This is a genomic window from Kocuria sabuli (assembly GCF_040981185.1).
In the GTDB taxonomy this organism is placed as follows: Bacteria; Actinomycetota; Actinomycetes; order Actinomycetales; family Micrococcaceae; genus Kocuria; species Kocuria sabuli.
The window spans coordinates 114,501-169,611 of sequence record NZ_JAVHZE010000006.1 but is presented as its reverse complement, the minus strand read 5'-3'; the positions used below and the strand labels follow the sequence as shown (position 1 = coordinate 169,611).

The following is a 55,111-nucleotide window of genomic DNA, read 5'->3' as shown; positions in this document are numbered from 1 at the left end:
GAGGACGTCGGGGCCGACGGCCGGCTCGGCGGGCTCGACGCCGGAGATCTGGTGCTCGTCGAACCAGAAGCGCTGGGCGCCGTCCCCGACGGTGACCACGCACGTGGCCTCGGTGTCCCACTCGATGTGCGCGCCGCGCAGCTTGGCGTAGGAGTCCACGGCGAGGTTGTGGTCCACGGCGGTGTCCGTGGTCAGCGCCTCGGCGATGACCCGCATCATCCGCTCCACGGTCAGCTCGGGGAGCTCCAGCTCGGGGCCCTCCAGCAGCAGCCACGCGGTGACGCCGCCGCCGGCGGTCGCGGGGTAGTGCGCGTAGACGCCGGTCACGCCCTTGGCCGCGAGGGTCAGCCGGCGGGCCAGTCCCTCGGCCGCGGGCAGCTCGTCGGTGGACAGCTCGTCCACGCCCAGCCGCCGGCCGGCCTCCCGGGCCTGGACCGCGGCGGAGACCACGACGGCCGGGAAGTGGCCCAGCTCCTGCCAGGACCAGATCCAGGAACCGCGCGATGTGGAGTCGGTGCCCAGCAGGTACGGGGTGAGGCTCACGGGCGGCTCGGTCTGCAGGGTGAACGCCGGCGCGGAGAAGTCGACGTCCCACTCGGCGCCCTGGGTCAGCTCGGCCAGCCTGGCCTGGTACTCGGTGGAGATGAAGATCGACTCGTCGATCAGATCCTGCAGCGTTTTCGTCATGCGTCCAGGCTAGCAACCATCCCGGACGCAGGAGCGTCACGGCGGGGGCCCCCCGGTGCGTCGGCGGCCCCGTCTCGCGCGTCGTCCCCGCGGGCGGGCGGGACCCGCTTCGATAGGGTGGGGGCGAGGCCTCCGGGCTCCGCGACGCCGTGTCCGGCCCCGTGGCCGTCCTGCGAGACCACCACGATCCGAGCAGGCCCCTCCCGGGGCCGGGAACGAGCCACCGCATGAGCGAGACCCCCGCCACCCCGAAGCCCGGGCCGGGCGAGCAGGAGCTGCTGAACACCATCGGCACGTGGATCCTCTCGGTGCTGCGCACCGAGCCGGGCTGGGACCGGATGGTCGTGGACCTAAAGTTCCAGGGCGGGCGCGTGCACCTGCGCGTGCGGGAGCAGCGCGGGCAGGAGGTGGTGCCCGGCACCGCCGGTCCCATCAAGGAGGACAGCGCCGTCATCCCCGCGGTCGAGCAGCTGCGGCAACGGTCCTACGTCCGGGGCCGCGGCACGTGGTTCACCGCGACCGTCGTGGTCCTCGCGCAGGGCTGGCCCGAGCCCACCCACCGGATCGGCGGCACGTACGACTTCGACGGCGAGCCCCGACCGTGGGGCACCGAGGGGCCCTGGACGGCGCAGGACGTCCTGGCGCACCTCGAGGAGTTCCCGCGCACCCGGGCCCGGATCCCGGCGTGGGCCGCCGAGCTCGCCGTGCGCGAGGGCGTCGAGCTCCCGGCCCTGGAACCCGGGGCGGAGCCGGAGGCGGACCGCGAGGGCGTGGTCCACCCCCTGGTGCGCGCGGCGATCGACCGGTTCGTGGGCGCACCCGACAACAAGGCGATGATCGAGGTGATCCGCCAGTGCATGGCGGGGTCGCTGCTGCTGGACGTCACGGCGAGCACGCTCGTGCAGGGACCCGACGGACAGGCCGTGGGGCCGGGTTCGACGCTGCGCGTCCAGACCCTCGGCGAGAGCGACGGGACCCGGTCGCTGGCCGCGTACACCTCGGCCGCCGAGGCCCAGGCCATGTACGACCGGCACCACTCCGACGGGGGGAAGCCCGTGCTGCTGCGCGAGTCCGCCGTGAAGGTCCTGCAGATGCTCGTGGACGACCCCCAGCACGACCACCTGGCCATCGATCCCGCTGGGCAGGGCTGCCGGATCAGCCGCCCCCAGATCGAGTGGGCCGTGCGGGCGCCGCACAACGACGTCGTCAAGGCGGCGATGCTCGAGAACAACATGTCGCAGCTGCTCGCCGGGCTCCTGGCCCCGGACGGGGTGCTGCTGCTCGGCGCACGCGTGCAGGGCGAGCGGGCCGTCCCGGTCTACGCCAAGCCGCAGGAGGACGGCGCGGCCCCCGACACGCTGCTGCTGTTCACCTCCGCGGCCGAGGTCGCCGTGCTGGACCCGGCCCTGGAGGTGCGTTCCGCGCCGTCGCGCCAGGCGCTGCGCTTCGCCCTGGACTCGGGGGCCGCGAAGGTGTGCATCAACGCGCACCCGCCCGTGGCCACCCTGACCGCCGAGCAGCTCCTGGAGCTGCTGGCCCTGGTCGAGAAGGACGAGGCCGAGAAGGACGAGCCGGTGGGCGCGGGCCCGTCCGCGGGGGACGACTCCTCCCGCGGTGCGCGCGAGGACTGAGTCCGGCGGGACCCGGGCCCGTCAGCCGGCGCCGGGGACCGGGGTGGCGGCCAGGCAGTCGGCGCAGACGCCCTGGTAGACCACGTCGGCCGCGAACAGCTGCATGCCGTGGTGCTCGGAGGGTGTGAGGCACGGGGCGTGGCCGACGGCGCAGTCGACGTCGGCGACCGACCCGCAGCGCACGCAGTACGCGTGGTGGTGGTTGTCACCGGTGCGGGTCTCGTAGAGCGCCGGGGAGGCCGGCGGCTCGAACTTGCGCAGCATGCCCACCGCGGTGAGGTCGGAGAGCACCACGTAGACGGACTGCACGGTGATCGCGGGCAGCACGGTCCGGACCTCGGCGACGACGTCCTCCGCGGTGGAGTGCGGGCGACGCTCCACCGCGTCCAGGACGGCCAGGCGCTGCTTGGTGACGCGGCGGCCGTGGGAGCGCAACCGGTCCGACCACGCGGCGGTCCGGCCGGCGTCCGGGGCGGGGCGTTCCGTTGTCTGCATCCCCCTACCGTAGCGTTATCACGATGGACTCACAATAGCGGGACGGCGCTCCGGCGCCCGGGAGCGGGCCTCCGGCCCCGTGTTACGAACGAGAACGGCTCGTGACGCGGGCGCCGTGCCGCCGTCCGGGGGCCGGATCTACCATGGGTCCGGGGGATCGGGGGTCCGCGGCAGGAGGAGCAGGCCGTCGTCGTGCTCGCCGTCACCGTCCGGGCAGGGGGCCCGGGCGCCACGAGAGCACTCCCGGGTCGCCCGCACCACCCTGCAGCCGCCCCCTCCCGAGACCGACGGAGACCCATGACGCGCACCACCGACGAGGAACTGCTGGCCGCCGTCCGGGCGGGGGAGCCCCACGCGTTCCAGGACCTCCGGGACCGGCACTGGCCCACGGCCGTGGCCGTGGCCCGGCTCCACACCCCCAGCCGTCCCGACGCGGAGCAGCTGGCGGGCACCGCCGTCGACCAGACCCTCGCCGACCTGTCCGCCGACGACGCGCCGGAGGTCTTCCTGCGCGCCCGGCTCGTCGAGGTCGCCGGCCGGGCCGGGGCGGAGCCGCCGCGAGCCGCCGAGGCCGTCTCCGGCGTCTACCTCGGGCTGCCCCCGTCCTGGCAGGCCGTGCTGTGGCACACCGAGGTGGAGGGCCTGCCGCTCGACCGGACCGCCGAGCTCCTCGGTCTGAGCCCGGCCGCGACGACCGCGCTGCACCTGGAGGCGCGCGCCGGGCTGCGGGCCGCGTACCGCCGGACCAAGCTGGACCACCCCCTCACCGGCGCCTGCGAGGAGTGCGCCGGGGACCTCGGGGCCTTCGTGGACGGTGCCCTGCCCGCGCCGAGGCTGCGCGCCGTCGAGGCGCACCTGGACGACTGCCCGCGCTGCACCGCCGACCTCCTGCACCTGCAGGACACCGAGGCCGGCCTGCGCGGCTGGGTGCTGCCCGTCCTCGCCGGGGTACCGCTGTGGGGGGACGCCGTCGGAGATCTCGGTGCGCTCGTCCGCGCCGCCGGCCGGGAGAGCGCCGCGCGCCCCGCCGCCGCCCCGGGCGCGGATCTGGCCGGCGGATCACTGGCCGCCGTCGGTGCCGCCCGGCGGGGGCGGAAGGTGCTGCTGGGCGCCGGCGCGCTGGCCGCGGCCGCCGCGCTCGCCGGAGTGGCCGTGACGGGCCCGGGCGGGCTCGGCGACGGGACAACCCCGGCGGCGGACACCCGGGCTCAGGAGGGCGGCGACGGCGCGGCGACCCCCGTTCCTTCCGCTCCGGCCGCTGCCTCGGGCCCGGCGGCGACGGAACCGGGGGACTCGGGGTCCGCCCCCGAGGCCGGGGGCTCGGACGCCGCGGGCCCGACGGCGGACGCCGATGGTGCAGAAGCAGAGGCTGAGGGCCCGCAGACGGAGGTTGAGGATCCGCAGACCGAGGACGAGGACCAGCAGACGGAGGCCGAGGACCAGCAGGCGGGCGCCGAGGACGCACCGGCGGGGACCGAGGACCGCGGCGACTCCGGGTGGCCCGTGCGCTCCGGCGACGTGCTGGTCCTCGAGCCGTCCCCCGTCCCGGCACGGCCCGCCGCCGAGGACGCCGACCCGGCCGACGAGGTCTCGACTCCGGCGCGAAACCCCGCGCCGGGCGCCGCGCCGCGCCCGGCCGGTGAGGGGGGCGGGACGGCATCCGGTTCGCGCGGCACCGGAACGACGCCGCCGCAGGACGATCCGGACCGCGGCGCCCCGGACCCGGCCGGTCAGCCGGCCCAGGACCGGGCCACCGGTTCTCCGGGGGGACTGCCGGGCACTCCGCAGGACCCGCCGGTGAGGCAACCGGACGCTTCGGCGGACCCGGTCGGCACGCCGGCCCAGGCCCGGTCCACAGGTTCTCCGGTGACGTTGCCAAGCCTCCTTCCGGATCCGCCGGACATTTCTCCGCCCACCGCGTCCAGCCCTCCGGCGCCGGACAGCCCGCTGCCCGGGCCCATCGGAGGCGGCACGCCCGACGGGGGCGCGACACCCGGCGGCGCGGCCACCGCACCGAACGGCTGAGTCCGGGTTCCTCCGCGCGTCGTCGGGTCGCCGGTGACCACGGTGCTGCTCGGAACCGGCTGGGAACTCGCCGTGCGCCCGGCGGGGCGGGAAGAGGACGGCCGGCGCAGCGGTTGTCATGGGCAGTAGTCCCCGCCCCCGCGAGAAGGAGCCGCGCCCACGATGCACCAGCACAACAACGGACTGAAGACCGTCCTGCTGCTCGGGGGTCTGTGGGGGGTGCTGCTCGCGATCGGGTGGGTCGTGGCCAGTGGCACGGGCAGCAGCATCTTCATCTGGGTCTTCGCCCTGATCGGCCTGGCCTCGACGGCCTACAGCTACTGGAACAGCGACAAGCTCGCGCTGCGGTCCATGCGCGCGATCCCCGTCACGGAGCAGCAGGCTCCGGGGTACTACCGGATCGTGCGGGAGCTGTCCCGGCGCGCGAACCAGCCGATGCCGCGGCTGTACATCGCCCCCACGATGAGCCCCAACGCGTTCGCGACCGGGCGCAAACCGGAGCACGCGGCCGTGTGCGTGACCGAGGGCATCCTCCAGCTGCTCGACGAGCGGGAGCTGCGCGGCGTGCTGGGCCACGAGCTGATGCACGTCTACAACCGCGACATCCTCACGTCCTCGATCGCCGCGGCCGTCGCGGGCATCATCACCTCGGCGGCGCAGTTCCTGCAGTTCACCGCCATCTTCGGCGGCGGCCGGGGCGGGGACCGCGGCAATCCGCTCGTCGGGCTGCTCCTGGCCTTCCTGGCCCCCCTGGCGGCGACGATCATCCAGCTCGCCGTCTCCCGGACCCGCGAGTACGACGCCGACGAGGACGGCGCCCAGCTCACGGGCGACCCGCTGGCCCTGGCCTCGGCCCTGCGCAAGATCGAGATGGGCGCGAGCGCGCGGCCGCTGAACCCGGCGGACCAGAAGCTGGTCAACACCTCGCACCTGATGATCGCCAACCCGTTCCGGGGCGGCGGGGCGTCCAGCCTGTTCCGCACGCACCCGCCCACCGCGGACCGCGTGGCCCGGCTCGAGGGCATGGCCGGCATCGGCCGACGCTGATTGCCCACGGCTGCGCACGAGTCCGCCCCGCTCCTGCGGGGGGCTGCGCAGGAAGACGTAACATCCGGCAACGCCCGGGCCGCGACGGACGGTGCGGACCGTCGACGGATCCGGCACGATCCCGCCTGGTCGGGCCGACACCGAGAGCCGGGCGGGCCGCTGCGCCAGTCTCCCAACGGGCAGCGGTCCTGGCCGGTAGGCCGATTCACAGATCTCGCTCCGTCTCGCGGGCGCGGAGTAGGTTCGGGCCCATGACACGCAACCAGCGCATCCGGATGATCGCCGCCACGTCCGCCCTGGCACTCGGGGGCTCCCTGCTGACGGCCGCTCCCGCCACCGCCTCGGACGGCTGCTACTCGTTCAACAAGGACACCGCGAGCTGCGGGTGGGACGGTCCTCCCGCGCCGTCCACCGGGGACTGCTCGTTCTCACTGGCCCTGTCCGTTGCCCCCCTGCTCTACCCGCCCTCCTGGCTCGGTCTCTTCTGGAGCGGGGCCTCCGCCGCGAACACCCTCAGGACCTGTTGAGAGATGCCCGGGCGCTCCTGGGCCGGTGACCCGGGCCCCGGAGCCGCCCACCGCCGGCAGCGGACGGACCTCCGTCGTCCCCGGACATTCCGCGGACGACGGAGGCCCGACGCCCCCACCGGGTCGGGCCGGTGGTCTAGCGGTAGTTGATGAACTGCAGGTCGACCTCGAGCTCCGAGCCCTTGAGCAGGGTGATGACGTCCTGCAGGTCGTCGCGGGACTTGGAGGACACGCGCAGCTCGTCGCCCTGGATGGTCGCCTTCACGCCCTTGGGGCCCTCGTCGCGGATGAGCTTGGTGATCTTCTTCGCCTGGTCCTGGGCGATGCCCTCCTTGACGGAGGCCTCGATCCGGTACTCCTTGCCGGAGGCGAAGGGCTCCCCGGCGTCGAGGGACTTCAGGGAGATGCCGCGCTTGACGAGCTTCGACTGGAAGACGTCGAGGACGGCGTTGACGCGCTCCTCCGAGTTGGCCTTCATGAGGATCTTCTCGCCGGAGAAGTCGATCTCGGCTCCCACGCCCTTGAAGTCGTAGCGCTGGGCGATCTCCTTCTGCGCCTGGTTCAGGGCGTTGGACACCTCCTGCTTGTCGACCTTGCTGACGACGTCGAACGAGGAATCGCTGGCCATGCTGCCTCCTGGGCTGTGGACGGTGGGGCGGGCGGCGTGCGTCCCGCCGGACTGGGCGCCAGTGTAGCGGGCGGTGTCCGTCACCGTTTCGTGATCTGGTGCCAAGGGTCCGTTCAGGTCGGCCTCCCAGGATGATGGCATGAGCACATCCGAGGCCCTCGACGTCGTGGTCCCCGGTCCGGCGCGGAGCCTGCGCGGAACGGCTGCGGCGACCACCGTGCTGGCGGCCGCCCTGCTGATGGGCATCGGACTCGGTCCCGCAGTGGCCGCTTCCGCGGCCGCCCCGGCCGGTGCGGTGACCGCGGCCGCGGCCTCCTCCGTCGTCGACCCCGACGTAGCGCAGCGGCTGGTCGGCGTCGCGCAGGATCTCGCGGAGGCCGTCATCCACGGCGAGATCACCGCGGAGCAGGCCGAGTGCTTCCTCCAGCAGGTGCACCGCCGGCTCGCATGCTGAGCCCGTCCGGGTGATTTCGCATCCCGGCGGATGTTCTGTACTGTTGAAGTGCTCCCACACGCGGGGGCCGCACGCCACTGGTCCGCGAGGATCGTCGGCAGCACCCCGGCAGATTACCCGAGCGGCCAAAGGGGGCTGACTGTAAATCAGCTGGCAACGCCTACGGGGGTTCGAATCCCTCATCTGCCACGGAACGTGAGAACCCCGGTTCACCAGGAGAAACACCTGGGAACCGGGGTTTTCTGCTGTCGGGCCACCGTCTGCTGACAGCTTCCGGGACCCCCGGTCGTCAGGGGACGTCAGGACCGCCCACCGGGCGCTCGGCGCCGTGGACCGCCTCCGGACCACGCTCGCGTCCGGTCCGGCCGCGAGCGACGGCACGCCGGGAGCGGGCCGACGTCGTCCGTGCGCCGGTGTACGACTCATCACCGACAGGTGAACAACTGTTGAACGGGTAGCGTGACGGTACTAGGTTTCTAAGGGCCCGAGAACGGGTTGGGTGTCGAGGGTGTTCGGCGAACACGCGCGCATCCGGAACGCGAGGAGTGCCATGTCCGGACGGAGTCTTCACGTGATCCGACGGGTCGGCGTCGTCGTGGGGCGCCTCCTGGCCTACGTCCTGATCTGGGCGGGGCTCGCGCTGCTCATCGCCGCCGCCGGCATCCGTTTCTTCTGGGGCAAGATCTCCGTGGGCCAGATGCTCCTGAACCTCGTCTCCGTGGAGATCGACGGCGGGGGCGGAGCCGTCGTCTGGATGGGCATTCTCGGGATCGGCGTCGTGCCCCTGCTCCTCACCGCCGGGATCGCCCTGTGGCAGCACCTCCGGCGCCGCGAGCGCCGCCGCAACGGTGACGACGTGCGTCCTCGTCGGTCGCGGTGGATCCTGCGCACCGCCTCCACCGCTGTCGTGGCCGCGGTGGTCGTCGGGGGCACCACGGCCTTCGCCACCTCGGTGAGCGTGGGGGACTACATCAGGGCGGCGAACTCCGAGTACGACCTCGGCGACCACTACGTGGAGCCGATCGTCACCAGCGACGAGCACAAGCGCAACCTGGTCCTGATCTACCTCGAGTCCGGCGAGGCCGACCTCGCGGACGACCGGCTCTTCGAGAAGGAGGCGTTCGCCCCTCTGGAGGAGGTCTCCAGGGCTTCGGACGGCTGGCAGAGCGTGGACGGTCTCCAGCAGTACACAGGGGGAGGCTGGACCATGGCCGGTCTCACCGCGACGCAGTGCGGCGTCCCGCTGAAGGGGGTGGGCTCCGCCGCGGGCAGCGGCGTCGTCAACGAGCTCGGCGGCGAACTCGGCACCTACCTGGGAGGACTGGCCTGCCTGGGCGATGTCCTGGACGAGCACGGCTACGACAACGTCTTCCTCGGTGGTGCCAACGCTTCCTTCGCCGCGAAGGACACCTTCCTGAGCAGCCACGGCTACTCCGAGGTGAAGGACCTCTCCGACTGGCGCGCCGCCGGGGAGCCGGAGGAGAACTTCCGCAGCGACTGGGGCCTGAGCGACGAACGACTCATGGCCCACGCCAGGGACGAGATCGACGAGCTGCACGCCGAGTCGGAGAGGTCCGGCCGGCCGTTCCACCTCTCCGTGCTGACCCTGGACACGCACGAGCCGGTGCACGTCTTCGACTACTGCGACGTGGATGCGCAGAACAAGGTGACCTCCGTGTTCTCCTGCTCCATGACCCAGGTGGCCGGATTCGTGGAGCACATGGAGGAGGAGGGCTACCTCGACGACACCGCCGTGGTGATCATGGGCGACCACCTCGCTCCCAAGTCCTTCCACGAGCAGCTGGGCGGCAGCGACGACGACAGCGACGGCCGCACCATCTTCAACCGGATCTGGATCCCTGGCGATGACGGGAGCAGCACGCTGCGCCCCCGCGTGGACCAGCTGAACATGTACCCCACGATCCTGGAGGCCGCCGGCCTGACCCTGCAGGACCACGAGGCCGGGCTGGGCGTGTCCGCCTTCGCCTGGAAGGTCCCGGACGGTTCGGCGCAGGCCATGGAGCCGGGCCCCTACACCGAGCTGCTGGACTCGCTCTCCCCGCGGTTCTACGCGGAGGTCTGGGTCGGCGCGGACGCCGCCCGGTAGAGCTGTCCGTTCCCTGCCCGGTGCGCCCCGGTCCCTCGCCGCCGGGACGCGCAGGGCCGGTCCGGGTCGCGGCGCGCGGGCTCAGGGCCGCCACGGTCGGAGAGGACGCGGCCCGGCGCCGAGGCGGGACACGTCACGGAAACCGCGCGGTCCTGCGGCCCGGTGCCCGCCGAACAGGGGACGCAGCGACGGTCCCGCCGCGCCACAATCCTATTAACAATTGCTAAAAGGATGAAAACCCTTGTAGCTTGAACTGACAGCATCATCCGGCCGCGCTCCAGCACTTCCCGAGCTGGGGCGCCGGGGCCCCCCACACCGGATGACCAGCAGCACGACGATCCCTGCAGCGATCCCGCCGGTGCGCGAACCCGGGACGCCAGGACAGCTGTGCCGCGCGCTGGCACCCCAGGGGCAGGCCCGGGGTTCTGAACGATTTGAGGAGACGTACCGATATGACTGCTGTGAAGAAATGGGTGGCCGCCGGTTCGTCGGCCGCTGTTCTGGCGGGTGGCCTGTTCCTGGGCGCCCCGGCCGCCCACGCCGACACCTGCGCCGCTCCCGGCGCGAGCGCCACGGTGAGCAACCTGGTGACGGCCGCCGGCCACCTGCACGACACGAGCGTGCACTTCAACTCCCTGGTCACCGACCAGGACGTCCTGGCGCAGCTCGAGACCCAGCAGACCGTGCTGGAGGACGCCATCGTGAACGACGACACCATCGACCGGGCCCAGGCCGCCTGGACCGAGATCCTGCGCCTGCAGGGCTCCTACGCCGCGGCCACCGAGGACTCCGCGGTCGACGCGGCCTACGCGGCCTCCTCCTCCGCCGCGGCGAACTTCGAGGCGAGCGCCCGTGAGGCGCGCGCCCAGGGCGAGGTGTACATGGAGGACGGTGCCGCGCTCGTGGCGCTGTTCCAGAGCAACTGCGGCCCCCTCATCACGGGCACCGGCACGGGCGGGGACGACTCCCACGACTGGACCGGCACCGGCAACTCCGGCGACTGGACCGGCACGGGCGCCGAGGGCGACTCCGCCTCCGGCGTGAACCAGGGCATCAACATGCAGACCGCCGGGGAGGGCGGGCCCGGCGCCGGCCTGCTCGCCGCTCTGCTGGCCTCCGGTGCGGCCGTGGCCGGGGCCGTGGCGCTCCGGATCCGCCGCGCTCGCGCCTGATCCCGTCCCGCTGACCGCCCTGGTGCCGCGCTCGCGCGGCACCAGGGCGTAGTCTTTTCCCGACCCGATCCCAGAGGACCCGCCGCATGGACGCACCGCAGCAACCCGCGCCCCGCCGTCGATCAGGGGCGCGCTGGGCGGCCGCCGCCGGCGGTCTCGGCGCCGCGGCCCTCCTGTCCACGGCGCTGCTGACGGGCCCGCTCGACGCGGCCTCCCCGGAGGCGGCACCGTCCGCCCCGTCGGTGTCCGCCACGGCGCCGGCCACGGCCTCCGCGCCGGCCTCCGCCCCGGAGCCCGGAACACCCGCTCCGGCCGCCGCGCCGGACGCCTCCCGCCCGGCGGCCGCACCCCCCGTCCGGCTGCGGGTCGACGACGCCCGGCTCGACGTGCCGGTGCTGCCGCTGACCCCCAGCGAGCAGGAGCGGGCCGCGGGGCTGCTCGTCCCCCCGGACACCCTGGACGGCTACTGGCTCACCCCGTACGGCATGCCGGGGGAGGGCTCGCAGAACACCACCTACATCACCGGCCACAGCTGGGAGGACCGCGAGGCTCCCTTCAACCGGCTGAGCGACCCCGGTCTCGTCGGCAGCGAGATCGTGCTGGAGACCGGGACCGGGACCCTCGAGTACGTGGTGGACTCGGTGGTCACCCACGACAAGGACACCCTCAAGGACAGCGACATCTGGCAGATCGTGCCGGACCGGCTGGTCGTGGTCAGCTGCTACACCGAGGACCTGTGGGGCAAGAACGTCGTGCTCACGGCCTCGCCCGTGCCGCCGGAGCAGGGCTGAGGATCCCCTCGGCGCTCAGCCGAGCGCGGCCCGCGCCCGGGGCGCCACCTCGGTGCCGAGCAGCGTGATCGCCTCGCAGGCCAGGTGGTGGGGGACGCCGCCCGCGTCCATCCGCAGCAGCAGCCGGTCGTGGCCCAGCGCCTGCTGCTGCGCCACGATCTTGGCCACGACCTCGTCCACGTCGCCCACCACGAGGGAGCCCTCCGGGGCGCACTCCCGGTCGTACTCCTCCCGGGACCACCGCGGGTCGTCCGCGAGGACCGGCCCGTGGCTGCGGGCCCCTGCGGCGAAGTAGGGGTAGCTGAGCTCCCGCGCCTGCTCCGCGGAGCGCGCGACGAAGCCGGGGACGTTCAGGCTGACCGGGGTGGCGACGTCCCGGCCGGACTCCTCCAGCGCCCGGCGGTAGGCCGCCACGGCCGGCACCGACCCGGCGAAGGGCCCGTGCGTGCGCAGCAGGGCCAGCGGCAGGCCCAGCACCCCCGCGCGGACCACCGAGGGCAGGCTGCCCGCGGAGCCCACCCACACCGGCAGCTCCGGCTGCAGGGGCCGCGGCTGGAGGTCGAGCTCCACCGCTCCGCCGGCGATCCGGTCGTCGAAGGTCCCGGGGGTCGCCTTCAGCACCTGGAGCAGCTGGAGCAGCTTCTGTTCGAACAGGGCGTCGTGGTCCTCCTGCTCCAGGCCCAGGGCGCGCAGCACGCGTGCGGACGCACCGCGGCCCACGATCACCTCGGCCCGCCCGCACGAGATGTTGTCCAGCATGGCGATCTGCTCGTAGAGCCGCACGGGGTCCCCGGCCGTGAGCACGGACACGGCGGTGGTCAGGCGCAGCAGGTGGGTGCGCCCGGCGATCGCGGACAGCAGCACCACGGGGGAGGCGGCCACCACGTCCGTGCCGTGGTTCTCCCCGACGCCCATCACGGTCAGCCCGGCGTGCTCGGCGGCCTCGGCCTGCTCGATGATGTCCCGCAGCCGCTGCCGGCTGCCGGGACGGGCGCCGGTGGCGGGGTCCTGGGCGACCTCGCCCAGGGAGAAGATGCCGATCTCGAACGTCATGGAGTGCCTCCGCCGGCCCTGGTCGTGCCCTCCAGTCTAGGAGCCGCACGGAGCACGGTCTTGAGCCACGAGTGAAATCCGGTGCCCCGCGTGCGGCCCGGCCCCTACGCTGGACCGCATGGCTACCGTTGACATCACCCAGGACACCCTGGGCCAGACCATCGCCGAGAACGACATCGTCCTGCTCGACTGGTGGGCCGACTGGTGCGGACCGTGCAAGCAGTTCGCCCCGACCTACGAGGCCGCGTCCGAGAAGCACGAGGACATCGTCTTCGGGAAGGTCGACACCGAGGACCAGCAGATGCTCGCGGCCTCGGCGCAGATCTCCTCGATCCCCACGCTCATGGCCTTCCGCGAGGGCATCCTCGTCTTCTCCCAGCCGGGCGCCCTGCCCGCCTCCGCCCTCGACCAGGTGATCGACGCCGTCAAGGGCCTCGACATGGAGGAGGTCCGTGCGGAGGTCGCCAAGCACTCCGAGGACGCGACCGACGCCTGAGCGGCCCACGGTCCCGCACGACGACGGCGCCCCCACCGGCCGGTGGGGGCGCCGTCGTCGTGCGGGCGGAAGGGCTCAGACGACGCCCGTGACACCCAGCAGCGAGCCGACGGCGAACGTGGTGACGAGGGCGAGCGCGCCGCCCAGGACGACGCGCAGGGCCGCGCGGGTCTTCTGCGGCGTGTCGCCGAGGTGGGCGCCGAGCCACCCGGTGAGCGCGAGGGCCGCGAGCACGGCGACGAACGTGACGGGGAGGCGCCAGTCCTCCGGGGGCAGCAGGATCGCCAGCAGCGGCAGCAGCGCGCCCAGCAGGAAGGACAGCGCGGAGGCGACCGCGGCGTTCCACGGGCTGACGATGTCCTCCTCGTCGATGTTGAGCTCCGCGTCCAGGTGCGCGGCCAGGGCGTCGTGCTCGGTCAGCTCCTCGGCCACCTGCAGCGCGGTCCGCTCGGAGAGTCCCTTCGCCCGGTAGATCTCGGCGAGCTCGGCGAGCTCGGCCTCCGGCATCTCGGCGAGCTCCCGCTTCTCCTTCTCGATCAGGGCCCGGTGGGAGTCCGACTGGCTGGACACGGACACGTACTCGCCCAGGGCCATGGACAGCGCCCCGCCGACGAGGGCGGCGGTCCCGGCGGTGAGGATCGCGCTCGAGCTGGAGGTGGCTCCGGCGACGCCCACCACGGTCGCGGCGACCGAGACGATGCCGTCGTTGGCGCCCAGCACCCCGGCCCGCAGCTTGTTCATCCGCTCGGTGTAGCCCACCGCGTGCGGCTCCTGGATCACGTGTTCAGAGGTCATGGCACCATTGAACGCCTGCCGGTGGGCGCGTGCCAGGAAGGACAGGGTGTCCTCACCCGCCGTCACCGGTGCCGGTGGTCCTCCGGGTGCAGCCGCGGGGCGAACGAGGGCTTGCGGAAGCCCGAGGCCCGGAGCAGGCGCACGACCCGCTGCCGGTTGCCCCGCCACGGCTCGAGCAGCTCGAGCATCCGCCGGTCGTCGCCGGGGCGCCGGTCGAAGAACCAGCACACGGTGTCGGCGAGGTGGAAGTCGAAGACGCTGACCGAGTCCGGGTCCCCGTGCGTGCACTGGACGATCTCCGCGGCCGTCCAGGGCCCGAGGCCGGGGATGGAGCGCAGGGCCCGGTGCAGAGCGGCGTCCAGGGGGCCGCGGCCCAGGCGCTCCAGGGCGGCCGCCCGCTCGGCCACGCGCCGGACGGTGGCGGCCCGCGCGCCGTCGACACCGGCCCGGTGCCACTCCCACGAGGGCACGCCGCGCCACGCCTCGGCGGTCGGGGCGATCCGCATCCCGTCGGGGGCCGGGCCCGGCGCGGGCTCGCCGTGGCGTCGCACGAGCTGCCGGTGCGCGGCCACGGCCTCGCGCACCGTGACGCGCTGCTCCAGCACCGAGAGCACCGCCCGGTCCAGCAACCGCCCGGTCGACGGCAGCCGGAGCCCCGGGTGGTGGTGCCGGGCCGCGGCCAGCCGGTGGGGCAGGGCCCGGAAGGCGTCCGAGGCCTCGAACCGCGCCCAGGAGTCCTCCGCCCCGGCCCATCGCGGGGCCTCCGCGAGGAACTCCACCGCGCCGGGCCCCCACACGCGCACCAGCACGGGCCGCTGCAGGGGCCGGTCCGCACCGGTGCGGGAGAACCGCGCCGTCACGGGGCCCGCCGCCGTGCGGGCGGTGACCCACACGCAGTCCGGCGCCGTGACCCGGACCAGGGGATCCCCGGCACCGCGGGACAGCACCCCGAGGGTCTGGCCCAGGTGCAGGGCGCCCTCCGGGGCCCACACCAGCTCGGCGTCCGCCGGCCGGGCCGGGCGGGCCCGGGCGGGTGGGGGAGCGGTGGTGGTCATGAGACCATGATGGCAGTCCTGTCCGACGGCGCCGCGCCGGCCCGGGCGGGCCGCCCCAGCCACCGAGGAGGCCATGCCCGCCACCGCGCTCCGGCGCCCCGCAGACCCGGTCCCGCCGCCAGCCGCCCCCGGCTGGCGGGCGCGGCTGGCGCCCCCGGGCGTGGCTGCGCTTGTGCTGGTCCTGTACGTCTGGTGGTCCCTGCTGCAGTGGCACCGCTGGGAGGTCCCCTCCTGGGACCTGGGGATCTTCACCCAGCTGGCCAAGTCCTACGCCGCCGGCGAGGGGCCCGTCGTGCACATCAAGGGCCACGGCGCCAACCTGCTCGGCGACCACTTCCACCCGATCCTCGTCCTCCTCGGACCGCTCTACGCCCTGTTCCCCTCGGCGCTGACGCTGCTCGTGCTCCAGGACGTGCTCGTGGCGGTCTCGGCCGGGGCGCTGACCCGCTTCGCCGTGCGCGCCCTCGGCACGGCGCCGGGAGTGCTCCTGGGCCTGGCCTACGGGCTCAGCTTCGGGCTGCAGGCGGCCGTGGCCGTGCAGTTCCACGAGGTGGCCTTCGCCCTCCCGCTGCTGGTGCTCGCCCTCGGCTCGCTGGTGGAGCGGCGCTGGGCGGCGTCCGCGCTGTGGGCCGCGCCCGTCGCGTTCGTCAAGGAGGACCTGGGCGTCACCGTGGCGGCGCTCGGCCTCGTGCTGGCCTGGCGGGCCCACCGGGAGGCGGGCGGGGAGCGCGGCCCGGTGCTGCTGGGGCTCGGCCTCGCCGCATGGGGCGCGACCTGGTCGGCGCTCGCGGTCGCCGTGGTGCTGCCCGCCCTCAGCACGGACGGCCGGTTCGCCTACGCCGACCGGCTGGATCTCGCCGCCGCGGCGGCCGACCCCCTCGGGGCGCTGGTCTCCCTCGTGGTGCCGGGGCAGAAGGCGCTGACGTGGCTGACCCTGCTGGCCGTGGGCGTGGTGCTGGTGCTGCGCTCGCCGCTGGCGCTCGTGGCCCTGCCCACGCTGCTCTGGCGGATGCTCTCCCCCAACCACGGGTACTGGGGCACGGGGTGGCACTACAGCGCCGTCCTCATGCCGATCGTCTTCGTCGCGCTGCTCGACGCCGTGCTCCGCCTGCGGCACGGGCGGCTGGGCCGGCTCGCCCGTGCCGCCCCGGCCCTGGCCCTGGCGGTGGCGCTGCTGCTGGTCCCCGGTCGGCCGCTGGCCGACCTCGCGGACCCCGCCGCGTACCGCCCGGACCCCCGCGCGGACGTCAAGGCGGGGGTCGTCGCCGCGGTCCCCGAGGAGGCGAGCGTGGCCACGGACCTGACGCTGATGCACTACCTCGTGCCGCGCGCCCAGGTGCACTGGCTGGGCAGCGAGGGCGACCCCGCCCCGGAGTACGTGGTGGTCGACCAGCTCGGCGCCACGTGGGGCGGGAACCCGCCGGAGGACGTCGCCGCCTACGCCCGAGAGCGCTACGGCGCCGACTACGCGGTGGTGCGTGACGAGAAGCACCTCGTGCTCGTGCGGCGCCAGGACTGAGCGCGCCGCCGCGTGCGATAGACTGGACGGACCGAATCCGGTCACTCCCTCACTTTCTCGTGCAACGCGATGCCGTCAGCGCATCGTGTTCGGCCGCGGCCCGTCCGCGCCGTGTCCGACGCTCCCGTTCCATGCGGGGCTCCAAGTGGTTGGCAGGGACGTCCGGACACCACGACCGTGGCCGACGCCCCCGGGGACCACTCCCGGGCCGCCACCCGCACAGAACGAGGCACCTCTCCATGACCACCGACACCCCCAGCGCGCCCGGCACCGCCGAGGAGCACACCACCACCTTCGCCGAGCTCGGGATCGACCCCCGCGTGCTCGCCACCCTCGACGAGGTCGGCTACGAGAACCCCACGCCCATCCAGGCCGCCACCATCCCGGCGCTGCTGGCGGGCAACGACGTCGTGGGCCTCGCCCAGACCGGCACCGGCAAGACCGCGGCCTTCGCGGTCCCCGCGCTGTCCCGGCTCGCCGAGCTCTCCGACGTCAACGGCGTCTCCCGCGACACCCAGGTGCTCGTGCTCGCCCCGACCCGCGAGCTCGCCCTCCAGGTCGGCGAGGCGTTCTCCTCCTACGCCGGCCACCTCGACGACTTCACCGTCCTGCCGGTGTACGGCGGCTCCCCCTACGGCCCGCAGCTGGCCGGTCTGCGCCGCGGCGCCCAGGTCGTCGTCGGCACGCCCGGCCGCGTGATCGACCACCTCAAGAAGGGCTCCCTGGACCTGTCCCACCTGCAGTACGTGGTCCTCGACGAGGCCGACGAGATGCTGCGGATGGGCTTCGCCGAGGACGTCGAGGAGATCCTCTCCCAGACCCCGGTCGAGAAGCAGGTCGCGCTGTTCTCCGCGACCATGCCCCCGGCCATCCGCAAGATCGCCAAGCAGTACCTGCGCGACCCGCAGGAGATCGCGGTCAAGGGCAAGACCACCACGGGCACCAACACCCGGCAGCGCTACCTCCAGGTCATGGGCTCGCACAAGATGGAGGCCATGACCCGCATCCTCGAGGTCGGGGACTACGACGGCGTGATCGTCTTCGTGCGCACCAAGGCCGCCACCGAGGAGGTCGCCGACCGGCTCAAGGCCCGCGGCTACGCGGCCGCCGCGATCAACGGCGACATCCCGCAGAACATGCGCGAGCGCACCGTGGAGGCCCTGCGCGAGGGCAAGATCGACGTCCTCGTGGCCACGGACGTCGCCGCCCGCGGCCTGGACGTCGAGCGGATCTCGCTCGTGGTCAACTACGACATCCCCCACGACACCGAGTCCTACGTGCACCGGATCGGCCGCACCGGCCGCGCCGGGCGCTCCGGCGAGGCGATCCTGTTCATGACCCCCCGGGAGAAGTACCTGCTGCGGGCCATCGAGAAGGCCACCCGCCAGCCGGTGGAGCTCATGCGCATGCCCTCCACCGAGGACGTCAACCGGACCCGCAAGGACAAGTTCGCCCAGCAGATCACGGACACCATGGAGTCCGAGGACCTGGCCCAGTTCCGCGAGCTCGTCGAGCAGTACCAGGCGGAGCACGACGTCGACGCGGTGGAGATCGCCGCCGCGATCGCCGTGATGGCGCAGGACGGGCGGCCCTTCTTCGTCGAGGAGCTGCCGGAGCCCGCGGCGCGCACCCGGGACCGGGACCGGGACCGCGGGCGTCCCGACCGGGACGGCGACGACCGGCCGCGCCGCGAGCCGCGCGTCGAGAAGGGCATGGCCACGTACCGGCTGGCCGTGGGCCACCGCCACCGCGTCTCGCCCGGCTCCGTCGTCGGCGCCCTCACCAACGAGGGCGGGCTGAGCGGCGAGCAGATCGGCGCGATCGACATCCGCTCCACCCACACCCTGGTCGGCCTGCCCGAGAACCTGCCCGCCCCCACCCTGGACCGGCTCTCCCGCACCCGCATCAACGGGGAGCTCATCCACCTCGAGGCCGACAGCGGCCCGGGCGGGGCCGGTGGCCGCACCCGGCCCCGGAGCACCTCCTCCTACCAGGACCGCCCGCGCCGCAGCAGCGGCGGGGAGTCCCGCGGCGGCTACCAGGGCCGCAAGCCCGGGTACTCCGCCGGCGAGCGCGACGGCGACCGGAGCAGCCGGAAGCCGCGCCACAAGAAGTACTGAGCCCAGAGCCGGAGCTCTCGGGAGGGGGATGAGCCGCACGGCTCATCCCCCTCTCATGTGCCGCCGATAGTCTGGGGCGCATGTCGGCAGGCCCGCGGTGGGAGAGACTGCGGACGGAGCTGAGGTCCGTCCGCAGCCGGGTGCTCGCCACGACCCTGGCGTTCCTCGCCGTCGCGCTGCTCACGGTGGGCGGCCTGACCCACTACCTGCGCCTGGTCGACCTCGACGAGTCCGTGCGCCAGGACATCCTCCAGGAGGCGGGGGAGCTGCAACGCCTCGCGCAGCGCGGCCCCCTGGGGCCGGACGCGTCCCCCTCCGAGGACCTGGACGCGCCGGCCGAGGACCCGTTCACGGACCTGCCCCAGCTGTTCTACACGTTCATGACCACCACGGTCCCCGGGGAGCACGAGAGCATCCTCGCCCTCGTGGAAGGAGAGCCGGCGTTCGAGCACGCCGTCCGGTCCCGGTTCCAGCTCGACGACCCGACCACGATCGCCGCCGTGGTGGAGCGGGCCCGGCCCGGGCAGACGGTGGTCTTCGACCACGAGCAGGACGGGCGCGTGCTCCGCCTGGGCGTGATCTCCGTGGTCCTGGACGAGGATCCCCGCCAGGGCTACCTCGTCGTCGGCTTCGACATGAGCGCCCAGTGGCAGATCGTGCTGGACTCGCTCTGGCGCTACCTCGGCACCGCCGCCCTCACGATGGTCGTGGCCGGCCTGGCCGCCTACGTCCTCGTCGGGCGGGTCACGGCCCCGATCACGCGCCTGCGCCGGGCCACCGAGCAGATCAGCCCGGACGACCTGGGGCGGCGCGTGCCCGTGACGCAGCAGGACTCGGACGTGGGACAGCTCGCCGCGAACTTCAACGGCATGCTCGGCCGGATCGAGGCAGCCTTCGTCGAGCAGCGTCAGTTCCTCGACGACGCCGCCCACGAGCTGCGCACACCCCTGACCATCCTGCACGGCAACCTCGAGCTGATGGACGAGCACGACCCCGCGGACGTCGCCGAGACACGGGCGATGCTCCTCGACGAGATCGGGCGGATGAACCGCCTCGTGGAGGACCTGCTGCTGCTCGCGAGATCCCAGCGCGCCGACTTCATCCGCCCGGGCAGCGTCGACGTCCCCCCGTGGCTCGACGACACGATGGACCGGCTGCGTGCCCTGGGGGACCGGCGGTGGGAGCTCGAAGCCCTGGCCGAGGGACGGATCGTGGCCGACGGACAGCGGCTCACCCAGGCCGTGGTGCAGCTCGCCGCCAACGCGGTGAAGTTCTCCGCCCCCGGGGACGTCGTGGCGCTCGGTGCGGCCTGGGCCACCGGCCCCGCCGAGCCCGGCCGGGGCGGGCCGTCGCGGTACCTCGAGGTGTGGGTCCGGGACACCGGTGTGGGCGTGGCCCCGGAGGACCAGCAGCGCATCTTCGAACGGTTCGGCCGGGCCGAGACCGGCCGCACCGTGGAGGGCTCCGGGCTCGGTCTCGCGATCGTCGCCGCCATCGCCCACGGCCACGGCGGGACCGTGGGGCTGCGCTCGAGCCCGGGGCACGGGGCCACGTTCACGCTCCGCCTGCCCGACTCCTCACCCGCGACCACCCCCACGACGGCCCCGGTGGCCTCTCCGGGGGCCGACGCCGTTCCCACCACGACCACCGCAGCTCCCAGGAAGTAGAGGGCACCCCATGGCCAGCATCCTCATCGCCGAGGACGAGGAGCGCATCTCGCGCTTCGTGCAGAAAGGCCTGCGCGCCGCGGGCTACACGACCACGGTGGTGGAGGACGGCACCAGCGCCCTCGACTACGCGAGCACGGGGGAGTTCGACCTGCTGATCCTCGACATCGGGCTGCCGGGCATGGACGGCTTCAGGGTCCTGTCCGTGCTGCGCTCCATGGGCTCCTCGATCCCCGTGATCATGTGCACCGCCCGCGACTCCGTCGAGGACACCGTCGCAGGTCTCGAGCAGGGCGCCGACGACTACCTCGCCAAGCCCTTCCGCTTCCAGGAGCTGCTGGCCCGCGTCCGGGTCCGGCTGCGGGACCGCGCGGGCGGGGAACCGGCGGCCGACGAGCTCCGCTACGGCGGGCTCTCCCTCGACGTCGGGACCCGGTGCGCGGTGCTCGACGACCGGCAGATCGAGCTGTCCGCCCGCGAGTTCGCCATGGCCAGGGCCTTTCTCGAGAGCCCGGGCCAGGTGCTCACCCGGGAGCAGCTGCTGAACAAGGTCTGGGGCTACGACTTCGACGGTTCCTCGAACGTGGTGGACGTCTACGTCCGCTACCTGCGCAACAAGCTCGGACCCGAGCGGATCATCACCGTGCGCGGCGCCGGGTACCGCCTCGCCCTGCTCTGACCTGGCCGATACGCGTCGGGCCGGAATGTGCAGATGAGAACATCCTCATGAACAGCTCATGTTCTCATCATGTCCTCCCTCCACAGTGGGTATCAGCCACACCGGCGTCGGGCGGACCGGCGCCTCCCCGAGGAGGACACGATGAGCGACGACGAGCTGCGGGTGGTGCTGTACTCGCACGACTCCCAGGGGCTGGGGCACACCCGGCGGAACCTGGCCATCGCCCGGTCCCTCGCCCAGCACCTGCCGGCGCTGACCGGGCGACCGGTCACGGGAATGCTCCTCACCGGCGTCGACGCCGCCACCTCCTACGGACGGCCCGAGGGCTTCGACTGGGTGGTGCTGCCCGGGATCCGCAAGGGCTCGGGCGGCTACGCGCCCCGCAACCTCGCCGTGGGCATGGCGCAGCTGACCTCCCTGCGCTCCGGGATGCTGGACGCCGCGCTCACCGGCTTCCGCCCGCACCTCGTCGTCGTCGACCGCCACGCCTGGGGCGTGGACCGGGAGCTGCGGGAACCGCTGCGACGGCTGCGCGCGCACAGCCCCGGCACCGCGGTGGTCCTCGGCCTGCGCGAGGTGCTCGACGAGCCCGGCGCCGCCGCCCGGGAGTGGGCCGCGCTCGGGGACCTCGAGCGGGTGCACGAGGTCTACGACCAGATCTGGGTCTACGGCGACCGCGCCGTGCACGACCCGGTGGCCTCGGGCGAGATCCCCGCCGAGCTCGCCGACCTCGTCCGGCACACCGGGTACCTTTCGACCGGCCGGGTCCCCGGGGAGCGCACGAGCGGCGTCGACCGCCCCTACGTCCTGTCGATGGCCGGCGGAGGGTGCGACGGCCACCGGCTGACCCTCGCGGCGGCCCGCGCCACGGTGCCCCGCGGCCACCGGCACGTGGTGATCACGGGCCCGCAGATGCCCGAGGAGCACGCCGAGCAGGTGCGCGCGGCTGCTCTGCCGGGCACCCGCGTCCTGAGCTCCGTACCGGACGCGCTCGCGGAGGTCGTGGCCGCGAGCGCGGTGGTGTCCATGGGCGGGTACAACTCCGTCGCCGAGATCCTCACCACCAGCACCCCCGCCCTCCTGGTGCCCCGGGACCGGCCCCGCCAGGAGCAGCTGATCCGGGCCCGCGCGCTCCGGGCGCACGGCGCCGTGGACGTGCTGAGCGCCGACTCCCTCAGCAGCGCCGCGCTGAGCCGGTGGCTGCACCGGGTGGTCGGCACCGTGCGGCCGCGCAGGCACCTGGCTCTCGACGGACTGCACGCCGTGCCCGTCCTCGCCGCACGGCTGCTGCCCGGCGCGCGGAGCGCCGTGCAGCCGCCGGGCCCGGCAGACCTCGTCGTCCCGGCCGTCCCCGCCCGCGCCGGGGGTCTCCGATGAGCGGGCACCGCATCGGCTACGTCCTGAAGGTCTATCCCCGCTTCTCCGAGACGTTCGTGGTCACCGAGATCCTGGCCCGGGAGGCCCAGGGCGAGGAGCTCACGATCTTCGCGCTGCGGCACAGCACCGATCCGCGCTTCCACCCCGAGCTCGCCCGCGTCCGGGCGCCACTGCACCACGTCGACCGTCCCGAGCGGGCCTCCGCCGGCTGGGCCGTCCTGGCGCGGGCCGCGGAGGCGGTCCCCGGCTTCGGACCCCGGTTCGCCGCGCTGCTGCCCGAGCTGGCCGGAACGGAGGCGTCCGAGGTCCACCAGGGGGTGGCGCTGGCCGTGCAGGTGGTGGAGCAGGGCATCACGCACCTGCACGCGCACTTCGCGACCCTCGCCGCGCACGTCGCCGAGATCGCGTCCCGGCTCACGGGGGTGCCGTTCTCGGTGACGACCCACGCGAAGGACATCTTCCACGACTCCGTGGACCCGGTCCGGCTGCGCCGCACCCTGGAGCGGGCCGAGCACGTGGTCGCGATCTCCGAGTACAACCGGCGCCACCTGGCCGCCGCGTTCCCCGGGCAGGCCCACCGGCTGCGGCTCGTGCGCAACGGTATCGAGCTCGCCCGTTTCCCCTACCGGGACCCCGCCCCTCCGGGGAGGGTCCTGCGGGTCGCAGCGGTGGGACGGCTCGTGGAGAAGAAGGGCTTCGACCGTCTCGTCCGGGCGGCCGCGCGGTACCGTGCCGCAGGCGGACGGCTGTCCGTCACGATCGCCGGCGGCGGTGAACTGGAGCAGCAACTGCGGGCCCTCGTCGCGGAGCTGGGCGCCGAGGACGTGGTCGAGCTCCTCGGCCCCCGCACCCAGGCCGAGATCGGCGGGCTGCTGCGCGCCGCGGACGTCTTCGTCGCCCCGTGCGTGGTCGGCGCGGACGGCAACGCCGACGGCCTGCCCACCGTGCTGCTCGAGGCCATGGCCATGGGCGTGCCGGTGATCGCCACGGACGTCACCGGGATCCCCGAGGTGGTCCGCGGCACCGCTCCGCGCACGGGGGTGCTCGTGCCGTCCGCCGACGACGACGCCCTCCTCGGGGCCCTCGCGACCGTCGCCGGGCCGGGCTTCGACCGGATCGGCACCGCCCGGGCCGCCCGTGCGCTCGTCGACCGCGACTACGACTCCACCGCGCAGGCCGCCGCCCTGCGGGCGCTGCTGCCGTTCCGGAATCCGTCCGCCCCGGGTCCCGCCCCTGTCCCCGAAGGAGCCGGCCGCTGATGCGCCTCGCCTACGTCTGCGCCGATCCAGGTGTCCCCGTGTTCGGCACGAAGGGGGCCTCGGTCCACGTCCAGGAGATCCTGCGGGCGTGGCGGGCCCGCGGTGCCGAGGTCCGCCTCTACGCCACCCGCATCGGCGACGACGTCCCGGCCGATCTCGCCGACGTCCCGGTCGCCCACGTCCCGGTGCCGCCGGCCCCCGGCGGTCCCGCTGCGGGGCGCCGAGCCCGTGTCGTCGCCCGGGAACGCGCCCAGGCGGAGGCCGCGCGGCGGATCGCCGAGCGGGTCGTCGCCGACGGCGCGGACGCGGTGCACGAACGCCACTCCCTGTTCTCGACCGCGCTCGCCGAGGTCACGGGCCGTCTCCGCGTCCCCGGGATCCTGGAGGTCAACGCGCCCCTGATCGACGAGCAGCGCACGCACCGCGACCTCGTGGACGAGGACGCGGCCCGGACCGCGCTCCGCACCCAGGTGGGCGCCGCCACCCGCACCGCCTGCGTGTCGGCACCCGTGGCCCGCTGGGTGGAACGGACCGTGGCCGCAGCCGGCGGCCCGGCAGCCCGGGTGCTGGTCGCGCCCAACGGGGTCAACGTGGACCGCGTCGGCCCGTGCGCCGACTCCGCCGTCTCGGGTCCCGACCCGGTGCCGCCGGTGGTCGTGTTCGTCGGCACCCTCAAGCCGTGGCACGGGGTGGAGCACCTGCTCCGCGCCCGGTCCATGGCCGCCACCCGCTGGCGGACGCGCGTGGTGGGGGACGGCCCGCAGCGGGCCTCCCTCGAGGCCCTCGCCGCACAGCTGGGCGTGGAGGTCGAGTTCACCGGCGCCGTGGCCCCCGCCGAGGTGCCCCGCCTGCTGGACGACTGCGCCGTGGCCGTGGCGCCCTATCCCGCCACGCAGGACGCGGCCGGGCAGTACTTCTCCCCGCTGAAGATCTACGAGTACGCCGCCGCGGCCCTGCCGGTCGTCGCGTCCCGCGTGGGCCAGGTGCCCGCCGCGGTCGCGGACGGGCTCACCGGCGTGCTCGTGGAGCCGTCGGATCCTGCCGCCCTCGCCCGGGCCGTCGACGCCCTCGTGGGCGACCCCGCACGGCGCCGCGCCATGGGGCGGGCCGCCCGCCGCGACGCGGTCGCCCGGCGCTCCTGGACCGCGGTGCTCGACGGCATCCTCGCCGGGACCGAGCTCGACGGCGTGCCCGCCGGCACGGAGCCCGCCGGGACCGGCGCCCGACGGCCGGTCCCCGCAGGAGCACGACGGTGAGCGGGGGGAAGCGGCTCGACCGCCGGGCCCTCCGGCGCACCGTCGGGCTGCTCACCCCGCACCTGCGCGAGCACCGTCTGCTCGCGGGGGGCGGGATGCTGGTGCTGCTGCTCGAGGTGGCCTTCCGCGTGCTCGAGCCCTGGCCCCTGAAGATCGTCGTCGACGCCGTCTCGGTGTCCCTCGGCGCCGACAACGTCGACCCGTGGATCCCGGAGGCCTCGTGGCAGCTGCTGCTCGCGGCAGGCCTGGCCACGGTCGCGATCGTCGGTTTCCGAGCGCTCGCCAACTACGTCTCCACCCTCGCGTTCGCCCTCGTCGGCTCCCGGGTCTCCACCGCCCTGCGCGCCCGGGTCTTCGACCACGTCCAGGCCCTGTCCGATCGATACCACTCGGTCTCCCGCGCCGGGGACACCGTCCAGCGCCTCGTCTCGGACGTCGGCAAGCTGCAGGAGGTGGCCGTCACGGCGGGGCTGCCGCTGCTCGCCAACGTGCTCACCCTCGTGGTGATGTGCACGGTGATGCTCCTCCTCGACTGGCTGCTGGCCCTGGTCGTGGTCGCGGCGATCCTCGCGTTCCTGCTGGTCGGGCGCGGTGCCTCGGCCCGGATCACCGACGCCTCCCGGAGGACCCGGCAGGGGGAGGGCGCCCTGGCGAACACCGCCCACGAGTCCCTCGGCGCCATCCGCACGGTCCAGGCGTACCGGCTCGAGGAGCACATGGCGGAGTCCTTCGGCCGTTCCAACGAACTGGCGCTCACCCAGGGGGTGCAGTCCCGGCGCCTCGCCGCGGCCCTCGAACGGGCCACGGACGTGATCGTGGGCGTGGCCACCGCGGCGGTGATCTTCGGCGGGGGCATGCGGGTGCTCCAGGGCGCGATGAGCCTGGGCGACCTGGTGCTGTTCACCACCTACCTCAAGACGTGCATGAAACCGTTGCGGGACATGGCCAAGTACACCGGGCGCATCGCCCGCGCCGCGGCCTCGGGGGAGCGGGTGGCCGAGGTCATGGACGAGACCGTGGACGTGCGGGAGGCGCCGGGCGCCCGGGACCTTCCGGGAGCACGCGGGGAGATCGCCTTCTCCCACGTGGACGCCGCGTACGGGCACCCGGACGAGGGTGGCCGCACCGTGCTGCGGGACGTCGACCTCGTCATCCCTGCGGGCCAGCACGTCGCCGTCGTCGGCCCGTCGGGCTCCGGGAAGTCGACCCTGGTCTCCCTGCTGGTGCGGATGATGGATCCGGTGGCAGGCTCGGTGACCCTGGACGGCCAGGACCTGCGCCTGCTCACGCTGGGCGCCGTGCGCGGCAGCGTGGCCCTGCTGCTGCAGGACTCCGTGCTGTTCCACGGCACCGTGCGGGAGAACATCCGGCTCGGCCGCCCGGGCGCCACCGACGCCGAGGTCGAGGCCGCGGCGGCCGCCGCCCAGGCACACGGGTTCGTGACGGCGTTCCCGCTCGGCTACGACACCCCGGTCGGGGAGCGCGGGTCGACGATCTCGGGCGGGCAGCGCCAGCGGCTGGCCATCGCGCGTGCCCTGCTGCGGGACGCGCCCGTCGTGCTGCTCGACGAGGCGACCACCGGACTGGACCCGCAGGCGACCCGGGACGTGCTCGATGCCGTCGGCCGGCTCGTCCGGGGCCGGACGTCCCTCGCCGTGACCCACGACGCCGCGCTCGCGCTGGCCTCCGACCGGGTGCTGTGGGTCCAGGACGGTCGCATCCTCCTCGACGGCACCCCCAAGGAGCTGCTGGCCCGGCCCGACGGCGTGTTCGCCGCCTGGGTCGAGCAGCAGCGGGCGCAGCAGCGCCGGGAGGTCCGCTCGTGAACGGGCAGCTGCCGCGGTCCTGGAAGAGCCTGCCCGTCCTCGCCACGCTCCTCGACGCCGACCGGCTCGCAGAGCTCTTCGGGGCCGAGCTCGGCGGAGAACTCCGGACGAGCCGCCTGCGCTACAAACCGGGGGTCTCGGCGGTGGCCCGGGTGGACGTCGAGGAGACCGGGGCGGTGCACTGGGTCGCGGCCTTCGCGCCCACCGCCGACGGGGACCGGAAGATCGACAGGCTCCGGACCCGCACCGGGGGCGGGACCTCCGTGCTGGTCGAGGACGTGCCCGGCCGGCCCGGCGACCGGCTGGCCGTGGGCGCGATCGCCGCGGACCCCGGCCTCCGGCGCCCGCTCGCGGCACTCGGTGCGGCGCGGGACGTCGGCCGTCCGGGACACCGCGCCCGGCTGCTGCGCTACAACCCCCGTCGCCGGGTCGTGCTCACGGGCGCCGACGGCGGGGCGGCCCTGGTCACGAAGGTCACCGCCGGCCCGGCCCCCGTGGACCCGCACCTGCTGACCCGGCTCGCCGCTGCCGGACTGCCCGTGCTCGCCCCGGTGGCGGCGCCCGCGGGATGGGTTCCGTCGCCCCACGTGCTGCACTACCCGTGGTTCGGGGACGGCGATCTCGCCGTCCGTGCCTCCGGTCCGGACGAGCCGGTCCTCGCGGCCGCGACCGCGGCCGGCGCCGCGCTGGCCCGGCTGCACGTCCTCGGCCCGCGACTGAGCGCGGGGTCCAGGGTGGGAGCGGCCCCCGCCCCGGGACGGAAGCTCGCGGACCTCGCGGCCGATCTCGCGGCCCTCGACGCGGGGCTGGCGCAGCGCTGCGCCCGCGCCGGGCGGGCGGTCGCCGCGGCGATCGCGGCCCGGGACCGTGCCCCGGTCCGGCTGCTGCACGGCGACTTCTCCGCAGACCAGGTCCTCGTGCGGGGCTCCGCCGGTCCGGGGGACCCGGAGCTCCGCCTCGTCGACCTGGATCGGGTGCGCCCGGGCGCGGCCGCCGACGACCTGGGTGGGTTCCTCGCCGTCGAGCTCCTCGAGGCCGACGCCGTGGGGTCTCCCGCCGCGCCCGAGGAGGACGCGCTCACCGGAGCCCTGCTGCGCGGCTACGGCTCCGAGACCGCTCCTCCGGGGGCCGCCGAGATCCTGGCCTGGGCCGCCTTCCACGTCCTGGCCCGGTCCATGGAGCCCTTCCGCTCCACGGTGCCCGACTGGCGGGAACGCACCGACCGGCGCCTCGCGCTCGCGGAACGGCTGGCCGGGCAGGCCGTCCGGGCGCCCGGTGCGAGGCTCGCCCGTCCTCCGTCCGGCCGTCCCGCCGTCCCGTCCGTCCCGCGGACCGGACCGCCCGTCGACCCCGTTCCTCCCGCGCCGGTGCGCGTTCCGGAGACCGTGCCGGACGACGACGGGAGTCCGTTGCGGGTCCGCCGCGCCTGGCCCGCGGCGGACGGACGGCTCGCGCTGGAGCTCGAGGACGGCCGGGGCCGCGTCCGGGCCGGCGAGGCGGTCCTCGCCGTGGACCGGAGGTGGTCGGTCCGCGCCCTGCCGTACGGACAGGACCCCCGGTTGCCCGGACTCGCCGCCGCGGTCTCGGGCGGCGGCCGGGTGGTGGTGCACCGCCACCGCCGCCGCGCGGTGGTCGAGACCCCGGACCGTTTCGTGAAGTTCCTCGCCCGCGGCAGGGCCGTGCAGGTCACGGCGCGGTCCGAAGAGCTGCACGGGCTCGGCGTGGCGGCCGGTCTCGCCGTGCCCGCCGTCCTCGGCCGCACCGAGGACCGCATCGAGTTCTCCGTGCTCCCCGGCCGGAGCCTGCACGAGCTGGGCGCCGCCGGGCGGGCGGACGACTACCGTGCGGCCTGGGCGCGCTGGGCCGTGTGCTGGCCCGCCCTGGCAGCCGCCGTGCCGGGCGCCGGGCGGCTGCCCGAGCACACCGCCGAGGACGAGGCCCGCGCCCTGGTCCGGTGGGCCGGGCACCTCGACGCCTTCCCAGGCCTGCTCGCCGCCCCGCGCGGCACCGTCGCGGCGCTCGCGCGGCGGATCGGTGACGACCTCGTGGCCCCGCCCGGTGACCGGCGTGCCCGGGCCGTGCTGCACCGGGACCTGCACGACAAGCAGGTGCTCTACGACGGCGAACGGCTGGCGCTGCTGGACTTCGACACGGCGGCGGTCGGCGAGCCCGAGCTCGACCTCGCGAACCTCACGGTGCACCTGGACCTGCGGGTGGCCCAGGGCCTGCTCGACCCCTCACTGCGGGCGGCCGGGCAGGAGGCCGTCGCCGCGGTGGCGGGGGTGCTGGGCGCGGACCCCGTGCGCCTGGCCGCCCACGCCGAGGCGACCCGGCTGCGGCTCGCCTGCGTCTACGCGTTCCGCCCGCGCTGGCGGACCCTGGCCCAGGGGCTGCTCGACGGGATGCTCTCCTGAGAGGACCGTCATGTTCTCATGCCCGTCTCACCCCGTTCCGGGACACTGGTCGGCATGAGGATCCTCTGGTCGGCAGTAGCCCTCGCGGCCGTCGCGGCACTGGCGCTCCTGCTGTGGAACGTGGCGAGCAGCACGGACGGTGTGGAGGTCGTGCGCGACGGCGTCTCCGTGAGCGGCAGCCCCGACCCGGGACGGTCGGGCGCCGCCTCGCCGGAGGGGGCCTCGTCCCCGGCCACGGCACTCGGCGAGGACAGGACGCCGGGGGAGGCATCAACGCCCGAGGAGCCGTCCGCCGCGGCGCCGAGCGCCGGTGCCGGGAACGGGGGTGACGACGCGGGGGCACCGGTTCCCGGCGTCGTCCCCGAGCAGCCGGCCCCGGCACCTCCTGCCCAGGTCCCGCTCCCGGTCCAGCCCGCTCCGCTCGGCGACGACCGGGACGACGACCCGGAGGACGACCCGGAGGACGACCGGGACGACGACCGGGACGACGACCGGGACGACAGCTGACCGCCGGCCGGACGGCCGGCAGGCGTCCGGCGGACACGGTGCCGGGACCCGGTCCCGCGGGTCCCGGCACCGTACCGGGAAGGCTCGGAAAACCGCTCCTACCAGGGTGGACACCCGGGTCCACCGGGCGCTCGCGGAGGCCCCCTCCCGATTTTTGTTTTGCCGAAACGTCCTGGTAGAGTCTTCGTCGTTGCCCCGATAGCTCAGTGGTAGAGCGCCATCTTGGTAAGATGGAGGTCCCGGGATCGATTCCCGGTCGGGGCTCTCGTGATGAGATCCCGTGGCGCGGCCGTCAGGCCGTCAGCCGCGGGTTCCCATCTACCTGGCGGTGTAGCTCAGCTGGTTAGAGCGCACGACTCATAATCGTGAGGTCGACGGATCGAGCCCGTCCACCGCTACGGCGAAAAGCCCGTGACCCTTGCCGGTCACGGGCTTTTGTCGTCCCCGCCGTGCCGGGCCCCGCGGGCGCCACCGTAGACTGGTCGGGTTCCTGCCGCCCGCGTGCGGCGCCGTCCAGCGAGGAGCTGCCATGCCCGTGAACCCCGATCTGGTCGGGCGGACCTACCCGCCGGCCGAGACCTACACCGTCGGACGGGAGGCGATCCGCGAGTTCGCCAGCGCCGTCCAGGCCGGCCACCCCGCCCACCACGACGTCGAGGCGGCCCGCTCGCTCGGGCACGCCGACCTCGTGGCGCCCCCCACCTTCGCGATCGTCGTGGCCCAGCGCGCCGACGCCGCGCTCATCGCCGACCCCGAGGCCGGCATCGACTTCTCGCGCGTGGTCCACGCGGACCAGCGCTTCACCCACCACCGCCCGATCGTCGCCGGCGACCAGCTCGTGGCCGAGCTGCACGTGGACCAGGTGCGGGCCATGGGCTCCGGAGCCATGGTGACGTCCCGGGCCGAGATCCGCACCGTGGAGGGCGACCAGGTCGCCACGACCGTCTCGTCCCTCCTGGTGCGCGGAGAGGACCAGTGACCATGACCATCGCCTTCGACAGCCTCGAGAAGGGCCAGCAGATCGGCGAACGCCGCATCGAGCTCTCCCGCGCGGACCTCGTCCGCTACGCCGGCGCCTCCGGGGACCTCAACCCCATCCACTGGAACGAGGAGTTCGCCCGGGCCGTGGACCTGCCCGACGTCATCGCCCACGGCATGCTCACGATGGGCGCCGCGGTCCAGCTCGTGACCGACTGGGCCGGCGACCCGGGCGCCGTCGTCGACTACCAGACCCGCTTCACCAAGCCGGTGGTCGTGCCCAACCGGTTCGGCACCGCGGTGGAGGCCTCCACCGCGCTCACGGTCACCGGGAAGATCGGAGCGCTCGACGACGCCACCCGCACCGTGCGCGTCGACCTCACCGTCACCGCTCCGGATCTCTCCGCGGAGGACGCCGACCCGGCGACCGCCGCCCAGCTGAAGGTGCTGGTGAAGGCCCAGGCGGTCGTGCAGCTGGCATGAGGACCCGGCGGGACGCGCTCCGCGCGGGACGGCCGATAAACTGGGCACCATGACGCCCCCTCACCTCGCAGACCTCACCACCGCCGCCGTGGGCGGGCCCGCCCGGCACTACGTCCGGGCGGAGACCGAGCAGGCGGTCGTCGACGCCGTCGCGGAGGCCGACGCCGCCGGACGGGCCGTGCTCGTGGTCGGGGGCGGCTCCAACCTCATCGCGGCCGACGCCGGATACGCGGGCACCGTGGTGCACGTGGCCTCCCGGGGCGTGGAGGTCGTGGCCGAGGACGCCGGGAGCGTGCTGCTGGAGGTCCAGGCCGGGCACTCCTGGGACGCGCTCGTGGCGCAGGCCGTCGCCGAGGAGCTCGTCGGGATCGAGGCGCTCTCCGGCATCCCCGGCACCACGGGCGCCACCCCCGTGCAGAACGTGGGCGCCTACGGCCAGGAGGTCGCCCAGACCGTGGAGTTCGTGCGCGCCTGGGACCGGCAGGACCGCCGGGTGCGCGAGTTCGGCCCGGCCGAGCTGGAGTTCTCCTACCGGGACTCGGCGCTCAAGCGCAGCACCGTGGACGGCTCCCCCCGCCACGTGGTGCTCGCGGTGCGCTTCCGCCTCGCGCGCGGCACGGACGGGGCCCCCGTCCGCTACGGCGAGCTCGCCCGCCGGCTCGGGGTCGAGGTGGGGGAGCGGGCCCCGCTGGAGCGGGTCCGCGAGACGGTCCTGGCCCTGCGGGCCGGCAAGGGGATGGTGCTCGACCCCGCCGACCGCGACACCTTCAGCACCGGGTCGTTCTTCACCAACCCGATCCTGCCGGCGACCGCGCTCGGGAGCCGGCTGCCCCTGGACGCCCCCCGGTTCCCCGTGGTCGACGCCGCCGGGAACCCGCTCGAGGACCGGGTCAAGCTCTCCGCCGCGTGGCTCATCGACCACGCCGGCTTCGGCAAGGGCTTCGGCCTGCCCGGCACGCGCAACGAGCTGCTGGACCTCGACGGCGCCGCGGTCGCCGGGGGCCGGGCCTCGCTCTCCACCAAGCACACGCTCGCGCTCACCAACCGGGGGGACGCCTCCGCGGCGGACCTCATGGCGCTGGCCCGCACCGTGCGCGACGGCGTGGCCTCCGTCTACGGGGTGGACCTCGTCGCCGAGCCCGTCATCGTGGGCACCGCGGTCTGAGGGGGCGACGATGAGCAGCCTCGAGGACGAGATCGCGCAGGGGGAGGAGGCCGGCGGACGGGTGCAGCGTGCACTGCTGCGCTTCCGGCTCTGGACCGCCCACCACCCGCTGCTGCGCCTCGTCCACAAGACGGTCGTCACGATCGTCGGGGTGGTCCTCGTGCTGCTGGGGGTCGCGATGCTCGTGCTCCCCGGCCCGGGGTGGCTCGCGATCTTCCTGGGCCTCGGCGTCCTCGGCACGGAGTTCCACTGGGCGCGCCGGCTCAACCAGCGGGCCAAGCGGCTCGTCATGCGCGGCTGGCGCTGGTGGCTGGCCCGCACGGCCGAGTCGCGTCACCGGCGGGCCCTCGCGGGCCCGGCCGACCTCGTCCTGGGACCGCGGCACCTGCGCGTCCCCGACGCCTGAGGCGGCGCCGGGCGCGGCCGGCGCCGCCTCAGGGGGCGCGGCGCAGCTGCGCGCTCACCAGCTCCAGGGCCCGCTCGGCCGACAGCCCCAGCCCGGCGGTCTCCTCGGCGTAGCGCCGTGCGGCCTGCACGGCGAGGTCCTCGGTCCGGTCCGCGGCGCGCACGAAGCTGCCCTGCCGGCCGCGCGTCTCGATCACGCCGGCCGCCTCGAGCTCGCGGTAGGCCTTGGCCACGGTGTTCGCCGCGAGACCGAGCGCCTCGGCGAGCCGGCGCACCGGCGGCAGCCGGGTGCCCGCGGGCAGGGTGCCGTCGGCACGGCCCTGCAGCACCCGGTGCTTGAGCTGCTCGTAGGGCGGGCGCGGGTCGGCCGGGTCGAGGGCCAGTTCCGCCGGGACCCCGGTGTCGGCCACCGGCTACAGGGTGCCGGTGGCGATGCGCAGCATGCGGCGCAGCGGCTCGGCCGCGCCCCACAGCAGCTGGTCGCCGATCGTGAAGGCGCTGATGTAGCCCGGGCCCATGGCGAGCTTGCGGATCCGGCCCACGGGGATCTGCAGCGTCCCGGAGGTCGCCACGGGGGTCAGCTCCCGCATCGTGTCCTCCTTGGTGTTGGGCACCACGGTGGCCCACTCGTTGTCGGCGTCGATGATCCGCTCGATCTCCTCCACGGGCAGGTCCTCCCGCAGCTTGAGCGTCAGGGCCTGGGAGTGCGAGCGCATCGTGGCGATCCGCACGCACAGCCCGTCCATGGGCACCCAGTCCTGGGCGTAGCGGTCCGTGCGGCCGAGGATCTTGTTGGTCTCGGCGGCGGACTTCCACTCCTCGCGGGACTGCCCGTTGCCGAGGTCGGCGTCGATCCAGGGGATGAGGGAGCCGGACAGGGGCGCACCGAACATGGAGCTGTCCAGGGCGTCGCCGCGCTGGGCCTCCAGCACCTTGCGGTCGATCTCCAGGACCGCGGAGGCGGGGTCGGCGAGCTCGTCGGCGACGACGCCGTGGAGGGCGCCGAACTGCGCGAGCACCTCGCGCATGTGCCGGGCCCCGCCGCCGGAGGCCGCCTGGTAGGTCATGGAGGTGGCCCACTCGACGAGGTCGTTGCGGAACAGCCCGCCCAGGCCCACGAGCAGGCAGGAGACCGTGCAGTTGCCGCCGACGAAGTCCTTCACCCCGGTCTCGAGGCCGCGGTCGATGACGTCGCGGTTGACCGGGTCCAGGACGATGATCGCGTCGTCGTTCATCCGCAGGGTCGAGGCGGCGTCGATCCACAGCCCGTCCCACCCGGCGGCGCGCAGCTTCCCGTGCACGTCCTTGGTGTAGTCCCCGCCCTGGGCCGTGACGATCACGGGCAGCTTCGCGAGGCACTCGAGGTCGTGGGCGTCCTGCAGCACCCCGGCGTCCCCGGCGAAGGTGGGGGCGGGCCGGCCGGCGCTCGACGTGGAGAAGAACACCGGGTCGATGCCCGCGAAGTCCCCCTCGTCCTGCATGCGCTGCATGAGCACGGAACCCACCATGCCCCGCCAGCCGACGAACCCTACCTGATCACCCGAGCGAAAAGTCATGGCCCCCAGTCTAGCGGGACCGGTGCCGCGCCCAGCGCCGCCGCTTCTCCTTCACGGCCGGGGCGGGGGGCAGCGAGGAGCCCGGTGCCATGAGGTCCTGGTACTGGGGGAAGCGGTGCAGGTAGTCCTGGACGTAGGTGCACGTGGGCCGGACCGGGGTCCCCTGCTCCCGGAAGCGCTCCAGGAGCAGCGTCACCAGGGTGCGCGCGTAGCCCTGCCGGCTGAACTGCTCGCTGATGATGGTGTGCTGCAGCTCGACGCTGCCGTCCTCGTGCTGGTGGAAGCCCTCGAAACCGAGGAACTGCTCCCCGTCCCACAGCTCGTAGCGGTCCAGATCGGTGTTCTCGACGACGCGCAGCTGCTCGTCGTCCCGGATCGCCGGGTCGGGTTGCTGTTGGCTCACGGTCGTCCTCCTGGTCGTGGTGCAGCTCACGCTACCGGAGCGCCGGGACGGACGGAACAGGGGCCCGGGTCAGCCGCGGGTGCGCCGCTCGATGCGGTAGCCGAGGCCGGTCCGGGAGACGGAGGGTCCCGCGACCGGCTCCGTGGCCCACGCGCCGCCGAGCTCCGGGGCGTGGGTGTCCCCGTCGACCGCGAGGTCGATCACGGTCACGAGCACCTCCGTCACGGGGCGCTGGGGATCGGCCAGGGCCTGTCGGTAGAGCTCCCCGCCGCCGATCACCCAGATCCGCTCCGCACCCGGGCTCGTGCGGGCCAGCTCGACGGCGTCGGCGTACGACGGCGCGGTGCGCACCGCGCCGCCGCCCCCGCCCGGAACGATCCGGTCCGGGGCGGAGGTGACCACGATGTTGGTCCGGCCGGGCAGCGGGCGGAAGCGCTCGGGGAACGACTCCCAGGTCCGCCGGCCCATGATCACGGGGTGGCCGGTCGTCGTGCGCCGGAAGAAGGCCATGTCCTCCGGCAGCGACCAGGGCATCGTGCCGCCGCGCCCGATGACGCCCTCCGTGGTCTGCGCCCAGATCGCCCCGAGACTCCCCGTGGGAGCCGCGGGCCCCTCCGGGCCGGCGCCGGCGCTCATACGGCCACCGGGGCCTTGATCGCGGGGTGGTGGCGGTAGTCGAGGACCTCGAAGTCCTCGTACGCGTAGTCGAACAGGGAGGCGGGCCGGCGGGCCAGCCGCAGCCGCGGGTAGGGGTAGGGCTCGCGGGAGAGCTGCTCGCGGACCTGGTCCACGTGGTTGTCGTAGACGTGGCAGTCCCCGCCGGTCCACACGAACTCGCCGGGCACCAGATCGGTCTGCTGGGCCACCATGACGGTCAGCAGCGCGTAGGAGGCGATGTTGAACGGCACCCCCAGGAACATGTCCGCGGAGCGCTGGTAGAGCTGGCACGAGAGCCGGCCCGGACCGTCCTCGGCGGGCTCGACGTAGAACTGGAACAGGGCGTGGCACGGCGGCAGCGCCATCTCGTCCACCTCGGCCGGGTTCCAGGCGGTCACCACGTGGCGGCGCGAGTCGGGGTTCGTGCGGATCTGCTCCACGACCTTCGCGATCTGGTCGATCGACCCGCCGCCGGGCGTGGGCCAGGAGCGCCACTGCACCCCGTAGACGGGTCCGAGCTCCCCGTGCTCGTCGGCCCACTCGTCCCAGATGGACACCCCGCGCTCCTGCAGCCACCGCACGTTCGAGTCCCCGCGCAGGAACCACAGCAGCTCGAGCGCCAGGGACCTGAAGTGCACCCGCTTGGTGGTGAGCAGGGGGAAGGACCGCGCGAGGTCGAAGCGGATCTGGCGGCCGAAGACGCTGCGCGTCCCCGTGCCCGTGCGGTCCGGCTTGTGCACGCCCTCCTCGAGGACCTCGCGCAGGAGGTCCTCGTAGGGGGTGGGCACGAGGGCGGGGGAGGTCATGCGGGGCTCCTGGGGCAGGGGACGGAGGGGTCAGTCGTCGAAGGGCTTCACGAGCTCCACCGAGACCACCCGCCGGCGGTGCCGGCGGGAGATCTGGAGCACGATCATCTCGCCCGGGGACAGGTAGGGGTCCCTGGCCGGGAGCTGCTCGGCGAGCTCGGGGGCCATGTGCCGGGAGAGGACCCCGAGCACGGTCGGCAGCACCGGGCGGTGGGTGCACAGGGCGGCCGGGACGTCCTTGTCGAACAGGGCCTGCACCACGGCCGCGGCCTTCCTGGGGTGGCGCTTGTGGGAGGCCTCGGTGAGCTGGGGGCGCTCCCGCACGGTCACACCGGCCTTGCGGGCGTACGGCACCACGGTGGACAGGCACCGCAGCCACGGGGAGGTGACGATCCGTTCGGGGGACCAGGCCCGGAGCAGGCGGGTCACGGCGAGCGCCTGCCGCTTGCCCGTCGCGGCCAGCGGGCGGTCGCCCTCCGCCCGGGACCAGGCCGAGCGGGGCTTGGCCTTGGCGTGGCGCACGACGATCGCCGGGCGGGTGGCGAGGTCCCCGCGCTCGTGCAGGTCCACGAGCGCGGCCAGGGGCTCGCGGTCGGAGGGATTGCTGAGCATCCCGTGGGCCTCGCAGGGGTCCACCCAGCGGACCTCGTCGACCTCGCGGCCGTCGGGCTCGGGCCGGGCGCCGGGGCCGAACTCCGCCGCCCAGTAGTGCACGTCCTTGACGCCGTCCTTGACGTCGTAGCGGATCGTCGGGAGGGGGACGCCCAGTCGCGGGAGCAGGCCGATCTCCTCGCCCACCTCCCGGTGCGCGGTCTCGGGCAGCGTCTCGCCGGGGTCCTGCTTGCCCTTCGGGAAGGACCAGTCGTCGTAGCGCGGCCGGTGGATGAGCAGGACCTCCACACCGCTGCCGGCCCGGCGCCAGCACAGGCACCCGGCCGCGAGCACGTCGGCGGAGCGCGCGGTCCTCTCGGTGCTCTTCGAGGCGGTCCTCGCAGCCGTCTTCTCGGCCATTCTGGGCATGGTCCCTCTCTCGTCCCCTGTCCGTGGTGCACGGGCCGGCCCGGGTCCGGGACCGGCGGGTGCCACCCCCACGATGCTACCGGTGCTCAGATGGTGGGCCGGCCCAGGGTCCGGCTGCGCAGCAGGTGGTCCTGGACGTCCACGAGCGGGCGCCCCTCGCCGTCCCGGTGGTGGCGGGTCCACACCCCGTCCGCGCCGAGGTGCCAGCTGCTGGTCGCGTCCGAGACGTAGCGGGCGAGCAGCCGCACGAGCGCCTCGGCCTGCTGGGGGTCCATGATCCGCACGAGGGTCTCCACCCGGCGGTCCAGGTTGCGGTGCATCATGTCCGCCGAGCCGATGTAGACCAGCGGGGCCCCGTCGTTGCAGAACGCGAAGACCCGGGAGTGCTCCAGGAACCGGCCCAGCACCGAGCGGACCCGGATGTTCTCGCTCAGCCCCGGCACCCCCGGACGCAGCGCGCAGATCCCGCGCACCACCACGTCCACGGGCACCCCGGCCTGCGACGCCCGGTAGAGGGCGTCGATGACCGCCTCGTCCACCATCGAGTTGCACTTGACCTGGATCCGGGCCTGGCGCCCGGCCCGGTGGTTGCGGATCTCGGCCTCGACCAGCTCGATCAGACCGGAGCGCACCGACCGGGGCGCCACGAGCAGGCGCTGGAAGGTGGTCTTCGGGGCGTAGCCGGAGAGCTGGTTGAACAGCCTGGAGACGTCCTCCCCGACCTCGGGGTCGCAGGTGAGCAGGCCCAGGTCCTCGTAGAAGCGCGCGGTGGAGGGGTGGTAGTTGCCGGTGCCGATGTGCACGTAGCGGCGCAGCCCCTGGTCCTCCTGGCGCACCACGAGGGAGAGCTTGCAGTGCGTCTTCAGCCCCACGATGCCGTAGACCACGTGCACCCCGGCCTGCTCGAGCTTGCGGGCCCAGGAGATGTTGGCCTGCTCGTCGAAGCGGGCCTTGATCTCCACCAGCGCCAGCACCTGCTTGCCGGCCTCCGCGGCGTCGATGAGCGCGTCCACGATGGGGGAGTCCCCGGAGGTGCGGTACAGGGTCTGCTTGATGGCCTGGACCTTCGGGTCCGCGGCGGCCTGCTCCAGGAAGGCCTGCACGCTGGTCGCGAAGGAGTCGTAGGGGTGGTGCAGCAGCACGTCCCGGGCGCGGGTCGCGGCGAAGACGTCGGCGGCCTTCGCGGTCTCCGCGGCGTTGAGGTAGCGGGAGGTGTGGGCCACGTGGCGGGAGTAGTGCAGCTCCGGGCGGTCGATGCCGGCGATGACCCCCAGCCCGCGCAGGTCCAGGGGAGCGGGCAGGCGGTAGATCTCGGTCTCGTCGATGCCCAGCTCGGAGACCAGCAGCTCGAGCACCTCGGCGCTGATGCTGTCGGTCACCTCCAGGCGCACGGCCGGGCCGAAGCGCCGGCGCAGCAGTTCCTTCTCCAGGGCCTGCAGGAGGTTCTCGGCGTCGTCCTCCTCGACCTCCAGGTCCTCGTTGCGGGTCACCCGGAACACCTGGTGCTCCTCGACCTCCATCCCGGGGAACAGGTCGTCCAGGTGCTGGGCGATGACGTCCTCGAGGGGGATGAACCGGGCCTGCCCGTTGGGCACGCGGGGCGCGCGGGGTCCGTCCACCGGCAGCAGCCGGGGCAGCTGATCCGGGACCTTGACGCGGGCGAACAGCCGCTTGCCCGACTGCGGGTTGCGGACCATCACGGCCAGGTTGAGGCTGAGCCCGGAGATGTAGGGGAACGGGTGGGCCGGGTCCACGGCGAGCGGCGTGAGGATCGGGAAGACCTTCCGGTGGAAGTCCCGGGTGAGCCGCTCCCGCGTGGAGCCGTCGAGGTCCTCCCAGCCGACCAGGTGGATGTCCTCCCGGGCCAGCTCCGGGCGCACGAGCTCGTGGAAGGCCCGCGCGTGGCGCTCCTGCAGCTCGTGGGCGCGCGCGGTGATGGTCGCCATCTGCTCCGCGGGGGAGTGTCCCGAGGCGGCGGGCCGGGCGATGCCGGTGGCGATCCGCCGCTTGAGCCCCGCCACCCGGACCATGAAGAACTCGTCCAGGTTGGAGGCCACGATGGACAGGAAGTGCACCCGTTCCAGGAGGAAGAGGTCGGGGTCCTCGGCCAGCTCCAGCACCCGGGCGTTGAAGGCGATCCAGCTCGCCTCCCGGTCCAGGAAGCGCTCGGGCCCGTGGCTGCCCTCGAGCACCTGCCGGGCGGCGGGCTCGGGGTCGTCGATCCGGTCGCGGTCCCCGTGGCCCCGGGCGGCGTCGTCCGGCCCGGCGGCACCGTCGGCGGACGGGGCCGCCCACGAGGTCTCCGTCGGGTCCGCGGCCGGGTGCGGGGCGTCCTGCTGGTGGGTGGTCATGGCGGTCCTGTCTCGTGGGGTCCGGTGCGGGGCCGGACCGGGGTGCAAGTGGGTCGGGCGCGGGGTCCGACCGGGAGGAGCCGGACGGGCGCGGGGCCCGTCCGGGAAGGGTCGGATCAGGCGGAGGCGGTCCGGGCGTACATCACGTCGAGGTGCCAGGGGCGGAAGCCCAGCCGCTCGTAGAGCCGCAGGGCCGCCCGGTTGTCCCCGTCCACGTAGAGCATGACCTCGGCCAGACCCCGGCGGGCCAGGTGGTTGACCCCCGCGGCGGTCAGCGCCCGGCCCAGGCCGGTGCCCTGGTGCTCGGGGGAGACGCCCACGGCGTAGACCTCGCCCAGCGCGGCCTCCCCGTCGTCGCCGGAGTGGACCTTGGTCCAGTGGAAGCCGGCCACGGTGGCCGGGTCCTCGGCCCGGACCGCGAGCAGGAAGCCCGCGGGGTCGAACCAGGGCTCGGCCTCGCGCTGCCGGAGGTCCTCGAGGGTCATCCGGCCCTGCTCGGGGTGGTCGGCGAACGCGGCGGCGTTGACGCGCAGCCACTCGTCCTCGTCGCGGCCGGGCTCGAAGGCCCGCAGCCGGAAGCCGGCGGGCATCTCCTCGGGCAGGGGCAGGTCCGGTGCCTCCCCCAGCGGGCGGAGCAGGCGGTGCAGGTCCCGCACGGGCACGAGCCCGTGCCGGGCGGCCAGGACCGCGGCGCCGGGGTGGCCGCCGTGGGCCCACGCCCGGACCGTGCCGGCCGACTCGCCGGCCGACTCGTCGGCCAGGGCCCCGGCCAGCGCCGTGCCGATCCCGCGGCGGCGGTGTCCCGGGTCCACCACGAGCTCCACGAGCTGCGAGTCGTCGTCGGGCTCGTGCACGCGCACCGCCGCTCCGACCAGCTCCCCGCCGGAGGCTCGCGCCAGGACCGTGCCGACCCGTCCGGCCGGGGTGCTCCGCAGGTCCACGAGCGTCTGGTCGGAGAACGGCGGGTCGCCGTCCGCGCCCTCGGCGCGGGAGGCCAGCGCTGCGATCTCCTCGACCGGGGGCACGGCCGGGCTCTCGAGCTCGTACGGTAGGGACTGGGGCATCAGGACCTCCTGCGGGACGGTGCGGCGGGGCGGGACGGGCCGGTGCTCAGTTCTCCCGGGCCCGGCTCGTGGCGAAGCTGTAGCCCACGTTACGCACCGTGGTGATCAGGTGCTCGTGGTCGGCGCCCAGCTTGGCCCGCAGGCGCCGCACGTGCACGTCCACGGTGCGGGTGCCGCCGTAGTAGTCGTAGCCCCAGACCTCGCTCAGCAGCTGGGCGCGGGTGAAGACCCGGCCGGAGTGCTGGGCCAGGAACTTCAGCAGCTCGAACTCCTTGTAGGTCAGGTTCAGCGGCACGCCGTTGACGTGGGCGGAGTACGCGGCCTCGTCGATGACCACCGAGCCCGCCCGGATCCGGGTGTCGTCCTCCTCGACCTCCGCGGTGCGGGACGAGGTCAGGCGCAGGCGGGCCTCGACCTCCGCGGGGCCGGCCGTGTCGAGGACGACGTCGTCGACCATCCAGTTGGCGGCCACCGCGGCCATCCCGCCCTCGGTGAGGACCATCAGCAGCGGCGCCGCGAGCCCCTTCGTGGTGAGCAGCTGGGCGAGGTTGCGCGCGGTGATCAGATCGGTGCGCCCGTCGAGCAGCACGACGTCGGGGTCGCGGCCCTCGAGGCTGCCGGAGGCGGTGCGGGTCGGGGCGACCGTGACCTTGTGGTTGAGCAGGTCGAGGGCCGGCAGCACCGATGCCGAGGGACCGTCCGCGTCGGTCAGCATCAGGATCTGGAACACTCGTGCTTCTCCACTCTGGCGTACGGACTGAGCTGTCAGTATAAGTCGGGACCGGGCGCCACCTGCGCGACCGCCCCCGGCCCGGGGCGTCGGGCGGCCCGTCCGCCGCGGGGGCGAGCCGCTATCGTTGCTCGTGTCCGCCCGGGTCGCACCGGTCCCCGGGCGCCGGCCCCGACCCTCGACAGTGCAGGAACCCGATCCCCATGAGATACGCCATGATCGCCGCGTGCAGTGTGCTCAGCCTCGCGGCGGCCCTGGCCGCCGTGGTGGTCGCCGGTCCCGCGCCGCTGCTCCTGGCGGCGGGGATGTCCGTGGTGATCGGCTTCGGCTGGCCCGCGGCCACCGGCATCACGGCCCGGCACCGGCACAACGTGATCATGAGCGCCGCCGGCGTCGTGGCCGCGCTGCTCGTGCACGTGCTGCCGGGCCAGCAGCTCGTGTGGCTGCCCGCGGTGGTGGGCGTGGCGCTGATGACCGTGTTCGCCGCGGAGCTGGTGCGGGGGGAGGGCGCCGAGCACCGGCTCGAGTCCGCGATCGCCTCCACGGCGGGCGTGCTGGCCACGGTCAGCTCCTCCGGCTGGATCGCCCTGGCGGGCGACTACCGGGCGACCGGTTCCGACCCGGCGCAGCTGGTGGTGGTCGGCGCGGTGGTGGCCGCGATCGTGGGCGTCGTCGGCGCCCGCGTCATCGCCGCGGCCCCGAAGCGCTCGCCGAAACGGGGTGTCGTGGCCCTCGGCGTGAGCCCCGTGGCGTTCCTCGGTGTGGGGGCGGTGTTCACGGCCCGGCTGGTGAGCACCGTGGTAGCTTAAGGACCATGCTTGCACTCGAGATCTTCTACCTGGTCCTGCTGGGCATCTCCGGCCTGTTCATCGCCGGGATCTCCATCAAGGTGATCCTGGGCCTGTTCAAGGGCCAGCACTAGTTCCGTGCCGATCGAGATCCCCTCGGATCTGACTCCGGAGCTCGTCCCGTTCGCCTGGTTGCTGGGCACCTGGGAGGGCGACGGCTTCATGGGCTACGGCGAGGTCGAGCAGCGTCCCTTCCGGCAGCGCGTGACGTTCGAGCAGAACGGTCTCCCGTTCCTGGGGTACCGGGCACAGACCACGCTCCTCGACGAGGAGGGGCAGCCGATGCGCCCGGCCACCGTGGAACAGGGCTTCTGGCAGCTCGACCGCACCCTGGAGGACGGCGACGTCGGACCCGGGATGCTCCCGCCGGACCTCGTCCCGGTGGTCAAGGGCGCCGAGGACGTCGAGCGGCTGCGCAACGGTGACGGCGGCTTCGACATCCTCGTGACCCTCACCCACCCCGGTGGTGTCGCCGAGCTCTACGTCGGGCAGATCAAGGGTCCCCGCATCGACCTCGCCACCGACGCCGTGGTCCGTGCCCGGGGCGCCAAGGAGTACACCTCCTCGACCCGGATGTACGGCCTCGTCCACGGCGACCTGTTCTGGGCCTGGGACATGGCGGCGTTCGGCGAGCCGCTCGCCACGCACGCCTCCGCCCAGCTCAAGAAGATCGGCTGACCCCCATGACAGACCACCGCTCGCCCCTGCTCGCCCGTCCCGGCGCGGTCGAGGCCGACGGCCTGGACCGCGGGGTCGCCGCCCACTACGGCGATCCGCTGCGCGAGCAGCGCGCCCTCGTGCGGACCCCCGGCACCGTGGTCGACCTCTCCCACAAGGGCGTCGTCACCGTCACCGGGCCGGACCGGCTCAGCTGGCTGACCACCCTCTCCTCGCAGGTGCTCACCGGGCTGACCCCCGGTGCCGGCGCCGAGACCCTGTTCCTGTCCGTGCAGGGGCGGATCGAGACCGCCCCGCACGTCGTGGACGACGGCACCACCACGTGGCTGATCACCGAGGCCGGCGAGACCGCGCCCCTGGTGGCGTGGCTCGGGTCGATGCGCTTCGCGCTGCGCGTCGAGATCGCCGACCGCACCGGCGAGTGGGCCGTGCTCGGTGCCGCGGGACCCGTGCCGGGGCTCGAGGATCGCCTGGTCTGGCGCGACCCCTGGCCCGAGGTCGTCCCGGGCGGGTGGAGCTACGCCGCCCTCGACGGCCCGCACCCGGGGGAGGAGCGCACCTGGTGGGAGCACCTGGTGCCCCGCGACGAGCTCGACGCCCTGACGAGCGGCCTGCCGCTGGCCGGCGCCTGGGCGGCCGAGGCGCTGCGGATCGCCGCCTGGCGCCCGCGCTGGGGCGCGGAGACGGACGAGCGGACGATCCCGCACGAGCTCGACCTGCTGCGCACCGCCGTGCACCTGGAGAAGGGCTGCTACAAGGGCCAGGAGACGGTCGCCCGCGTGCACAACCTCGGCCACCCGCCCCGCCGGCTGGTCCTGCTCGACCTCGACGGCTCCGAGCACACCCTGCCGCCGGCGGGGGCCGACGTCCTCGCGGGCGAGCGGTCCGTCGGTCACGTCACCTCGGTGCAGCTGCACCACGAGCAGGGGCCCATCGCCCTGGCGGTGCTCAAGCGCACCGCCGATCCCGCGGCCCAGCTCGTCGTCACGGACGGCGAGCAGCGCTGGGCCGCCGGCCAGCAGGTCGTGGTCCCGCCGGACGCCGGACAGGTGGTCGGGCGGCAGTCCGGCTTCCTCCGCGGCCCCCGGGGGGCGCGCCCGTAGCACGCCCCCCGGGTGCGGTCGGGTCAGCGGCCGAAGAGGACGCGGGCCTCGTCCCAGCGGTGCTGGGGAACGGTCTTGAGCCCGTCCAGCGCCTCGTCGAAGGGGACCCGGATCATGTCGGTGCCGCGGATGGCGACCATCTGGCCCCAGCCCTTGTCGCTGACCAGGTCCACGGCGGCGAGCCCGAAGCGGGTGGCCAGCACCCGGTCGAAGCCGGTGGGGGCCCCGCCGCGCTGGATGTGGCCCAGGATGGTGTTGCGGGTCTCGATCCCGGTGGCCGCCTCGATCTGCTCGGTGACGTACTCCCCGACGCCGCCCAGCCGGGGCCGCCCGGAGGCCTCGGTGCCCTTGCCCGCCAGGACGTCCTCGTGGCCCTCGGGGATGAAGCCTTCGGCCACGACGACCAGCGGGGACCGTCCGCGTTCGTGCACCTCGGTGACCCAGGCGCAGACCTGCTCCATGGACACGGACTGCTCGGGGATCAGCACCGCGTGGGCCCCGGCCGACATCCCGGAGTGCAGGGCGATCCAGCCCACGTGCCGGCCCATGACCTCGGCGACCATCGCCCGGTGGTGGGACTCCCCGGTGGTGCGCAGCCGGTCCATGGCATCGGTGGCGATCTGCACGGCGGTGTCGAAGCCGAAGGTGTAGTCGGTGGCCTGCAGGTCGTTGTCGATGGTCTTGGGCACGCCGATCACCGGGAGACCGGCCTCGGCCAGCCGTTTCGCCCCGGCCAGGGTGCCCTCCCCGCCGATGGCGACGATCGCGTCGATGGAGTGGCGTTCGAGCATGATGGAGATCTTCTCCGGCCCGCCCCCGGCCCCGTCGTAGGGGTTGGTGCGGGAGGTCCCCAGGATCGTGCCGCCCTCCCGGGCCAGTCCGCGCACCCGGGTGCGCGGCAGGTCCATGATGTCGCCCTCCACGACCCCGCGCCAGCCGTCGCGGAAGCCCACGAACTCGTGGTCGTGGGTCTTGATCCCGTGCAGCACCGCGCCGCGGATCACCGCGTTGAGGCCGGGGCAGTCCCCGCCACTGGTCAGCAGTCCGATCTTCATCCGTGCAGTCTCCTCCGGGTGGGTGGGCGGGCGTGCGAGTCGGCCGGACGTGCACCGGCACGTCCAGTCTAGTGAGTCGGTCCCCGGGGGACAGGCACCGGCGGGGAGCGCGCCCCGGCGGTCGGCGACCGCGGCCTAGACTGCGGGAAAGGGCCCTGACGGGCCCGGAAGGGAGTCGGCGTTGAACGAGGACATGGAACCGGTCCGGGAGAACCTGCGCGAGTTCATCGACAAGCTGGTCGACCAGGGCTACACGGTGCGGGACGGGCAGTCGCCGGACCCCGATCTCATCGATCCGGGGGGATCGGCGGTGGAGACCTGGCGGGAGGAATACCCGTACCAGGAGCGGATGTCCCGGGAGGAGTACGAGCTGGAGAAGTACCAGCTGCAGATCGAGCTGCTGAAGTTCCAGTACTGGGGCCAGGACCACGACCTCAAGCACGTGGTGGTCTTCGAGGGCCGGGACGCGGCCGGCAAGGGCGGGACGATCAAGCGCTTCACCGAGCACCTGAACCCGCGGGCCGCCCGGGTCGTGGCGCTCACGAAGCCCTCGGACCGGGAACGGGGCCAGTGGTACTTCCAGCGCTACATCCAGCACCTGCCCACGGCCGGGGAGATCGTGATGTTCGACCGCTCCTGGTACAACCGCGCCAACGTGGAGCGGGTGATGGGCTTCTGCTCGGACGCGGAGTACGAGGACTTCATGGTCCAGGCCCCGGTGTTCGAGAAGATGCTGGTGGAGTCGGGGATCCACCTGACCAAGTTCTGGTTCTCCGTCACCCAGCACGAGCAGCGCACCCGCTTCGCGATCCGCCAGATCGACCCGGTGCGCCGCTGGAAGCTCTCCCCGATGGACCTCGCCTCCCTGGACCGGTGGGAGGACTACACCGAGGCCAAGGAGGAGATGTTCCTGCGCACCGACACCGACCACGCCCCGTGGATCACCGTGAAGTCCAACGACAAGAAGCGCGCCCGGCTCAACGCCATGCGCTTCTTCCTGGACCAGTTCGACTACGAGGACAAGGACCCGGCCGTGGTCTACCCGCCCGACCCCCTGCTGGTGCGCCGCGGCCAGGAGGCCGTCGGCGACTGAGCGGCCCCGGGAGGGCGCACGACGACGCCGCCCGTCCCCGGCCGGGGGCGGGCGGCGTCGTGCCGCGGCTCAGCGGCGGGCGCGGTCCACGAGCACCGCGTTGGCGGCGGCGTTCGCTGCGGTCACGGCCAGCACCGAGGGCCAGGCCCCGATCCGCTTGGCGAGGGGGTGGGAGAGCCCGAAGCCCAGGACGTAGAGCCCGCCCAGCGCCGCGGAGGTCGCGGGGCCGCCGCGGCGCCACCACTGGTGGGCGGCCGCGGCCCCGGCGGCCGCGAGCACCGCCCCGCCCAGGGGGCGGTTCCCGGTGGCCCGGGCGGTCGCGTACCCGCCGATCAGCCCGCTGGTCACGAGGACGGTGGCGGGCACCGCCTCGACCGCGCGCACGGCCGTGCCGGCGGCGCTCACGCGGCGCTCCCGAGGAACTCCTGGAGCCGGCGCAGGCCCTCGGCGAGGTCGTCGTCGCCGAGGGCGTAGGACAGCCGCAGGAACCCGGAGGGGCCGAACGCCTCGCCGGGCACCACGGCCACCTCGGCCCGTTCCAGGACCAGCTCGGCCAGCTCGGCGGAGGTCTGCGGCGTCGCGTCGCCGAAGCTCCTGCCGAGCAGGCCGCGCACGTCGGCGTAGGCGTAGAAGGCGCCGGTGGGCACCGGGCACTCGACGCCCTCGATGGCGTTGAGCGCCTCCACCATGACCCGGCGCCGGCGGTCGAAGGCCTCGCGCATCCGGTGGGCCTCGTCGAGCGGGCCGGAGACGGCGGCGAGCGCGGCGCGCTGGGCGACGTTGTTGACGTTGGAGGTCAGGTGCGACTGCAGGTTGGTGGCGGCCTTGATGACGTCCGGGGCGCCGATCATCCAGCCGACGCGCCAGCCGGTCATCGCGTAGGTCTTCGCCACGCCGTTGAGGACGACCACGCGGTCGCCGAGCTCGGGTGCGGCGGCGGCGATCGAGGTGAACGGGACGCCGTCGTAGGTCAGGTGCTGGTAGATCTCGTCGGTGAGCACGAAGATGCCCTTCCCGGCCGCCCAGCGGCCCACCGCCGCGGTCTCCTCGGGGGAGTACACCGCGCCGGTGGGGTTCGACGGCGAGCAGAACAGCAGCGCCTTGGTGCGCTCCGTGCACGCCTCCTCGAGCAGCTCGGGGGTGACCTTGTAGCCGAGCTCGGGGCCCGCGAAGACCTCGACGGGATTGCCGCCGGCGAGCTTGATGGCCTCGGGGTAGGTGGTCCAGTACGGGGCGGGCAGCAGGACGTCGTCCCCCTCGTCCACGACCGTGGCGAAGGCCTGGAAGACCGCCTGCTTGCCGCCGTTGGTGACGAGCACCTGGGAGGGCTCCACCGTGTAGCCGTCGTCCCGCGCGGTCTGCTCGGCGACCGCCTTCCGCAGCTCCGGCAGGCCCGCCGCGGGCGTGTAGCGGAAGTTGGCCGGATCCTGCAGGGCGGCCGCGGCGGCGTCCACGATGTACTGCGGGGTCGGGAAGTCGGGCTCCCCGGCCCCGAAGCCGATCACGGGGCGGCCGGCGGCCTTGAGCGCCTTCGCCTTGGCGTCGACCGCGAGCGTCGCGGACTCTGCGATGGCGCCGATGCGGCGGGAGATGCGGGATGCGGTCATGACCGGGGGCCTCCTGGAAGGGGGACGGGCGAACTCCGCCGTGCGCGGCGACAGCGGTGCGGACGTGGCCCATGCTACTCGGGGCCGCCGCCCGCCCGGGGCGCCCGGCCCGGCCGTGCCGCCGGTCCGGATTGCACCGGCGCGCCCCGGTCGCCTAGGATGGACGACTGGTGTCATCGACGCCTGCCCGAGTGCACCGTTCCGGCGGGTGCCGGGTGGTAGAGTCGGTGACCGGGTCCGAGCGATCGAGGCCGGCGTCCGCACGCCGTCCGAGACCGCGAGGCGTGAAGGGCAGTGGCGCAATTGGTAGCGCAGCGGTCTCCAAAACCGCAGGTTGCAGGTTCGAGTCCTGTCTGCCCTGCTCCAGTCCGGAGCGGGCCCGGCACCTCCGCACGGAGGTGCCGGGCCCCGCACGGCGACGGCGGGCCGTCAGCACCGCACGGCACGAACGAGTCCACACAGGGAGAGCCGATGTCGCAGACCACCGCCGGCAGGGCGTCGGGCCAGCCCCCGGGACAGGGGGCCGAGGGTCCTCGCGGCATCTTCGGGCGCCTGTTCCTCTTCCTGCGCCAGGTCGTCGGGGAGCTCCGGAAGGTCGTCACCCCCACACGGCGCGAACTGGTCAACTACGTGCTGGTCGTCCTCGTGTTCGTCGCGTTCATGATGGTGCTCATCTCGGTCCTCGACCTCGCGTTCGGGCAGGCCGCCCTGTGGATCTTCGGGCAGGGCGACGCCGCCGCCGGATGATCCGGGCGGCGCACGGACCGGGAACGGCGACCGTGGCCCAGCAGAGCACGACATCCACGAAAGAACAGGGAGATCCAGTGACCGAGCACGAGCTCGAAAACGGCACCGAGGCACCGGCCGAGGTCGACCAGCAGGCCCCGGCGCTGCCGGAGTCCGAGACCTCCGTGCAGGAGGACGACTTCGCCGCCGCCCACGAGCCGGACGAGGCCGCCGCACCGGTCGCCGAGGAGGCGGCTGTCACGGAGGACGGGACTCCCGCCGTGGAGGACGAGGCTCCGGTCGCCGAGGAGGCGGCTGTCGTGGAGGACGAGACCCCCGCCGTGGACCCCGTCGAGGAGTTCAAGTCGAAGCTGCGCCGCCAGGAGGGTGACTGGTACGTCATCCACACCTACGCCGGCTACGAGAACCGCGTGAAGACGAACCTCGAGACCCGCATCCAGTCCCTCAACATGGAGGAGGACATCTTCCAGATCGAGGTCCCCATGGAAGAGGTCGTCGAGATCAAGAACGCCCAGCGCAAGGTCGTGCGCCGCGTGCGGATCCCCGGCTACGTGCTGGTGCGCATGGACCTCACCGACGCCTCCTGGGGCGCCGTGCGGCACACCCCCGGCGTGACCGGCTTCGTGGGCCAGGACGCCTACAACCCCGTCCCCCTGCGCCTCGACGAGGTCTTCGAGATGCTGAACCCGGTCTTCGAGGCCCCGCAGGGCGCGGGCGGCGAGTCCGCCGCCCAGCCGAGCGCGCAGCCGCAGATCGACGTCGACTTCGAGGTCGGGGAGTCCGTCATCGTCAAGGAGGGCCCGTTCGAGACCCTCCCCGCCACGATCTCCGAGATCAAGGTGGAGTCCCAGCAGCTCGTCGTCCTCGTGTCGATCTTCGAGCGCGAGACCCCCGTCACCCTCGGCTTCAACCAGGTCTCCAAGATCTGATCCCGCGGGCGAGACCGCCCGCCCACCGTTCCCGGCCCAGCGGCGCATGCTTCGCCGCCGGGGCCGACCGGCCGCCGCGCCACGGCGGCCACCCGCCGCCGTACGCTCCTGTGCGCCGGTACGTCCAGCAGAAGAAGGACCAGCACATGGCTCCCAAGAAGAAGAAGGTCTCCGGCCTGATCAAGCTGCAGATCCAGGCAGGTGCCGCCAACCCGGCGCCCCCCGTGGGTCCGGCCCTCGGTCAGCACGGCGTCAACATCATGGAATTCTGCAAGGCCTACAACGCGGCCACGGAGTCCCAGCGCGGCAACATCGTCCCCGTGGAGATCACGGTGTACGAGGACCGCTCGTTCACCTTCGTCACGAAGACCCCGCCCGCCGCGCAGCTGATCAAGAAGGCCGCCGGCGTCGCCAAGGGCTCCGGTGTCCCGCACACCCAGAAGGTCGGCAAGCTCACCATGGACCAGGTCCGGGAGATCGCCGAGACCAAGAAGGAAGACCTCAACGCCAACGACATCGACGCCGCCGCGAAGATCATCGCCGGCACCGCCCGCTCGATGGGCATCGAGGTCGAGTGATCAGCCTCGGCTGACACCACCCACCGTTATTGACGTGGCAGGGCCGAGCGCGGTCCGCAGACCACAACTGCACAAGGAGAAGAAGCAGATGGCACAGCGCAGCAAGGCATACAAGGCGGCAGCGGCCAAGATCGACGAGGGCGCGCTCTACAGCCCGGCCGAGGCCGTCGCCCTGGCCAAGGAGATCGACACCGCCAAGACCGACTCCACCGTGGAGGTCGTCCTCCGTCTCGGCGTGGATCCCCGCAAGGCCGACCAGATGGTCCGCGGCACGGTGAACCTGCCGAACGGCACCGGGAAGACCGCCCGCGTCGTCGTCTTCGCGACCGGCGACAAGGCCGCCGCGGCCGAGGAGGCCGGCGCGGACTACGTCGGCTCCGACGACCTGATCGCCCGCATCCAGGGCGGCTGGACCGACTTCGACGCCGCCGTGGCGACCCCGGACATGATGGGCAAGGTCGGGCGCCTGGGCAAGGTGCTCGGTCCCCGCAACCTGATGCCGAACCCGAAGACGGGCACCGTCACCATGGACGTGACCAAGGCCGTCAACGACATCAAGGGCGGCAAGATCGACTTCCGCGTCGACAAGCACTCGAACCTGCACTTCATCGTGGGCAAGACGTCCTTCGAGGTCGAGAAGCTGGCCGAGAACTACGGCGCCGCGCTCGAGGAGATCCTGCGCCTGAAGCCCTCCGCCTCGAAGGGCCGCTACATCACCAAGGCGACCGTCTCGACCACGTTCGGCCCGGGCATCCCGGTCGACCCGAACGCCACCGAGGTCGTCGTCGGCGCCTGACGCCGGACACCGGGGCCCTGGACGGGGCCCCCACGGGTGGGGGCCCGGCCGCTGCGGCCGGGCCCCTCGCCGTTCCACCCCACGCGAACCCGGGGGCACCGCCGCCCTCCGGAAGGGAGTCCCCGTGATCGAGCACCCCCCAGTGCGGATCGAGCAGATGCGCATCCCCGACGAGTTCGACGACGCCGCCCAGGAGCTGCTGGGCCGGGTGGCCGAGCTCGTGCGCCGGTCCCGGCAGCACGTCTGGGGGATCTCCGACCTCACCGGCGACGCCCAGGAGCTGTACCGGGACCTGCTGGACCCCTTCGAGCGGGTCGTCATCCTCCTGGCGTGGGTGGACGGCCGGCTCGCGGGCCGGGCCGAGGTCCGGATGCCGCTGGTCGCCCTCACCGGGTCCGCGCACATCACGGTGGACGTGGACCCCGAGGTCACCTCCCAGGGCACGGGCAGCGAGCTGCTGAGCGCGGCCGAGCAGCTCGCCGTGGGGGAGTCCCGCCGGCACCTGCGGATCCAGACGGAGCACCCCGGCCCCGAGGAGATCCAGGGCGACGGCAGCGTCACCGGGGTCTTCCCGGTGATCACCCCCGGCATGGTCGAGTGGGTCGACGCCGCGGACGGCTCCGGCCGTCTGCCCGTCTCCAACCGGCAGACGCGATTCGCCCTCAGCGCCGGGTACCGGCTCGAGTCCGTCAGCGACTTCGGCGTCCTGGAGGTCCCCCTGCCGCCCGCCCGGACGGAGGCCCTGCTGCGCGAGGTGGCGGCCTCGCCGGCGCCGGAGCCGTACCGGATCCACGTCTGGAGCGGGCCCGCCCCCGAGGACCGGCTCGACGAGTTCGCCGCGCTGCACTCGCGCATGGCCGCCGACTCGTTCCTGCCGCCGGTCGCCGCCGAGTCCGAGCCCTGGGACGCCGAGCGCGTGCGCCGGACCGAGCAGCTGCGCGCCGAGACGGGCAACCTCTCGCTGGTCGCCGTCGCCGAGCACGAGCGCACCGGCCGCCTCGTCGGGATGACCGAGATCGTCCTGACGGGGGACGAGTCGCCGATCGGGATGCAGGACGAGACCGTGGTGCTGCGCGAGCACCGCCGCCGGTGGATCGCCACCCGCCTGAAGCTGGCCAACCTGCAGCAGCTCGAGCGGCTGGCCCCGAGCGTGCGCACCGTGTACTCGTGGAGCCACAGCGGCGACGACCGGATGAGCCGGGTCAACAGCCGCCTGGGCTTCCGGGTCGCAGGGCGCAGCGGCGTGTGGTCCCGCGAGTTCCCGGCGGCCTGAACGGCGCGGGCGGGACCGATTTGGCCGGGGCGGGGGCCTCGGGTACTCTGGGAGGACCAAAGACCGCCGGTCGTGTTCTCCCCTGCCCCGCCTGCTCCGTTCAGGAGCGTGCGGAACCGGGGAGCAGCCGTAAGAGTTCCGCCAGGAACGGCCAGCGCAGGTGAACCAGCACAGTGAGCACGCCCGTGGAGCACGGGAAGTGTCACGGAGCCCCGGGCATCTGCGCGGGGCTTTTTCTGTGCCCGGGACCTTCCGGCAGCGCCCGGCATCGAAGACCGGAAGGAGTACCATGGCGAACCCGGAAAAGGCAGCCGCGGTCGCCGAGTTGAAGGAGCTGTTCTCCAACTCGGGCGCTGCTGTTCTGACTGAGTACCGCGGCCTCACCGTGGCCCAGCTCAAGGAGCTGCGCCGCTCGCTCGGTGAGAACGCCGAATACGCCGTGGTGAAGAACACGCTGACCGCGATCGCGGCCAAGGAGATGGGCATCGACGCGTTCGACGGCCAGCTCGCCGGCCCGAGCGCGATCGCCTTCATCTCGGGTGACCCCGTCGAGGCCGCCAAGAGCCTGCGTGACTTCGCCAAGGCGAACCCGCAGCTCGTCGTCAAGAGCGGTTACCTCGAGGGCAAGGCGCTCAGCGAGGCCGAGATCAAGCAGCTGGCGGACCTCGAGTCCCGTGAGGTCCTGCTGGCCAAGGTCGCCGGCGCGGCCCAGGCGTCGCTGTCCCAGGCCGCCGCGCTGTTCCAGGCCCCGCTGTCCAAGACCGTCCGCACGGCCGAGGCGCTGCGCGCCAAGGTCGAGGAGCAGGACGCCTAGGCAGCACCCGCCGCGAGGCACATTCTCACCACGGAACCAGACCGTCCCGCGCCGATGAACCCGGTCGGGGCACCACATCGAAAAGGAGCCACAACCATGGCCAAGCTCACCACCGACGAACTGATCGACGCGTTCAAGGAGCTCTCCCTCATCGAGCTCTCCGAGTTCGTCAAGGCGTTCGAGGAGACCTTCGACGTCACCGCCGCCGCCCCCGTGGCCGTGGCCGGTGCCGCCGCCCCCGCCGCCGCCGCCGAGGAGGCCGAGGAGCAGACCGAGTTCGACGTCGTCCTCGAGGCCGCCGGCGAGAAGAAGATCCAGGTCATCAAGGAGGTCCGCGCGCTGACCTCCCTCGGCCTCAAGGAGGCCAAGGACCTCGTGGACTCGGCCCCCAAGGCCGTCCTCGAGGGCGCCAACAAGGAGGCCGCGGACAAGGCCAAGGAGGCCCTCGAGGGCGCCGGCGCCACCGTCACCCTCAAGTAAGGTCCCCCAGGACCCGTTCTTCGCGAACGCTCCCACGAGGCCCCGGACGCACGCCGTCCGGGGCCTCGTGCCGTGCCGGGCGGCGTGTGGGACACTGGGTGCACAACACATCGGCCGCCCACGCGCAGCGGGAGAGTCCGACGCCGTCCGCCCCCGGACGGCGGGCGGCGCCGAAGGAGCAAATCCTCCCCGGGAATCTCTCAGGCACCCGTACCGCTGCGATCAGGCCACTCTGAAGAGGTCCTCCCGTCCGCGGCCACCGGCCCCGGGCGGGGGCCACCGACGGTGCAGGCCGGTCCCCGCCCGGGGCCGGTGAAAACTCTCAGGTCAGGCAACAGAGCGGGGAGGTCGGACGGGCCCCACCGGGCCTCGAACACGAGGAGCTGACCTTGTCCTTCCTTCCACGCCACCTCGGGCCGGACGCCGCCGAGACCGCCATCATGCTCGAGACCGTCGGCGCGACCGACCTCGAGGAGCTCGTCTCCCGCGCCGTCCCCACCACCATCGACTCGGACGAGCCCCTGCGGCTGCCCGCCCCGATGACCGAGCACGAGGCCCTCGCGGCCCTGCGCCGGATCGCCGCGAAGAACCGGGTGATGACACAGATGATCGGGCAGGGCTACGCCGAGACGGTCACCCCGCCCGCCCTGCGCCGCAACATCCTCGAGAACCCCTCCTGGTACACCTCCTACACCCCGTACCAGCCGGAGATCTCCCAGGGCCGGCTCGAGGCCCTGCTGACCTTCCAGAACGCCGTGATGGACCTCACGGGCCTGGACGTCGCGAACGCCTCCCTGCTGGACGAGGCCACCGCCGTGGCCGAGGCCGTGCTCATGATGCGGCGCGCCAACCGCAAGGCCACGAGCCGCCGCGTCGTGGTGGACTCCCGGACCCTGCCGCAGACCCTGGCCGTGCTGCGCGGGCGCTGCCAGGCGGTGGGCGTCGAGCTGGTCGTCGCGGACCTCGCCGAGGGCCTGCCCGAGGGCGAGTTCTTCGGCGTGGTCCTGACCCAGGTGGGCGTCGACGGCGACGTCGCCGTCCTGGCCGAGCGCACCGAGCAGGCCCACGCGCAGGGCGCCCTCGTGGCCGTCGCCACCGACCTGCTGGCCCTCACCCTCCTGCGCTCCCCGGGGGAGCAGGGCGCGGACATCGCCGTGGGCTCCGCCCAGCGCTTCGGGGTGCCCCTGTTCTTCGGCGGCCCCCACGCCGCCTTCATGGCCTGCCGCAAGGGCCTGGAGCGCAACCTGCCGGGCCGCCTGGTCGGCGTCTCGGTGGACTCCTCGGGCCGGCCCGCCTACCGCCTGGCGCTGCAGACCCGCGAGCAGCACATCCGCCGCGAGAAGGCCACCTCCAACATCTGCACCGCCCAGGCGCTGCTGGCCATCGTCGCCGGCGCCTACGCCGCCTACCACGGCGCGGACGGGCTGCGCGCCATCGCCGAGCGCGTGCACGGACTCGCCGCGCGGCTGGCCGCCGGGCTCAGCGCCGCCGGCGTGCCCGTGGTGCACGACCGGTTCTTCGACACCGTCCTGGCCGAGGTGCCGGGCCGCGCGGACGCCGTCGTGGCCGCCGCCGCGGAGCGCGGGATCAACGTGCGCCGGGCCGACGCCGACCACGTCTCCGTCTCGGTCGGGGAGCCCCACGACGAGGGCGACGTCGACGCGGTGCTCGCCGCCTTCGGGGCGCACGCCCCCGGGGACGGGGCCGCCGGGCCCGGCTGGGACCTGCCGGGCGCGCTGCTGCGCACCGACTCCTACCTCGCCCACCCGGTGTTCACCCTGCACCGCTCCGAGACCGCGATGATGCGCTGGCTGCGCTCCCTCGCGGACAAGGACCTGGCCCTGGACCGGACCATGATCCCGCTGGGCTCGTGCACCATGAAGCTCAACGCGGCCGCCGAGATGG

Annotated in this window: 53 protein-coding genes, 4 tRNA genes and 1 riboswitch (2 of these 58 only partly in view); of the genes, 39 read left to right on the top strand and 18 right to left on the bottom strand. The window is 73.9% G+C overall.

Annotation, left to right across the window (positions count from 1 at the left end; translation table 11 throughout):
• Nucleotides 1–687 carry the 5' portion of a DUF6882 domain-containing protein gene (locus RE027_RS08630; protein ID WP_368807837.1) on the bottom strand. Its footprint begins 561 nt before the window's first position, so the window shows 687 of its 1,248 coding nt (coding positions 1–687); the start codon lies at nucleotides 685–687; its stop codon lies off the left edge, out of view.
• 227 nt (nucleotides 688–914) lie between these two features.
• Between RE027_RS08630 and RE027_RS08625 the strand changes: the two genes are divergently transcribed.
• Nucleotides 915–2,318: an SseB family protein gene (locus RE027_RS08625; protein ID WP_368807836.1), complete on the top strand. Its 1,404-nt coding sequence runs from the start codon at nucleotides 915–917 to the stop codon at nucleotides 2,316–2,318.
• Nucleotides 2,319–2,339: 21 nt separating this feature from the next.
• On the opposite strand, the gene RE027_RS08620 is transcribed toward RE027_RS08625, so the two are convergent.
• Nucleotides 2,340–2,813 (bottom strand): Fur family transcriptional regulator, encoded by a 474-nt coding sequence (locus RE027_RS08620; protein WP_368807835.1) that lies wholly within the window; start codon nucleotides 2,811–2,813, stop codon nucleotides 2,340–2,342.
• Between the two features lie 297 nt (nucleotides 2,814–3,110).
• Between RE027_RS08620 and RE027_RS08615 the strand changes: the two genes are divergently transcribed.
• The 3 genes from RE027_RS08615 to RE027_RS08605 all read left to right on the top strand — a co-directional run bounded on the left by RE027_RS08615 (nucleotide 3,111) and on the right by RE027_RS08605 (nucleotide 6,412).
• Entirely contained in the window at nucleotides 3,111–4,838 is a 1,728-nt protein-coding gene (locus RE027_RS08615; protein ID WP_368807834.1) for a zf-HC2 domain-containing protein, read from the top strand.
• Between the two features lie 162 nt (nucleotides 4,839–5,000).
• Entirely contained in the window at nucleotides 5,001–5,885 is an 885-nt protein-coding gene (gene htpX, locus RE027_RS08610; protein ID WP_368807833.1) for a zinc metalloprotease HtpX, read from the top strand.
• Nucleotides 5,886–6,136: 251 nt separating this feature from the next.
• A complete protein-coding gene (locus RE027_RS08605; RefSeq protein WP_368807832.1) occupies nucleotides 6,137–6,412 on the top strand; it encodes a hypothetical protein in 276 nt (91 codons plus the stop codon).
• A gap of 136 nt (nucleotides 6,413–6,548) precedes the next feature.
• Here the strand turns inward: RE027_RS08605 and RE027_RS08600 are convergent, their stop codons facing one another.
• Nucleotides 6,549–7,040, bottom strand: coding sequence for a YajQ family cyclic di-GMP-binding protein (locus RE027_RS08600; protein ID WP_368807831.1), 492 nt, complete (start codon nucleotides 7,038–7,040; stop codon nucleotides 6,549–6,551).
• 139 nt (nucleotides 7,041–7,179) lie between these two features.
• Here RE027_RS08600 and RE027_RS08595 point away from each other — a divergent pair, with 139 nt between their 5' ends.
• The 5 genes from RE027_RS08595 to RE027_RS08575 all read left to right on the top strand — a co-directional run bounded on the left by RE027_RS08595 (nucleotide 7,180) and on the right by RE027_RS08575 (nucleotide 11,564).
• Nucleotides 7,180–7,494 carry a hypothetical protein gene (locus RE027_RS08595; RefSeq protein ID WP_368807830.1) on the top strand — a complete coding sequence of 105 codons (315 nt, stop codon included), beginning with the start codon at nucleotides 7,180–7,182 and terminating at the stop codon, nucleotides 7,492–7,494.
• Nucleotides 7,495–7,601: 107 nt separating this feature from the next.
• Nucleotides 7,602–7,683: transfer RNA gene (locus tag RE027_RS08590), tRNA-Tyr, on the top strand.
• A gap of 382 nt (nucleotides 7,684–8,065) precedes the next feature.
• On the top strand, nucleotides 8,066–9,601 hold the full coding sequence (locus RE027_RS08585; protein WP_368807829.1) for an LTA synthase family protein: 1,536 nt from the start codon (nucleotides 8,066–8,068) through the stop codon (nucleotides 9,599–9,601).
• A 452-nt stretch (nucleotides 9,602–10,053) separates the two neighbouring features.
• Nucleotides 10,054–10,773 (top strand): hypothetical protein, encoded by a 720-nt coding sequence (locus tag RE027_RS08580; RefSeq protein WP_368807828.1) that lies wholly within the window; start codon nucleotides 10,054–10,056, stop codon nucleotides 10,771–10,773.
• 86 nt (nucleotides 10,774–10,859) lie between these two features.
• Nucleotides 10,860–11,564: a class F sortase gene (locus RE027_RS08575; RefSeq protein ID WP_368807827.1), complete on the top strand. Its 705-nt coding sequence runs from the start codon at nucleotides 10,860–10,862 to the stop codon at nucleotides 11,562–11,564.
• A 15-nt stretch (nucleotides 11,565–11,579) separates the two neighbouring features.
• Here RE027_RS08575 and RE027_RS08570 read toward each other — a convergent pair whose 3' ends face one another.
• The gene (locus RE027_RS08570; RefSeq protein ID WP_368807826.1) at nucleotides 11,580–12,617 is read right to left on the bottom strand and encodes an LLM class flavin-dependent oxidoreductase; all 1,038 of its coding nucleotides are present in this window, start codon (nucleotides 12,615–12,617) and stop codon (nucleotides 11,580–11,582) included.
• A gap of 118 nt (nucleotides 12,618–12,735) precedes the next feature.
• On the opposite strand from RE027_RS08570, the gene RE027_RS08565 reads away from it, so the two are divergent.
• On the top strand, nucleotides 12,736–13,113 hold the full coding sequence (locus RE027_RS08565) for a thioredoxin family protein (protein WP_368807825.1): 378 nt from the start codon (nucleotides 12,736–12,738) through the stop codon (nucleotides 13,111–13,113).
• 75 nt (nucleotides 13,114–13,188) lie between these two features.
• On the opposite strand, the gene RE027_RS08560 is transcribed toward RE027_RS08565, so the two are convergent.
• Entirely contained in the window at nucleotides 13,189–13,908 is a 720-nt protein-coding gene (locus tag RE027_RS08560; protein ID WP_368807824.1) for a VIT1/CCC1 transporter family protein, read from the bottom strand.
• Between the two features lie 62 nt (nucleotides 13,909–13,970).
• Nucleotides 13,971–14,963, bottom strand: coding sequence for a DNA-3-methyladenine glycosylase family protein (locus RE027_RS08555; protein WP_368807823.1), 993 nt, complete (start codon nucleotides 14,961–14,963; stop codon nucleotides 13,971–13,973).
• A gap of 73 nt (nucleotides 14,964–15,036) precedes the next feature.
• On the opposite strand from RE027_RS08555, the gene RE027_RS08550 reads away from it, so the two are divergent.
• The 16 genes from RE027_RS08550 (at nucleotide 15,037) to RE027_RS08475 (ending at nucleotide 32,619) form a co-directional block, all read left to right on the top strand.
• A complete protein-coding gene (locus RE027_RS08550) occupies nucleotides 15,037–16,482 on the top strand; it encodes a DUF2079 domain-containing protein (protein WP_368807822.1) in 1,446 nt (481 codons plus the stop codon).
• A 239-nt stretch (nucleotides 16,483–16,721) separates the two neighbouring features.
• Nucleotides 16,722–18,602: a DEAD/DEAH box helicase gene (locus RE027_RS08545; protein ID WP_368807821.1), complete on the top strand. Its 1,881-nt coding sequence runs from the start codon at nucleotides 16,722–16,724 to the stop codon at nucleotides 18,600–18,602.
• An 80-nt stretch (nucleotides 18,603–18,682) separates the two neighbouring features.
• On the top strand, nucleotides 18,683–20,269 hold the full coding sequence (locus tag RE027_RS08540) for a sensor histidine kinase (protein ID WP_368807820.1): 1,587 nt from the start codon (nucleotides 18,683–18,685) through the stop codon (nucleotides 20,267–20,269).
• A 10-nt stretch (nucleotides 20,270–20,279) separates the two neighbouring features.
• On the top strand, nucleotides 20,280–20,948 hold the full coding sequence (locus RE027_RS08535) for a response regulator transcription factor (protein ID WP_368807819.1): 669 nt from the start codon (nucleotides 20,280–20,282) through the stop codon (nucleotides 20,946–20,948).
• Between the two features lie 141 nt (nucleotides 20,949–21,089).
• Nucleotides 21,090–22,325 (top strand): glycosyltransferase family protein, encoded by a 1,236-nt coding sequence (locus tag RE027_RS08530; RefSeq protein WP_368807818.1) that lies wholly within the window; start codon nucleotides 21,090–21,092, stop codon nucleotides 22,323–22,325.
• Complete coding sequence (locus RE027_RS08525) at nucleotides 22,322–23,584, top strand: glycosyltransferase (RefSeq protein ID WP_368807817.1); 1,263 nt, start codon at nucleotides 22,322–22,324, stop codon at nucleotides 23,582–23,584. Before RE027_RS08530 ends, RE027_RS08525 begins: the two co-directional genes overlap by 4 nt.
• Nucleotides 23,584–24,840, top strand: a complete 1,257-nt coding sequence (locus tag RE027_RS08520) for a glycosyltransferase family 4 protein (RefSeq protein WP_368807816.1) — start codon at nucleotides 23,584–23,586, stop codon at nucleotides 24,838–24,840. The genes RE027_RS08525 and RE027_RS08520 overlap by 1 nt, the downstream gene beginning before the upstream one ends.
• Entirely contained in the window at nucleotides 24,837–26,666 is a 1,830-nt protein-coding gene (locus tag RE027_RS08515; protein ID WP_368807815.1) for an ABC transporter ATP-binding protein, read from the top strand. The genes RE027_RS08520 and RE027_RS08515 overlap by 4 nt, the downstream gene beginning before the upstream one ends.
• Nucleotides 26,663–29,080 (top strand): hypothetical protein, encoded by a 2,418-nt coding sequence (locus tag RE027_RS08510; RefSeq protein ID WP_368807814.1) that lies wholly within the window; start codon nucleotides 26,663–26,665, stop codon nucleotides 29,078–29,080. The genes RE027_RS08515 and RE027_RS08510 overlap by 4 nt, the downstream gene beginning before the upstream one ends.
• Before the next feature lie 54 nt (nucleotides 29,081–29,134).
• Entirely contained in the window at nucleotides 29,135–29,587 is a 453-nt protein-coding gene (locus tag RE027_RS08505) for a hypothetical protein (RefSeq protein ID WP_368807813.1), read from the top strand.
• Nucleotides 29,588–29,779: 192 nt separating this feature from the next.
• Nucleotides 29,780–29,851: transfer RNA gene (locus tag RE027_RS08500), tRNA-Thr, on the top strand.
• Between the two features lie 60 nt (nucleotides 29,852–29,911).
• A tRNA-Met gene (locus tag RE027_RS08495) sits at nucleotides 29,912–29,985 on the top strand.
• Nucleotides 29,986–30,116: 131 nt separating this feature from the next.
• Nucleotides 30,117–30,566, top strand: a complete 450-nt coding sequence (locus RE027_RS08490; RefSeq protein WP_368807812.1) for an FAS1-like dehydratase domain-containing protein — start codon at nucleotides 30,117–30,119, stop codon at nucleotides 30,564–30,566.
• Between the two features lie 2 nt (nucleotides 30,567–30,568).
• On the top strand, nucleotides 30,569–31,048 hold the full coding sequence (locus RE027_RS08485; protein WP_368807811.1) for a MaoC family dehydratase: 480 nt from the start codon (nucleotides 30,569–30,571) through the stop codon (nucleotides 31,046–31,048).
• Nucleotides 31,049–31,097: 49 nt separating this feature from the next.
• On the top strand, nucleotides 31,098–32,213 hold the full coding sequence (locus RE027_RS08480; protein WP_368807810.1) for a UDP-N-acetylmuramate dehydrogenase: 1,116 nt from the start codon (nucleotides 31,098–31,100) through the stop codon (nucleotides 32,211–32,213).
• A gap of 10 nt (nucleotides 32,214–32,223) precedes the next feature.
• The gene (locus RE027_RS08475) at nucleotides 32,224–32,619 is read left to right on the top strand and encodes a PGPGW domain-containing protein (RefSeq protein WP_368807809.1); all 396 of its coding nucleotides are present in this window, start codon (nucleotides 32,224–32,226) and stop codon (nucleotides 32,617–32,619) included.
• A gap of 28 nt (nucleotides 32,620–32,647) precedes the next feature.
• On the opposite strand, the gene RE027_RS08470 is transcribed toward RE027_RS08475, so the two are convergent.
• The 9 genes from RE027_RS08470 to RE027_RS08430 all read right to left on the bottom strand — a co-directional run bounded on the left by RE027_RS08470 (nucleotide 32,648) and on the right by RE027_RS08430 (nucleotide 41,205).
• Nucleotides 32,648–33,028: a GntR family transcriptional regulator gene (locus RE027_RS08470; RefSeq protein WP_368807808.1), complete on the bottom strand. Its 381-nt coding sequence runs from the start codon at nucleotides 33,026–33,028 to the stop codon at nucleotides 32,648–32,650.
• A 3-nt stretch (nucleotides 33,029–33,031) separates the two neighbouring features.
• Nucleotides 33,032–34,174, bottom strand: a complete 1,143-nt coding sequence (gene asd / locus RE027_RS08465) for an aspartate-semialdehyde dehydrogenase (protein ID WP_368807807.1) — start codon at nucleotides 34,172–34,174, stop codon at nucleotides 33,032–33,034.
• Between the two features lie 10 nt (nucleotides 34,175–34,184).
• A complete protein-coding gene (locus tag RE027_RS08460) occupies nucleotides 34,185–34,577 on the bottom strand; it encodes a GNAT family N-acetyltransferase (RefSeq protein ID WP_368807806.1) in 393 nt (130 codons plus the stop codon).
• A gap of 69 nt (nucleotides 34,578–34,646) precedes the next feature.
• Nucleotides 34,647–35,213: a dihydrofolate reductase gene (locus RE027_RS08455; protein ID WP_368807805.1), complete on the bottom strand. Its 567-nt coding sequence runs from the start codon at nucleotides 35,211–35,213 to the stop codon at nucleotides 34,647–34,649.
• Complete coding sequence (locus RE027_RS08450) at nucleotides 35,210–36,040, bottom strand: thymidylate synthase (RefSeq protein WP_368807804.1); 831 nt, start codon at nucleotides 36,038–36,040, stop codon at nucleotides 35,210–35,212. Before RE027_RS08450 ends, RE027_RS08455 begins: the two co-directional genes overlap by 4 nt.
• Before the next feature lie 30 nt (nucleotides 36,041–36,070).
• Complete coding sequence (locus RE027_RS08445) at nucleotides 36,071–37,051, bottom strand: NUDIX hydrolase (protein WP_368807803.1); 981 nt, start codon at nucleotides 37,049–37,051, stop codon at nucleotides 36,071–36,073.
• A gap of 95 nt (nucleotides 37,052–37,146) precedes the next feature.
• Nucleotides 37,147–39,411, bottom strand: coding sequence for an RNA degradosome polyphosphate kinase (locus RE027_RS08440; protein WP_368807802.1), 2,265 nt, complete (start codon nucleotides 39,409–39,411; stop codon nucleotides 37,147–37,149).
• 116 nt (nucleotides 39,412–39,527) lie between these two features.
• On the bottom strand, nucleotides 39,528–40,475 hold the full coding sequence (mshD, locus tag RE027_RS08435) for a mycothiol synthase (protein WP_368807801.1): 948 nt from the start codon (nucleotides 40,473–40,475) through the stop codon (nucleotides 39,528–39,530).
• A 46-nt stretch (nucleotides 40,476–40,521) separates the two neighbouring features.
• Complete coding sequence (locus RE027_RS08430; RefSeq protein ID WP_368807800.1) at nucleotides 40,522–41,205, bottom strand: response regulator transcription factor; 684 nt, start codon at nucleotides 41,203–41,205, stop codon at nucleotides 40,522–40,524.
• Between the two features lie 203 nt (nucleotides 41,206–41,408).
• On the opposite strand from RE027_RS08430, the gene RE027_RS08425 reads away from it, so the two are divergent.
• The 3 genes from RE027_RS08425 to ygfZ all read left to right on the top strand — a co-directional run bounded on the left by RE027_RS08425 (nucleotide 41,409) and on the right by ygfZ (nucleotide 43,834).
• On the top strand, nucleotides 41,409–42,014 hold the full coding sequence (locus RE027_RS08425) for a hypothetical protein (protein WP_368807799.1): 606 nt from the start codon (nucleotides 41,409–41,411) through the stop codon (nucleotides 42,012–42,014).
• A gap of 117 nt (nucleotides 42,015–42,131) precedes the next feature.
• Nucleotides 42,132–42,731: a heme-binding beta-barrel domain-containing protein gene (locus tag RE027_RS08420; protein ID WP_368807798.1), complete on the top strand. Its 600-nt coding sequence runs from the start codon at nucleotides 42,132–42,134 to the stop codon at nucleotides 42,729–42,731.
• 5 nt (nucleotides 42,732–42,736) lie between these two features.
• Nucleotides 42,737–43,834, top strand: a complete 1,098-nt coding sequence (gene ygfZ / locus RE027_RS08415; protein WP_368807797.1) for a CAF17-like 4Fe-4S cluster assembly/insertion protein YgfZ — start codon at nucleotides 42,737–42,739, stop codon at nucleotides 43,832–43,834.
• 23 nt (nucleotides 43,835–43,857) lie between these two features.
• Here ygfZ and RE027_RS08410 read toward each other — a convergent pair whose 3' ends face one another.
• On the bottom strand, nucleotides 43,858–44,889 hold the full coding sequence (locus tag RE027_RS08410; RefSeq protein ID WP_368807796.1) for a 6-phosphofructokinase: 1,032 nt from the start codon (nucleotides 44,887–44,889) through the stop codon (nucleotides 43,858–43,860).
• 193 nt (nucleotides 44,890–45,082) lie between these two features.
• On the opposite strand from RE027_RS08410, the gene ppk2 reads away from it, so the two are divergent.
• Entirely contained in the window at nucleotides 45,083–45,982 is a 900-nt protein-coding gene (gene ppk2 / locus RE027_RS08405) for a polyphosphate kinase 2 (RefSeq protein ID WP_368807861.1), read from the top strand.
• 69 nt (nucleotides 45,983–46,051) lie between these two features.
• On the opposite strand, the gene RE027_RS08400 is transcribed toward ppk2, so the two are convergent.
• Both RE027_RS08400 and RE027_RS08395 read right to left on the bottom strand, forming a co-directional pair.
• Nucleotides 46,052–46,387 (bottom strand): hypothetical protein, encoded by a 336-nt coding sequence (locus RE027_RS08400; RefSeq protein ID WP_368807795.1) that lies wholly within the window; start codon nucleotides 46,385–46,387, stop codon nucleotides 46,052–46,054.
• Nucleotides 46,384–47,589, bottom strand: a complete 1,206-nt coding sequence (locus RE027_RS08395; protein ID WP_368807794.1) for a pyridoxal phosphate-dependent aminotransferase — start codon at nucleotides 47,587–47,589, stop codon at nucleotides 46,384–46,386. The genes RE027_RS08400 and RE027_RS08395 overlap by 4 nt, the downstream gene beginning before the upstream one ends.
• Before the next feature lie 288 nt (nucleotides 47,590–47,877).
• On the opposite strand from RE027_RS08395, the gene RE027_RS08390 reads away from it, so the two are divergent.
• The 9 genes from RE027_RS08390 to gcvP form a co-directional block, all read left to right on the top strand.
• Nucleotides 47,878–47,950 (top strand) — tRNA-Trp (locus RE027_RS08390).
• Between the two features lie 110 nt (nucleotides 47,951–48,060).
• Complete coding sequence (gene secE, locus RE027_RS08385; RefSeq protein WP_368807792.1) at nucleotides 48,061–48,336, top strand: preprotein translocase subunit SecE; 276 nt, start codon at nucleotides 48,061–48,063, stop codon at nucleotides 48,334–48,336.
• Between the two features lie 77 nt (nucleotides 48,337–48,413).
• Nucleotides 48,414–49,265, top strand: a complete 852-nt coding sequence (nusG, locus tag RE027_RS08380) for a transcription termination/antitermination protein NusG (RefSeq protein ID WP_368807791.1) — start codon at nucleotides 48,414–48,416, stop codon at nucleotides 49,263–49,265.
• Nucleotides 49,266–49,411: 146 nt separating this feature from the next.
• A complete protein-coding gene (gene rplK, locus RE027_RS08375; protein ID WP_047803898.1) occupies nucleotides 49,412–49,843 on the top strand; it encodes a 50S ribosomal protein L11 in 432 nt (143 codons plus the stop codon).
• Between the two features lie 88 nt (nucleotides 49,844–49,931).
• Complete coding sequence (rplA, locus tag RE027_RS08370) at nucleotides 49,932–50,639, top strand: 50S ribosomal protein L1 (protein WP_368807790.1); 708 nt, start codon at nucleotides 49,932–49,934, stop codon at nucleotides 50,637–50,639.
• A 124-nt stretch (nucleotides 50,640–50,763) separates the two neighbouring features.
• Entirely contained in the window at nucleotides 50,764–51,912 is a 1,149-nt protein-coding gene (locus tag RE027_RS08365; protein ID WP_368807789.1) for a GNAT family N-acetyltransferase, read from the top strand.
• A 289-nt stretch (nucleotides 51,913–52,201) separates the two neighbouring features.
• On the top strand, nucleotides 52,202–52,726 hold the full coding sequence (gene rplJ, locus RE027_RS08360; RefSeq protein WP_368807788.1) for a 50S ribosomal protein L10: 525 nt from the start codon (nucleotides 52,202–52,204) through the stop codon (nucleotides 52,724–52,726).
• 96 nt (nucleotides 52,727–52,822) lie between these two features.
• Complete coding sequence (gene rplL, locus RE027_RS08355) at nucleotides 52,823–53,206, top strand: 50S ribosomal protein L7/L12 (RefSeq protein WP_368807787.1); 384 nt, start codon at nucleotides 52,823–52,825, stop codon at nucleotides 53,204–53,206.
• A gap of 118 nt (nucleotides 53,207–53,324) precedes the next feature.
• A riboswitch (glycine riboswitch) is annotated at nucleotides 53,325–53,432 on the top strand.
• 163 nt (nucleotides 53,433–53,595) lie between these two features.
• On the top strand, nucleotides 53,596–55,111 hold the 5' portion of the coding sequence (gene gcvP / locus RE027_RS08350) for an aminomethyl-transferring glycine dehydrogenase (RefSeq protein ID WP_368807786.1). 1,346 nt of this gene lie beyond the right edge of the window; only the first 1,516 of its 2,862 coding nucleotides appear in the window; the start codon lies at nucleotides 53,596–53,598; its stop codon lies off the right edge, out of view.

What these genes read in the sequence shown, in the direction of transcription:
- RE027_RS08550 (WP_368807822.1), top strand. Translation starts at nt 15,037, where the DNA reads ATGCCCGCCACCGCGCTCCGGCGCCCCGCAGACCCGGTCCCGCCGCCA.
- RE027_RS08395 (WP_368807794.1), bottom strand. Translation starts at nt 47,589, where the DNA reads ATGACCGCATCCCGCATCTCCCGCCGCATCGGCGCCATCGCAGAGTCC.
- RE027_RS08475 (WP_368807809.1), top strand. Translation starts at nt 32,224, where the DNA reads ATGAGCAGCCTCGAGGACGAGATCGCGCAGGGGGAGGAGGCCGGCGGA.
- rplL (WP_368807787.1), top strand. Translation starts at nt 52,823, where the DNA reads ATGGCCAAGCTCACCACCGACGAACTGATCGACGCGTTCAAGGAGCTC.
- RE027_RS08615 (WP_368807834.1), top strand. Translation starts at nt 3,111, where the DNA reads ATGACGCGCACCACCGACGAGGAACTGCTGGCCGCCGTCCGGGCGGGG.
- RE027_RS08560 (WP_368807824.1), bottom strand. Translation starts at nt 13,908, where the DNA reads ATGACCTCTGAACACGTGATCCAGGAGCCGCACGCGGTGGGCTACACC.
- RE027_RS08595 (WP_368807830.1), top strand. Translation starts at nt 7,180, where the DNA reads ATGAGCACATCCGAGGCCCTCGACGTCGTGGTCCCCGGTCCGGCGCGG.
- RE027_RS08455 (WP_368807805.1), bottom strand. Translation starts at nt 35,213, where the DNA reads ATGAGCGCCGGCGCCGGCCCGGAGGGGCCCGCGGCTCCCACGGGGAGT.
- RE027_RS08605 (WP_368807832.1), top strand. Translation starts at nt 6,137, where the DNA reads ATGACACGCAACCAGCGCATCCGGATGATCGCCGCCACGTCCGCCCTG.
- RE027_RS08555 (WP_368807823.1), bottom strand. Translation starts at nt 14,963, where the DNA reads ATGACCACCACCGCTCCCCCACCCGCCCGGGCCCGCCCGGCCCGGCCG.
- RE027_RS08525 (WP_368807817.1), top strand. Translation starts at nt 22,322, where the DNA reads ATGAGCGGGCACCGCATCGGCTACGTCCTGAAGGTCTATCCCCGCTTC.
- RE027_RS08600 (WP_368807831.1), bottom strand. Translation starts at nt 7,040, where the DNA reads ATGGCCAGCGATTCCTCGTTCGACGTCGTCAGCAAGGTCGACAAGCAG.
- RE027_RS08625 (WP_368807836.1), top strand. Translation starts at nt 915, where the DNA reads ATGAGCGAGACCCCCGCCACCCCGAAGCCCGGGCCGGGCGAGCAGGAG.
- mshD (WP_368807801.1), bottom strand. Translation starts at nt 40,475, where the DNA reads ATGCCCCAGTCCCTACCGTACGAGCTCGAGAGCCCGGCCGTGCCCCCG.
- RE027_RS08425 (WP_368807799.1), top strand. Translation starts at nt 41,409, where the DNA reads ATGAGATACGCCATGATCGCCGCGTGCAGTGTGCTCAGCCTCGCGGCG.
- RE027_RS08490 (WP_368807812.1), top strand. Translation starts at nt 30,117, where the DNA reads ATGCCCGTGAACCCCGATCTGGTCGGGCGGACCTACCCGCCGGCCGAG.
- RE027_RS08570 (WP_368807826.1), bottom strand. Translation starts at nt 12,617, where the DNA reads ATGACGTTCGAGATCGGCATCTTCTCCCTGGGCGAGGTCGCCCAGGAC.
- rplA (WP_368807790.1), top strand. Translation starts at nt 49,932, where the DNA reads ATGGCACAGCGCAGCAAGGCATACAAGGCGGCAGCGGCCAAGATCGAC.
- ygfZ (WP_368807797.1), top strand. Translation starts at nt 42,737, where the DNA reads ATGACAGACCACCGCTCGCCCCTGCTCGCCCGTCCCGGCGCGGTCGAG.
- RE027_RS08440 (WP_368807802.1), bottom strand. Translation starts at nt 39,411, where the DNA reads ATGACCACCCACCAGCAGGACGCCCCGCACCCGGCCGCGGACCCGACG.
- RE027_RS08505 (WP_368807813.1), top strand. Translation starts at nt 29,135, where the DNA reads ATGAGGATCCTCTGGTCGGCAGTAGCCCTCGCGGCCGTCGCGGCACTG.
- RE027_RS08540 (WP_368807820.1), top strand. Translation starts at nt 18,683, where the DNA reads ATGTCGGCAGGCCCGCGGTGGGAGAGACTGCGGACGGAGCTGAGGTCC.
- RE027_RS08450 (WP_368807804.1), bottom strand. Translation starts at nt 36,040, where the DNA reads ATGACCTCCCCCGCCCTCGTGCCCACCCCCTACGAGGACCTCCTGCGC.
- RE027_RS08485 (WP_368807811.1), top strand. Translation starts at nt 30,569, where the DNA reads ATGACCATCGCCTTCGACAGCCTCGAGAAGGGCCAGCAGATCGGCGAA.
- htpX (WP_368807833.1), top strand. Translation starts at nt 5,001, where the DNA reads ATGCACCAGCACAACAACGGACTGAAGACCGTCCTGCTGCTCGGGGGT.
- RE027_RS08480 (WP_368807810.1), top strand. Translation starts at nt 31,098, where the DNA reads ATGACGCCCCCTCACCTCGCAGACCTCACCACCGCCGCCGTGGGCGGG.
- rplK (WP_047803898.1), top strand. Translation starts at nt 49,412, where the DNA reads ATGGCTCCCAAGAAGAAGAAGGTCTCCGGCCTGATCAAGCTGCAGATC.
- rplJ (WP_368807788.1), top strand. Translation starts at nt 52,202, where the DNA reads ATGGCGAACCCGGAAAAGGCAGCCGCGGTCGCCGAGTTGAAGGAGCTG.
- RE027_RS08565 (WP_368807825.1), top strand. Translation starts at nt 12,736, where the DNA reads ATGGCTACCGTTGACATCACCCAGGACACCCTGGGCCAGACCATCGCC.
- RE027_RS08620 (WP_368807835.1), bottom strand. Translation starts at nt 2,813, where the DNA reads ATGCAGACAACGGAACGCCCCGCCCCGGACGCCGGCCGGACCGCCGCG.
- RE027_RS08580 (WP_368807828.1), top strand. Translation starts at nt 10,054, where the DNA reads ATGACTGCTGTGAAGAAATGGGTGGCCGCCGGTTCGTCGGCCGCTGTT.
- RE027_RS08535 (WP_368807819.1), top strand. Translation starts at nt 20,280, where the DNA reads ATGGCCAGCATCCTCATCGCCGAGGACGAGGAGCGCATCTCGCGCTTC.
- RE027_RS08520 (WP_368807816.1), top strand. Translation starts at nt 23,584, where the DNA reads ATGCGCCTCGCCTACGTCTGCGCCGATCCAGGTGTCCCCGTGTTCGGC.
- asd (WP_368807807.1), bottom strand. Translation starts at nt 34,174, where the DNA reads ATGACTTTTCGCTCGGGTGATCAGGTAGGGTTCGTCGGCTGGCGGGGC.
- RE027_RS08575 (WP_368807827.1), top strand. Translation starts at nt 10,860, where the DNA reads ATGGACGCACCGCAGCAACCCGCGCCCCGCCGTCGATCAGGGGCGCGC.
- ppk2 (WP_368807861.1), top strand. Translation starts at nt 45,083, where the DNA reads ATGGAACCGGTCCGGGAGAACCTGCGCGAGTTCATCGACAAGCTGGTC.
- RE027_RS08410 (WP_368807796.1), bottom strand. Translation starts at nt 44,889, where the DNA reads ATGAAGATCGGACTGCTGACCAGTGGCGGGGACTGCCCCGGCCTCAAC.
- RE027_RS08445 (WP_368807803.1), bottom strand. Translation starts at nt 37,051, where the DNA reads ATGGCCGAGAAGACGGCTGCGAGGACCGCCTCGAAGAGCACCGAGAGG.
- RE027_RS08545 (WP_368807821.1), top strand. Translation starts at nt 16,722, where the DNA reads ATGACCACCGACACCCCCAGCGCGCCCGGCACCGCCGAGGAGCACACC.
- secE (WP_368807792.1), top strand. Translation starts at nt 48,061, where the DNA reads ATGTCGCAGACCACCGCCGGCAGGGCGTCGGGCCAGCCCCCGGGACAG.
- RE027_RS08530 (WP_368807818.1), top strand. Translation starts at nt 21,090, where the DNA reads ATGAGCGACGACGAGCTGCGGGTGGTGCTGTACTCGCACGACTCCCAG.